This is a genomic window from Sulfurimonas marina (assembly GCF_014905095.1).
GTDB classification, from domain to species: Bacteria; Campylobacterota; Campylobacteria; order Campylobacterales; family Sulfurimonadaceae; genus Sulfurimonas; species Sulfurimonas marina.
This window is the reverse complement of the sequence record NZ_CP041165.1, coordinates 1,095,757-1,152,583: the sequence shown is the minus strand read 5'-3', so window position 1 is coordinate 1,152,583 and position 56,827 is coordinate 1,095,757. Positions and strand designations below refer to the sequence as shown.

Annotated in this window: 64 protein-coding genes, 1 tRNA gene, 1 other RNA gene and 2 pseudogenes (1 of these 68 cut by a window edge); 37 read left to right on the top strand and 31 right to left on the bottom strand. The window is 35.6% G+C overall.

Annotation, left to right across the window (positions count from 1 at the left end; translation table 11 throughout):
- From fumC to FJR03_RS05930, 7 genes are all read left to right on the top strand, one after another.
- On the top strand, positions 1–577 hold the 3' end of the coding sequence (gene fumC / locus FJR03_RS05960; protein WP_193112622.1) for a class II fumarate hydratase. The gene continues 815 nt to the left of window position 1, outside the view; only the last 577 of its 1,392 coding nucleotides appear in the window; the start codon falls outside the window, past its left edge; it ends in the stop codon at positions 575–577.
- Between the two features lie 27 nt (positions 578–604).
- Positions 605–1,777, top strand: a complete 1,173-nt coding sequence (gene sucC / locus FJR03_RS05955; RefSeq protein ID WP_193112621.1) for an ADP-forming succinate--CoA ligase subunit beta — start codon at positions 605–607, stop codon at positions 1,775–1,777.
- 5 nt (positions 1,778–1,782) lie between these two features.
- Complete coding sequence (gene sucD, locus FJR03_RS05950; RefSeq protein ID WP_193112620.1) at positions 1,783–2,655, top strand: succinate--CoA ligase subunit alpha; 873 nt, start codon at positions 1,783–1,785, stop codon at positions 2,653–2,655.
- Between the two features lie 157 nt (positions 2,656–2,812).
- Positions 2,813–3,148 (top strand): 4Fe-4S dicluster domain-containing protein, encoded by a 336-nt coding sequence (locus FJR03_RS05945; protein WP_193112619.1) that lies wholly within the window; start codon positions 2,813–2,815, stop codon positions 3,146–3,148.
- Positions 3,148–4,299, top strand: coding sequence for a 2-oxoglutarate synthase subunit alpha (locus tag FJR03_RS05940; RefSeq protein WP_193112618.1), 1,152 nt, complete (start codon positions 3,148–3,150; stop codon positions 4,297–4,299). The genes FJR03_RS05945 and FJR03_RS05940 overlap by 1 nt, the downstream gene beginning before the upstream one ends.
- A 1-nt stretch (position 4,300) precedes the next feature.
- Positions 4,301–5,158, top strand: a complete 858-nt coding sequence (locus tag FJR03_RS05935) for a 2-oxoglutarate ferredoxin oxidoreductase subunit beta (protein WP_193112617.1) — start codon at positions 4,301–4,303, stop codon at positions 5,156–5,158.
- A 15-nt stretch (positions 5,159–5,173) separates the two neighbouring features.
- Entirely contained in the window at positions 5,174–5,734 is a 561-nt protein-coding gene (locus FJR03_RS05930) for a 2-oxoacid:acceptor oxidoreductase family protein (RefSeq protein ID WP_193112616.1), read from the top strand.
- Between the two features lie 82 nt (positions 5,735–5,816).
- Here FJR03_RS05930 and FJR03_RS05925 read toward each other — a convergent pair whose 3' ends face one another.
- Positions 5,817–6,437 (bottom strand): TetR/AcrR family transcriptional regulator, encoded by a 621-nt coding sequence (locus FJR03_RS05925; protein ID WP_193112615.1) that lies wholly within the window; start codon positions 6,435–6,437, stop codon positions 5,817–5,819.
- A gap of 177 nt (positions 6,438–6,614) precedes the next feature.
- On the opposite strand from FJR03_RS05925, the gene rnpB reads away from it, so the two are divergent.
- From rnpB to FJR03_RS05910, 3 genes are all read left to right on the top strand, one after another.
- Positions 6,615–6,941, top strand: an RNA gene (gene rnpB / locus FJR03_RS05920) — RNase P RNA component class A.
- 8 nt (positions 6,942–6,949) lie between these two features.
- A complete protein-coding gene (locus tag FJR03_RS05915; protein ID WP_193112614.1) occupies positions 6,950–7,585 on the top strand; it encodes a hypothetical protein in 636 nt (211 codons plus the stop codon).
- A gap of 124 nt (positions 7,586–7,709) precedes the next feature.
- Entirely contained in the window at positions 7,710–7,922 is a 213-nt protein-coding gene (locus FJR03_RS05910; protein ID WP_193112613.1) for an SHOCT domain-containing protein, read from the top strand.
- 6 nt (positions 7,923–7,928) lie between these two features.
- Here the strand turns inward: FJR03_RS05910 and FJR03_RS05905 are convergent, their stop codons facing one another.
- The 3 genes from FJR03_RS05905 to FJR03_RS05895 are packed head-to-tail and all read right to left on the bottom strand — an operon-like array spanning position 7,929 to position 12,544.
- Positions 7,929–10,076: a copper-transporting P-type ATPase gene (locus tag FJR03_RS05905; RefSeq protein ID WP_193112612.1), complete on the bottom strand. Its 2,148-nt coding sequence runs from the start codon at positions 10,074–10,076 to the stop codon at positions 7,929–7,931.
- Positions 10,077–10,098: 22 nt separating this feature from the next.
- A complete protein-coding gene (locus tag FJR03_RS05900; RefSeq protein WP_193112611.1) occupies positions 10,099–10,785 on the bottom strand; it encodes a copper resistance protein B in 687 nt (228 codons plus the stop codon).
- A gap of 13 nt (positions 10,786–10,798) precedes the next feature.
- Positions 10,799–12,544 (bottom strand): copper resistance system multicopper oxidase, encoded by a 1,746-nt coding sequence (locus FJR03_RS05895; protein WP_193112610.1) that lies wholly within the window; start codon positions 12,542–12,544, stop codon positions 10,799–10,801.
- 109 nt (positions 12,545–12,653) lie between these two features.
- Here FJR03_RS05895 and FJR03_RS05890 point away from each other — a divergent pair, with 109 nt between their 5' ends.
- From FJR03_RS05890 to FJR03_RS05880, 3 genes are all read left to right on the top strand, one after another.
- Entirely contained in the window at positions 12,654–12,860 is a 207-nt protein-coding gene (locus FJR03_RS05890; RefSeq protein ID WP_193112609.1) for a hypothetical protein, read from the top strand.
- A gap of 76 nt (positions 12,861–12,936) precedes the next feature.
- Positions 12,937–13,482, top strand: coding sequence for a response regulator (locus FJR03_RS05885; protein WP_193112608.1), 546 nt, complete (start codon positions 12,937–12,939; stop codon positions 13,480–13,482).
- 77 nt (positions 13,483–13,559) lie between these two features.
- Positions 13,560–13,634, top strand: a tRNA-Glu gene (locus FJR03_RS05880).
- Positions 13,635–13,831: 197 nt separating this feature from the next.
- On the opposite strand, the gene FJR03_RS05875 is transcribed toward FJR03_RS05880, so the two are convergent.
- Complete coding sequence (locus tag FJR03_RS05875) at positions 13,832–16,090, bottom strand: glutamine--tRNA ligase/YqeY domain fusion protein (RefSeq protein WP_193112607.1); 2,259 nt, start codon at positions 16,088–16,090, stop codon at positions 13,832–13,834.
- A gap of 93 nt (positions 16,091–16,183) precedes the next feature.
- Here FJR03_RS05875 and FJR03_RS05870 point away from each other — a divergent pair, with 93 nt between their 5' ends.
- Positions 16,184–17,056 (top strand): ribokinase, encoded by an 873-nt coding sequence (locus FJR03_RS05870; protein WP_193112606.1) that lies wholly within the window; start codon positions 16,184–16,186, stop codon positions 17,054–17,056.
- Positions 17,057–17,113: 57 nt separating this feature from the next.
- Here the strand turns inward: FJR03_RS05870 and FJR03_RS05865 are convergent, their stop codons facing one another.
- Positions 17,114–18,124 carry a hypothetical protein gene (locus FJR03_RS05865; RefSeq protein ID WP_193112605.1) on the bottom strand — a complete coding sequence of 337 codons (1,011 nt, stop codon included), beginning with the start codon at positions 18,122–18,124 and terminating at the stop codon, positions 17,114–17,116.
- Positions 18,125–18,182: 58 nt separating this feature from the next.
- Complete coding sequence (locus FJR03_RS05860) at positions 18,183–19,190, bottom strand: DUF4365 and DUF1817 domain-containing protein (protein WP_193112604.1); 1,008 nt, start codon at positions 19,188–19,190, stop codon at positions 18,183–18,185.
- 333 nt (positions 19,191–19,523) lie between these two features.
- Here FJR03_RS05860 and FJR03_RS05855 point away from each other — a divergent pair, with 333 nt between their 5' ends.
- Positions 19,524–20,765, top strand: a complete 1,242-nt coding sequence (locus FJR03_RS05855) for a glutamate--tRNA ligase (protein ID WP_193112603.1) — start codon at positions 19,524–19,526, stop codon at positions 20,763–20,765.
- Positions 20,762–21,043 (top strand): YggT family protein, encoded by a 282-nt coding sequence (locus tag FJR03_RS05850; protein WP_193114770.1) that lies wholly within the window; start codon positions 20,762–20,764, stop codon positions 21,041–21,043. The genes FJR03_RS05855 and FJR03_RS05850 overlap by 4 nt, the downstream gene beginning before the upstream one ends.
- 10 nt (positions 21,044–21,053) lie before the next feature.
- Here the strand turns inward: FJR03_RS05850 and FJR03_RS05845 are convergent, their stop codons facing one another.
- Positions 21,054–21,518, bottom strand: coding sequence for a hypothetical protein (locus FJR03_RS05845; RefSeq protein ID WP_193112602.1), 465 nt, complete (start codon positions 21,516–21,518; stop codon positions 21,054–21,056).
- A 65-nt stretch (positions 21,519–21,583) separates the two neighbouring features.
- Between FJR03_RS05845 and mobB the strand changes: the two genes are divergently transcribed.
- From mobB to FJR03_RS05810, 7 genes and pseudogenes are all read left to right on the top strand, one after another.
- Positions 21,584–22,087, top strand: a complete 504-nt coding sequence (gene mobB, locus FJR03_RS05840; protein WP_193114704.1) for a molybdopterin-guanine dinucleotide biosynthesis protein B — start codon at positions 21,584–21,586, stop codon at positions 22,085–22,087.
- Between the two features lie 11 nt (positions 22,088–22,098).
- Positions 22,099–22,944, top strand: a pseudogene (locus FJR03_RS05835) (class 1 fructose-bisphosphatase); the annotation flags it as partial.
- Positions 22,937–23,134, top strand: a complete 198-nt coding sequence (locus tag FJR03_RS05830; protein ID WP_193114702.1) for a hypothetical protein — start codon at positions 22,937–22,939, stop codon at positions 23,132–23,134. The pseudogene FJR03_RS05835 and the gene FJR03_RS05830, both read left to right, overlap by 8 nt.
- A 47-nt stretch (positions 23,135–23,181) precedes the next feature.
- Positions 23,182–25,119, top strand: coding sequence for a methionine--tRNA ligase (metG, locus tag FJR03_RS05825; protein WP_193114701.1), 1,938 nt, complete (start codon positions 23,182–23,184; stop codon positions 25,117–25,119).
- On the top strand, positions 25,116–26,135 hold the full coding sequence (locus FJR03_RS05820; protein ID WP_193114700.1) for a hypothetical protein: 1,020 nt from the start codon (positions 25,116–25,118) through the stop codon (positions 26,133–26,135). Before metG ends, FJR03_RS05820 begins: the two co-directional genes overlap by 4 nt.
- A gap of 12 nt (positions 26,136–26,147) precedes the next feature.
- Positions 26,148–27,278: a TRAP transporter substrate-binding protein gene (locus FJR03_RS05815; protein ID WP_193114699.1), complete on the top strand. Its 1,131-nt coding sequence runs from the start codon at positions 26,148–26,150 to the stop codon at positions 27,276–27,278.
- Positions 27,279–27,286: 8 nt separating this feature from the next.
- Positions 27,287–28,504 carry a putative glycoside hydrolase gene (locus FJR03_RS05810; RefSeq protein ID WP_193114698.1) on the top strand — a complete coding sequence of 406 codons (1,218 nt, stop codon included), beginning with the start codon at positions 27,287–27,289 and terminating at the stop codon, positions 28,502–28,504.
- Between the two features lies 1 nt (position 28,505).
- On the opposite strand, the gene FJR03_RS05805 is transcribed toward FJR03_RS05810, so the two are convergent.
- Entirely contained in the window at positions 28,506–29,021 is a 516-nt protein-coding gene (locus FJR03_RS05805) for a M48 family metallopeptidase (protein WP_193114697.1), read from the bottom strand.
- The gene (gene queC, locus FJR03_RS05800; protein ID WP_193114696.1) at positions 29,014–29,688 is read right to left on the bottom strand and encodes a 7-cyano-7-deazaguanine synthase QueC; all 675 of its coding nucleotides are present in this window, start codon (positions 29,686–29,688) and stop codon (positions 29,014–29,016) included. Before queC ends, FJR03_RS05805 begins: the two co-directional genes overlap by 8 nt.
- Positions 29,689–29,771: 83 nt before the next feature.
- Between queC and FJR03_RS05795 the strand changes: the two genes are divergently transcribed.
- The 3 genes from FJR03_RS05795 to FJR03_RS05785 are packed head-to-tail and all read left to right on the top strand — an operon-like array spanning position 29,772 to position 31,318.
- On the top strand, positions 29,772–29,948 hold the full coding sequence (locus FJR03_RS05795; RefSeq protein ID WP_193114695.1) for a hypothetical protein: 177 nt from the start codon (positions 29,772–29,774) through the stop codon (positions 29,946–29,948).
- 18 nt (positions 29,949–29,966) lie between these two features.
- The gene (gene ybeY, locus FJR03_RS05790) at positions 29,967–30,386 is read left to right on the top strand and encodes an rRNA maturation RNase YbeY (RefSeq protein ID WP_193114694.1); all 420 of its coding nucleotides are present in this window, start codon (positions 29,967–29,969) and stop codon (positions 30,384–30,386) included.
- Positions 30,387–30,388: 2 nt separating this feature from the next.
- Positions 30,389–31,318 (top strand): calcium/sodium antiporter, encoded by a 930-nt coding sequence (locus FJR03_RS05785; RefSeq protein ID WP_193114693.1) that lies wholly within the window; start codon positions 30,389–30,391, stop codon positions 31,316–31,318.
- Positions 31,319–31,321: 3 nt separating this feature from the next.
- Here the strand turns inward: FJR03_RS05785 and mrdA are convergent, their stop codons facing one another.
- Positions 31,322–33,106: a penicillin-binding protein 2 gene (gene mrdA / locus FJR03_RS05780; protein WP_193114692.1), complete on the bottom strand. Its 1,785-nt coding sequence runs from the start codon at positions 33,104–33,106 to the stop codon at positions 31,322–31,324.
- Positions 33,107–33,350: 244 nt separating this feature from the next.
- Between mrdA and FJR03_RS11750 the strand changes: the two genes are divergently transcribed.
- The gene (locus tag FJR03_RS11750; RefSeq protein WP_255524260.1) at positions 33,351–33,473 is read left to right on the top strand and encodes a hypothetical protein; all 123 of its coding nucleotides are present in this window, start codon (positions 33,351–33,353) and stop codon (positions 33,471–33,473) included.
- 48 nt (positions 33,474–33,521) lie between these two features.
- Here FJR03_RS11750 and FJR03_RS05775 read toward each other — a convergent pair.
- The 12 genes and pseudogenes from FJR03_RS05775 to modA all read right to left on the bottom strand — a co-directional run bounded on the left by FJR03_RS05775 (position 33,522) and on the right by modA (position 42,767).
- A pseudogene (locus FJR03_RS05775) lies at positions 33,522–33,982 on the bottom strand (N-acetyltransferase).
- Positions 33,972–34,589 carry a ribosome biogenesis GTP-binding protein YihA/YsxC gene (gene yihA, locus FJR03_RS05770; protein WP_193114691.1) on the bottom strand — a complete coding sequence of 206 codons (618 nt, stop codon included), beginning with the start codon at positions 34,587–34,589 and terminating at the stop codon, positions 33,972–33,974. Before yihA ends, FJR03_RS05775 begins: the two are co-directional and overlap by 11 nt.
- Positions 34,586–35,065, bottom strand: coding sequence for a lipopolysaccharide transport periplasmic protein LptA (lptA, locus tag FJR03_RS05765; RefSeq protein WP_193114690.1), 480 nt, complete (start codon positions 35,063–35,065; stop codon positions 34,586–34,588). Before lptA ends, yihA begins: the two co-directional genes overlap by 4 nt.
- The gene (gene lptC / locus FJR03_RS05760; RefSeq protein ID WP_255524262.1) at positions 35,062–35,559 is read right to left on the bottom strand and encodes an LPS export ABC transporter periplasmic protein LptC; all 498 of its coding nucleotides are present in this window, start codon (positions 35,557–35,559) and stop codon (positions 35,062–35,064) included. Before lptC ends, lptA begins: the two co-directional genes overlap by 4 nt.
- Positions 35,560–35,583: 24 nt before the next feature.
- Entirely contained in the window at positions 35,584–36,084 is a 501-nt protein-coding gene (locus FJR03_RS05755) for a KdsC family phosphatase (protein WP_193114688.1), read from the bottom strand.
- The gene (gene hisB, locus FJR03_RS05750) at positions 36,081–36,653 is read right to left on the bottom strand and encodes an imidazoleglycerol-phosphate dehydratase HisB (RefSeq protein ID WP_193114687.1); all 573 of its coding nucleotides are present in this window, start codon (positions 36,651–36,653) and stop codon (positions 36,081–36,083) included. The genes FJR03_RS05755 and hisB overlap by 4 nt, the downstream gene beginning before the upstream one ends.
- Entirely contained in the window at positions 36,654–37,487 is an 834-nt protein-coding gene (locus FJR03_RS05745; protein WP_193114686.1) for a septal ring lytic transglycosylase RlpA family protein, read from the bottom strand.
- Positions 37,480–38,703, bottom strand: a complete 1,224-nt coding sequence (locus FJR03_RS05740; protein WP_193114685.1) for a lytic transglycosylase domain-containing protein — start codon at positions 38,701–38,703, stop codon at positions 37,480–37,482. The genes FJR03_RS05745 and FJR03_RS05740 overlap by 8 nt, the downstream gene beginning before the upstream one ends.
- Before the next feature lie 86 nt (positions 38,704–38,789).
- Positions 38,790–39,563 carry a TatD family hydrolase gene (locus FJR03_RS05735; protein WP_193114684.1) on the bottom strand — a complete coding sequence of 258 codons (774 nt, stop codon included), beginning with the start codon at positions 39,561–39,563 and terminating at the stop codon, positions 38,790–38,792.
- The gene (locus FJR03_RS05730; protein ID WP_193114683.1) at positions 39,560–41,086 is read right to left on the bottom strand and encodes an AAA family ATPase; all 1,527 of its coding nucleotides are present in this window, start codon (positions 41,084–41,086) and stop codon (positions 39,560–39,562) included. Before FJR03_RS05730 ends, FJR03_RS05735 begins: the two co-directional genes overlap by 4 nt.
- Before the next feature lie 83 nt (positions 41,087–41,169).
- The gene (modD, locus tag FJR03_RS05725; RefSeq protein WP_193114682.1) at positions 41,170–42,018 is read right to left on the bottom strand and encodes a ModD protein; all 849 of its coding nucleotides are present in this window, start codon (positions 42,016–42,018) and stop codon (positions 41,170–41,172) included.
- A gap of 2 nt (positions 42,019–42,020) precedes the next feature.
- Entirely contained in the window at positions 42,021–42,767 is a 747-nt protein-coding gene (gene modA, locus FJR03_RS05720; RefSeq protein ID WP_193114681.1) for a molybdate ABC transporter substrate-binding protein, read from the bottom strand.
- Positions 42,768–42,880: 113 nt separating this feature from the next.
- Here modA and FJR03_RS11630 point away from each other — a divergent pair, with 113 nt between their 5' ends.
- Positions 42,881–43,645 carry a zinc ribbon domain-containing protein gene (locus FJR03_RS11630; protein WP_226962191.1) on the top strand — a complete coding sequence of 255 codons (765 nt, stop codon included), beginning with the start codon at positions 42,881–42,883 and terminating at the stop codon, positions 43,643–43,645.
- On the opposite strand, the gene FJR03_RS05710 is transcribed toward FJR03_RS11630, so the two are convergent.
- Positions 43,642–44,496: an NAD(+)/NADH kinase gene (locus FJR03_RS05710; protein ID WP_193114680.1), complete on the bottom strand. Its 855-nt coding sequence runs from the start codon at positions 44,494–44,496 to the stop codon at positions 43,642–43,644. The genes FJR03_RS11630 and FJR03_RS05710 overlap by 4 nt on opposite strands.
- An 83-nt stretch (positions 44,497–44,579) precedes the next feature.
- Here FJR03_RS05710 and aspS point away from each other — a divergent pair, with 83 nt between their 5' ends.
- The 3 genes from aspS (at position 44,580) to FJR03_RS05695 (ending at position 47,870) form a co-directional block, all read left to right on the top strand.
- Positions 44,580–46,337, top strand: a complete 1,758-nt coding sequence (aspS, locus tag FJR03_RS05705) for an aspartate--tRNA ligase (RefSeq protein ID WP_193114769.1) — start codon at positions 44,580–44,582, stop codon at positions 46,335–46,337.
- Positions 46,337–46,906 (top strand): adenylate kinase, encoded by a 570-nt coding sequence (locus FJR03_RS05700; RefSeq protein WP_193114679.1) that lies wholly within the window; start codon positions 46,337–46,339, stop codon positions 46,904–46,906. Before aspS ends, FJR03_RS05700 begins: the two co-directional genes overlap by 1 nt.
- Positions 46,907–47,042: 136 nt before the next feature.
- Complete coding sequence (locus FJR03_RS05695; RefSeq protein WP_193114678.1) at positions 47,043–47,870, top strand: hypothetical protein; 828 nt, start codon at positions 47,043–47,045, stop codon at positions 47,868–47,870.
- A 19-nt stretch (positions 47,871–47,889) separates the two neighbouring features.
- On the opposite strand, the gene FJR03_RS05690 is transcribed toward FJR03_RS05695, so the two are convergent.
- From FJR03_RS05690 to FJR03_RS05680, 3 genes are all read right to left on the bottom strand, one after another.
- Positions 47,890–48,741: a patatin-like phospholipase family protein gene (locus FJR03_RS05690; RefSeq protein ID WP_193114677.1), complete on the bottom strand. Its 852-nt coding sequence runs from the start codon at positions 48,739–48,741 to the stop codon at positions 47,890–47,892.
- An 8-nt stretch (positions 48,742–48,749) separates the two neighbouring features.
- Positions 48,750–49,400, bottom strand: coding sequence for an adenylate kinase (adk, locus tag FJR03_RS05685; protein ID WP_193114676.1), 651 nt, complete (start codon positions 49,398–49,400; stop codon positions 48,750–48,752).
- Positions 49,401–49,467: 67 nt separating this feature from the next.
- Complete coding sequence (locus FJR03_RS05680) at positions 49,468–49,740, bottom strand: hypothetical protein (protein WP_193114675.1); 273 nt, start codon at positions 49,738–49,740, stop codon at positions 49,468–49,470.
- Between the two features lie 114 nt (positions 49,741–49,854).
- On the opposite strand from FJR03_RS05680, the gene FJR03_RS05675 reads away from it, so the two are divergent.
- The 4 genes from FJR03_RS05675 to FJR03_RS05660 all read left to right on the top strand — a co-directional run bounded on the left by FJR03_RS05675 (position 49,855) and on the right by FJR03_RS05660 (position 52,222).
- A complete protein-coding gene (locus tag FJR03_RS05675; RefSeq protein ID WP_193114674.1) occupies positions 49,855–50,451 on the top strand; it encodes a DUF2238 domain-containing protein in 597 nt (198 codons plus the stop codon).
- Positions 50,452–50,477: 26 nt separating this feature from the next.
- Entirely contained in the window at positions 50,478–51,209 is a 732-nt protein-coding gene (locus FJR03_RS05670; protein WP_193114673.1) for a competence/damage-inducible protein A, read from the top strand.
- Positions 51,210–51,395: 186 nt separating this feature from the next.
- Positions 51,396–52,019 carry a DUF6166 domain-containing protein gene (locus FJR03_RS05665; RefSeq protein ID WP_193114672.1) on the top strand — a complete coding sequence of 208 codons (624 nt, stop codon included), beginning with the start codon at positions 51,396–51,398 and terminating at the stop codon, positions 52,017–52,019.
- An 11-nt stretch (positions 52,020–52,030) separates the two neighbouring features.
- On the top strand, positions 52,031–52,222 hold the full coding sequence (locus tag FJR03_RS05660) for a hypothetical protein (RefSeq protein ID WP_193114671.1): 192 nt from the start codon (positions 52,031–52,033) through the stop codon (positions 52,220–52,222).
- An 18-nt stretch (positions 52,223–52,240) separates the two neighbouring features.
- On the opposite strand, the gene FJR03_RS05655 is transcribed toward FJR03_RS05660, so the two are convergent.
- Together FJR03_RS05655 and FJR03_RS05650 are read right to left on the bottom strand one after the other, a co-directional pair.
- Complete coding sequence (locus FJR03_RS05655) at positions 52,241–52,609, bottom strand: YkvA family protein (protein WP_226962190.1); 369 nt, start codon at positions 52,607–52,609, stop codon at positions 52,241–52,243.
- A gap of 20 nt (positions 52,610–52,629) precedes the next feature.
- Positions 52,630–53,136, bottom strand: coding sequence for an ankyrin repeat domain-containing protein (locus FJR03_RS05650; protein ID WP_193114670.1), 507 nt, complete (start codon positions 53,134–53,136; stop codon positions 52,630–52,632).
- A 77-nt stretch (positions 53,137–53,213) separates the two neighbouring features.
- Here FJR03_RS05650 and FJR03_RS05645 point away from each other — a divergent pair, with 77 nt between their 5' ends.
- Positions 53,214–54,413 (top strand): tetrahydrodipicolinate N-succinyltransferase N-terminal domain-containing protein, encoded by a 1,200-nt coding sequence (locus FJR03_RS05645; RefSeq protein ID WP_193114669.1) that lies wholly within the window; start codon positions 53,214–53,216, stop codon positions 54,411–54,413.
- Between the two features lie 63 nt (positions 54,414–54,476).
- Positions 54,477–54,785: a flagellar basal body rod C-terminal domain-containing protein gene (locus FJR03_RS05640; protein WP_193114668.1), complete on the top strand. Its 309-nt coding sequence runs from the start codon at positions 54,477–54,479 to the stop codon at positions 54,783–54,785.
- A 3-nt stretch (positions 54,786–54,788) separates the two neighbouring features.
- Here FJR03_RS05640 and FJR03_RS05635 read toward each other — a convergent pair whose 3' ends face one another.
- Positions 54,789–56,114 carry an SH3 domain-containing C40 family peptidase gene (locus tag FJR03_RS05635; RefSeq protein WP_193114667.1) on the bottom strand — a complete coding sequence of 442 codons (1,326 nt, stop codon included), beginning with the start codon at positions 56,112–56,114 and terminating at the stop codon, positions 54,789–54,791.
- Positions 56,115–56,123: 9 nt separating this feature from the next.
- Positions 56,124–56,780: a LexA family transcriptional regulator gene (locus tag FJR03_RS05630; protein WP_193114666.1), complete on the bottom strand. Its 657-nt coding sequence runs from the start codon at positions 56,778–56,780 to the stop codon at positions 56,124–56,126.
- Positions 56,781–56,827 lie beyond the last annotated feature (47 nt).

Genomic DNA, 56,827 nt, shown 5'->3' with positions numbered 1-56,827 from the left:
ATTAGTATTCGCTCACGGTGCATTAAAAGCTTTAGCTGCAGATATGATGAAAATTGCTAATGATGTTAGATGGTTGGCATCTGGCCCTAGATGTGGTCTTGGTGAGATCTCTATCCCTGAAAATGAGCCGGGTTCATCTATTATGCCTGGTAAAGTAAATCCAACTCAATCTGAAGCGGTAACTATGGTTACTTGTCAAGTTATGGGTAACGATGCAACTATCGGTTTTGCAGCATCTCAAGGTAACTTTGAGTTAAATGTATTTAAACCGGTAATCGCTTACAACTTCTTACAATCTGTAAGACTTTTAAGTGACTCAATCGTTTCATTTAATGATAACGCTGCAGTTGGAATTATGCCAAATGAAGCAAAAATTGATCATTTCTTACATGATTCATTAATGTTAGTTACTGCACTTAACCCATATATCGGTTATGAAAATGCAGCAAAAATTGCAAAAACTGCACATAAAAACAACTCTACATTAAAAGCTACAGCAATTGAGCTTGGTCTTTTAACTGCAGAGCAGTTTGATGAATATGTAAAACCAGAAGAGATGATTGCGCCAAAAGCGTAAGCGTCCACTTTAAAACAAGGAGAATAAATGAATATACATGAATATCAAGCAAAACAAATTTTTGCTAAATATGGTGTACCAACACCAAGAGGTATTGTGGCAAATACGCCAGAGCAAGCATTTTTAAATGCTCAAGAACTTGGTGGAAACATTTGGGTTGTAAAAGCTCAAATTCACGCTGGTGGACGTGGTCTTGGCGGTGGTGTAAAACTTGCTAAGTCTTTAGAGGAAGTAAAAACACTTGCATCTGAAATTTTAGGTATGCAACTGGTAACTCACCAAACTGGACCAGAGGGTAAACTGGTTCAAAAAGTTTACATCGAAGAGGGTGCAGACATTAAAGATGAGTTATATCTTGGTGTAGTACTTGACCGTGCTAAAGAGATGCCTGTAATCATGGCTTCTACTGAAGGTGGTATGGAGATTGAAAAAGTAGCTGAAGAGACTCCGGAAAAAATCGTAAAAGTTGCTGTTGATCCAGCTATCGGTTTTCAAGGTTTCCACGGTAGAGAATTATTATTCGGATTAGGTATCACTGATAAAGTTGAGCAAAAGAACTTTTTAAAATTTGCAAAAGCTTTATACAATGTATATATGGACAATGATGCAGAGATGATCGAGATCAATCCACTTATTAAAACTGGTGCAGGTGAATTCTTAGCACTTGACGGTAAAATGGGATTTGATGATTCTGCTCTTGGACGTCACCCTGATATCGAAGATATGAGAGATATCTCTGAAGAGGATCCTGATGAGAGAGAAGCAAGCCGTTATGGTCTTTCTTATGTATCTCTTGATGGTGAAATTGGTTGTATGGTAAATGGTGCTGGTCTTGCGATGGGTACTATGGATACAATTAACTATATGGGTGGTACACCTGCAAACTTCCTTGATGTTGGTGGTTCTGCAAACGCTGAAACTGTTGCAAAAGGTTTTGAGATTATTCTTAAAAACCCTAACGTAAAAGCAATCTTCGTAAATATCTTCGGTGGTATCGTAAGATGTGATCGTATTGCAAACGGTATTTTAGAAGCAACTAAACTTACTGATGTACATGTACCGGTAATTGTTCGTCTTGATGGTACAAATGCACCAGAGGCAGCAGAGATTCTTAAAAACGCTGGAATTGAAAACGTAATTGCAGCAACAGATTTAGCAGACGGTGCTGCAAAAGCAGTAGCTGCAGCGAAAGGAGAGTAATTTAGATGAGTATTTTAGTAAATAAAGATACAAAAGTAATTGTACAAGGTTTCACAGGGAAAGAGGGTACTTTCCATGCTGAGCAATGTTTAGCATACGGAACTCAAATTGTTGGTGGTGTTACACCAAACAAAGGTGGTCAAGAACACCTTGGTAAACCTGTTTTCAATACTGTAAAAGATGCAGTAGCTACTACTGGTGCTACTGTTTCTATGATTTTCGTTCCACCTGCATTTGTTGCAGATGCTGTAATGGAAGCTGCTGATGCTGGTATTGAACTTGCAGTTGTAATTACTGAAGGTGCTCCTGTTCGTGACATGCAAGCTGCAAAAGCATATGCTACTAAACACAACATGAAAACTATCGGGCCAAACTGTCCTGGTATTATTACTGCAGAAGAGTGTAAAATAGGAATCATGCCTGGTATGATTTTCAAAAAAGGTAATGTAGGTCTTATCTCTAAATCTGGTACATTAACTTACGAAGGTGCAAACCAAGTATGTAATGAAGGATTTGGTATTACTACTGCAGTTGGTATTGGTGGGGACCCGATTATCGGTCTTTCATACAAACAACTTCTTCCAATGTTCGAAGAAGATCCGGAAACTGAAGCAATCGTAATGATTGGTGAAATCGGTGGGGATTTAGAGATCCAAGCTGCTGCTTTCATTAAAGAAAACATTACTAAACCTGTTGTTGCATTTATCGCTGGTCAAACTGCTCCTAAAGGGAAACGTATGGGTCATGCTGGTGCAATCGTTTCTGGTTCTGCTGGTACAGCGAAAGAAAAAATGGAAGCTTTAGAAGCTGCTGGTGTTAAAGTTGTTGTTTCACCTGCAGAAATAGGTAAGGCAGTAGCAGAAGTTCTAAAAAAATAAGGCTTTCCGGCAGTGTGAGCTTACCAATGTGTAACTATTTTATACACGAGGTGAGCGTTAACAGCACAATTAATGAGAAAGTTAATAAAAATTAGATAATCTGTTATTACTAAGAGTAACATACGAATTATATTTGTATTTGACAAGAGGAGAATAAATGGCAAGTGGAATGACTGAAAATGTTAACAATGATCCAGTATGGGTAAATACTGCGAATTGTAAAGCATGTGATATTTGTGTATCGGTATGTCCATCAGGTGTACTAGGTATGAGATATGATTCAACATCAACTTTAGGAGCAATGATCTCAATCGATCATCCTGAGGCTTGTATTGGATGTAATGAGTGTGAACTTACATGTCCAGATTTTGCTATCTATGTAGCAAGTAAAAAAGATTATAAATTTGCAAAATTAACTGATGAGGCTAAAGAGCGTCAAGCAAAAATTATTGCAAACAACTATATGTCTCTAGATCAACAAGGAGTTAAGTAATGGCATTAAGAGAAGTAATTTCAACTGGTAATGACCTGGCTGCAATCGCGGCGGTTGATGCTGGATGTAGATTTTTCGGAGGATATCCAATTACTCCTTCATCAGAAGTAATGCACACAATTTCTGATTTATTACCGGCTGTTGGCGGTACTGCAATTCAGATGGAAGATGAGATCGCTGGTGTTGCTGCGGCTGCTGGTGCTGGTATGGCTGGTGTTCGTACTATGACAGCTACTTCAGGTCCTGGTATTTCACTAAAAGCTGAAAACCTTGGTCTTGCTCAAATGGCTGAAGTTCCTTTAGTTGTTGTAAACGTTATGCGTGGTGGTCCATCAACTGGTCTTCCAACTCGTGTATCTCAAGGTGACGTTCGTCAGGCGAAAAACCCGTCTCATGGTGACTACCGTTCAATCACTTTATGTGCTGGTAACTTAGCTGAATGTTATACTGAAACTGTTCGTGCATTCAACTTAGCTGACAGATTCATGCAACCGGTATTCGTATTATTAGATGAAACAATTGGTCACATGCATGGTAAAGCTATGCTTCCAACTGCTGAAGATGTAAAAGCTGGAATCGTTCCAAGAAAAACATTTGACGGTGCTCCGGAAGATTATAGACCTTATGAGTGTGAAGCTGATCAACCGGCAGTTCTTAACCCAATGTTCCAAGGTTACAGATATCACTTTACAGGTCTTCACCATGATGCTATGGGATTCCCAACTGAAGAGATTGAAACTTGTCGTAAACTAATTCAAAGACTTGAAGATAAAGTTATGATGCATACAGATGAGATTGAGTCTAACGAAGAGTTTATGTTAGATGACTTAACTGGTGAAGAGGGTGAAGTACTTATCATCGCTTACGGTTCTGTTTCTCTTGCAGCTAAAGAGGCTATTCGTCACTTAAGAGCTGAAGGTATCAAAGCTGGTTTATTTAGACCAATTACTTTATGGCCAAGTCCGGCTGATACTATGAAAAAGTATACAGACAAAATCAAAAATGTTCTTTGTGTTGAGTTAAATATCAGACAATATACTGAAGAAGTAGAGCGTGTATCTGGTAGACTTGACATTGAAGGTCTATACAAAGTTAATGGTAGAGCTATCTCTCCATATGAAATTGTAAACAAAGTAAAAGAGGTATTCTAAGATGGCATTTAATTATGATAAATATTTAAGACTTGAAAAAATGCCAACACTATGGTGTTGGGGTTGTGGTGACGGTGTTATCTTAAAGGCTTTTATCCGTGCAGTAGATAAGCTTGGAATTAGTCAAGATGACATTTGTGTAGTTTCTGGTATTGGTTGTTCTGGACGTTTCTCGTCTTATGTAGACTTCAACACTGTACATACAACTCACGGTAGAACTGTTGCATTTGCTACAGGTATCAAACTTGTTCACCCAGACAAATATGTTGTTTGTGTTGCTGGTGACGGTGATGCACTTGCTATCGGTGGTAACCACACTATTCACGGTGCTAGAAGAAATATTGATATTACTTTAATTATCATCAATAACTTCATCTATGGTTTAACAAACTCACAAACATCTCCAACTACTCCTCAGGGTATGTGGACTGTTTCTCAAAAAGCTGGTAACATCGATCCAACTTTCAACGCTTGTGATCTTGGTATCGCTTCTGGTGCTTCTTTTGTTGCACGTGAGACAATGTTAGATCCTAAGAAACTTGAGAAAATTTTCGTAAAAGCTTTAGAGCATAGAGGTTTCTCTTTCTTAGATATTATGTCTAACTGTCATATTAACCTTGGACGTAAAAATAAAATGCAATCTGCTATGGAAAACCTAGAGTGGATCGACAGCATTACTATGCCTAAGAAAAAATATGATGCATTACCGGAAGAAGAAAAACTTAACGTTTTCCCAACTGGTATCTTAAAAGAAGACAAAGAAGTTAGAGAGTACTGTGATATGTATGCAGATATTATCGCTGTACATCAAGGTAAACGTAAAGTAATCACTCAAGACGACTTTGCTAAGAAAATATAACAAGGAGAACACACAATGGCTAGACAAATAATGAGATTTACAGGTGTTGGTGGACAGGGTGTTCTTCTTGCTGGAGAGATTTTTGCTGCTGCGAAAATTAAAGCTGGTGGACACGGACTAAAAACTGCTACGTATACTTCACAGGTACGTGGTGGTCCAACAGTTGTTGATATTACTTTAGATGATGATGAAATTTTCTACCCATATGCAAATGATGGTGAGATTGATTTTATGCTTTCTGTTGCACAAGCAAGTTACAACCTATTTAAAGATGGTGTAACTCCAGGTGGAACAATTGTTATCGATCCAAATCTTGTTCATCCAACAGATGAAGATAGAAAAACTTGGAATATCATTGAGATTCCTATTATTACTATTGCAAAAGAAGAGGTTGGTAACGTTATTACTCAATCTGTTGTTGCTCTTGCAATTGCTAATACTATCATCAAACCTTTAGAAAGAGATCACTTAATTGAAGTTATGCTTTCTAAAGTACCAGCTAAAGTACATGAAGCGAATAAAAAAGCTTATGACTTAGGTGAAAAATACGCTCAAGAAGCATTAGCAGCTAAATAATTAGATTTTATTTAGTTCAGCAGCTCTAGAAATAGGGCTGCTTTTTTTTATGCAAGTAGTTAATATTATATAATATTTAATATTAACTACTTTTAATACTTTCCCAGAAAAAGTCTACATGTCTTTCAAACTGAGTAGATAAAGAATCAGCAGATTTAGAATCAAATCGAAGCAGGGTGATCTGGAACCTTATATAGAATAGGGTAGATAAAAACTCATAAGATACCATCATTGGATCGTTTGACTTGATTAAATTGTTTTGCATCATGATAAAAAATGCCTCTGAGAGCGTTTTTATATTGTTATGGTGGAATTGAACCATAAACTGCTCTCTAAGCTGCTCATTTTGCATAAGCTCTATAATGAGTAGTTTAAACATACTTTCGCTCTTTTTATCAAACGTAAGCATCTTATATTGCATTGCAAACTTTTGTAAAAAAGGTTTTCCTCTACTTGCAAGCTCTTTAATCTCATCCTCTTTAAATGAAAAAGGGGAGTTAAATATACTCTTTGCAACCTCTAAAAAGATAGCTTCTTTGTTTTTAAAATGATTATATAAAGCACTCTCTCTAATACCTACTTCTGAAGCAATTTTTCTTACGCTTGTAGCCTTATAACCATGGTTACAGAAGAGGGTATTTGCCACTTTTAGTATCTTGTCTTTTGTTCCGGTTCTTTTTTTTAAATCCCTATTTTCAGGCATTTAAACTCCTTTTTATTGAATATGAACATTTGTTAATATAACTAGAATTATATATGAACAATTGTTAATATAAGCTTAGTATAAAAAGAACACTTGTTCATATAAATAAAAGAAGAAAAGAACAAGTGTTCATATAGAAAATAAGCGCTTTTAAATTTTAATTTGAGTATCATTTTGCAAGCATAAGAAGATAGTGACTTGGGGTCAAACTCAAGAGGAAAGTCCGAGCTGCTGTAAGACAATGTTCCATTTAACGAATGGCCGTAGTAATACGAGGGAAAGTGCAACAGAAATATTACTTCCACTTAGTGGTAAAGGTGAAAAGGCGGTGTAAGAGACCACCAGTCTTTATGGCAACATAGAGAGCTTGTAAACCCAACATGGCAGCAAGAAGCAGATGGTTAGCGTCTTACAATTGCTATTGCTTCGCTAGAGACACGATGTAAATTGTGTAGTAGATTAATGCTATCGATACAAAACTCGGCTTATTCTTATGCTTTTAAAGGGATATAATGTTTAAAAAGATTCTTTTATCCGTTTCTATCATTTTTTTCTGCACATCATGCAGTTCCCCGCATATCAACTATAATAACCATACAATCAAATTAATTAACAAAGAAAAAGCTATCGTAAAGATCCCAGGACAGAGCATATATAAAGGGATATTAAAATTAAGTAATATTAAAATAGGGCGCAATATCTATTTAGCGGATAGTGGTGATATACTTACTGTAGAAGAGCTAAAAGCTGCACCAGGCTATAAGTTTGATGGCAATATTCAAAATATTGTTCGTATTGGCTTTAACAACTACAAATATCATAAGAAGTATACAAAAGGAAATATCAGTATATTTGCACTAGAAGAAAATAATAGTGACGGTGCCATTGTATATCTAATAATAGAAAACATAAATAGAAAGAGAATCAAATTAGTATATGGAGCTACCAAGGATATCTTTGAAGAAAGTGTTAAAGCTCTAAAAGATGAAAAGTTCATATATAGTGTCAAAGCATATAATAAAAGTAAGATGAGTGTTTCTGATATAAATGTTAAGCAGTACATTAAAACAACGTGGAGTGAAAAGGACATTATATTGAATGGACTCATATATAAAGATGGAGGATACTTCCAAAAACCTATAAAATAATTTCAAGAGAATATACATTATGTTAACCAAAACATATATAGTAATCTTTGTTCTCCTCTTTTACCACAAATACCGCACAAATAAATAGTATAATATCTGAAAATACAAACTCAAGGAGAAAGCTATGCATGGGTTTGATATGAATGGATGGGGGTTTATGATGGGATTTGGATGGATCATACTAATACTTGTAGCGGTTGTATTGTTTTATTTTGTAAATAATATGCAAAATAAGAATCAAGAACCTTCAGCAAGAGATATCTTAGATAAACGATATGCTAACGGCGAAATAGATGATGAAGAGTATCAACGAATGAAAGAGAATCTAAAACACTGATTCTGTTTATATTTTTATGTTTTTTAAACGCAAAGCATTAACAATAACAGATACCGAACTAAAACTCATTGCCGTTGCCGCAATAATCGGTGAAAGTAAAATTCCAAAGAACGGATAAAACACCCCTGCTGCAATAGGAACACCAATACTATTGTATATAAATGCAAAGAAGAGATTTTGTTTAATGTTTTGCATCGTGGCACGGCTGAGTTTTAATACCTTTACAATACCAAGCAGATCACCTTTGATTAATGTTACTCCAGCACTTTCAATAGCGACATCTGTTCCCGTACCCATAGCAATACCTATATCTGCTTGAGCAAGAGCAGGTGCATCGTTTATCCCATCACCCGCCATAGCGACAACCGCCCCCTCCTCTTGCAGTTTTTGGATCACTTTTGCTTTGCCATCAGGCATAATTTTCGCATAAACTGTATCGATGTTTAGTTTTTTTGCTACTGTATTGGCCGTGGTTTCATTGTCTCCACTGAGCATTACAATCTTTATCCCCTCCTCTTTTAGCTGTTTAATAGCTGCTATAGATGTTTCTTTGATCGGATCTTCTATACCTATAATGGCACTAAATTGAAAATCTATAGCTAAAAACATGACACCTTTGCCCTCTTTTCGCAATTTATCAGCTTGTTCTATAAGCACTGTAGTTTCAATACCCAGAGAGTTTAAGAACTCTTCACTCCCTAATACAACCATTTTATTCTCAACTATCCCTTGAATACCTTTACCGGCAACAGCTTGAAACTTCTCTACATTAGAGAGGTTAATTGTTTTCTCTTTAGCATATTCGACTATCGCTTCTGCCAGTGGATGCTCACTCAAAAGCTCTATGCTGGCAGCAAACTTAGACAATTCGCTTTCATTAAAGAGATCATTAGCCAAAATAAAACTGGTAACTTTAGGTTTTCCTTCTGTAAGAGTTCCTGTTTTATCTACAACTAATGTATTGATTTTCTCCATTGTTTCAAGGTTTTTTGCATCTTTGATCAGTATTCCAGAAAGGGCTGCCCTACCTGTTCCAACCATAATGGAGATAGGGGTTGCAAGACCTAGTGCACATGGACAGGCAATAATTAAAACCGAGACTGCCGATACAATGGCATAAGCTAAACGAGGTTCAGGACCGAAAAACCACCATCCAAAAAAAGCTAATATAGCGACTAGTACAACAGTTGGTACAAAATAACCAGATACCGTATCTGCTAATTTTTGAATAGGTGCACGTGAACGTTGGGCAAGAGCAACCATATGTATGATCTGTGCAAGCATAGTATCACTTCCTATGCGTTCAGCTCTCATCACTAATGTGCTGTTTTTGTTAAGGGTAGCACCGATTAAAGGATCATCTATACTTTTAGCAACCAGTAAAGGCTCTCCCGTAATCATAGATTCATCAACATTACTTTTTCCCTCCAGCACAATGCCGTCTACAGGGATCTTTTCCCCGGGTTTAATTCTCAGCATATCATCTACTTGAATAAGATCAAGATTTATGGTCTCTTCATTACCGGCTCCATCGATTATGCGATGAGCCTGTTTTGGTGCGAGGTTTAACAGGGTTTTAATAGCAGAGTTTGTTTTATTTCTAGCTCGCAGTTCTAAGACTTGTCCTAAAAGTACTAAGGTTGTAATAACCGCTGCCGCTTCAAAATAGACATGTACCAACCCATCTTTTGTTTGCATAAGAGGTGGAAAGAGTTCAGGAGAAAACAAAGCTACTATACTATAAAGATAAGCAGTAATGACACCGATTGCGATCAGGGTAAACATATTAAGATTTAGTGTTTTTATAGATTCATATCCTCTTATTAAAAACGGCCATCCACCCCAAAGTATGACAGGGGTAGATAAAAGAAATAAAAACCATTGCATTTGATACATAGTAATATTTTGCGGTAAGTACTCAGGAACTAAGTCATTGAGCATAGACACGGTAAAAACTGGTAAGGTAAAAAGTAAGCCGATCCAGAAGCGTTGTTCCATATAGTTTAATTCGCTGTTACTCTCATCTGTTGCTTCAACTATAATAGGCTCTAAAGCCATTCCGCATTTGGGACAACTGCCTGGATGATCTTGTATGATCTCAGGATGCATAGGACAGGTATAGCCGTTGCTCTCTAAGTTTCTTTGCTCATTCATTACAAATCCTTGCTTTTATTCTTTAAAACCATACCCTTAAACCAAATGTTGCATATGTTTCATTTAGGGGTGAGATATCATCAGTTTTTCCAAGATTCTTATTCCATTCTACTCCTATATATGGAGCAAACTCTCTTCTTATCTCATAACGTAATCTCATCCCTGCTTGTATATTTGAAAATCCGCTTCCGATCTCCATCTCTTCATTATCTTTAGAGTATGCAGAAAATGCGATACTTGGTGTCAAGATAAGTTTCTGCGTTATAAGCGCTTCATACTCTAGATCAGCTCTTACACCCATACTTCCTCTTTTACCTAAAAGAATAACTGCACGTGTTTCAAAAAAGTATGGTGCCAAACCTTGAACCCCTATAACTCCCCATGTTTGATCAGCCCCGCCAGATTTATCGTAATCGACACCAAACTGCAGATCCCAAAACGGAGAGATCGCACGGGAGTAGACCAATTGGTTTTCACTATCGGCAGAAGATTGATCCTTACCCTTTTCACCTTCTGAATAGAGATATAGTTTATGTATGTCATAACCAACATATGCATAACTATCCCACATCAAACTTTTTTCATCATTGGTTTGGTATTCAAGATTATCTACCATTACCGTAGCACGTAAAGGATCATCATCCATACTTGCAATAGAAGATGTTGCTAAACCCAATGTTAAGATTGTTGATAATAATACTTTATTCATAATCTCCATCCTCTCACAGTACTACGACTTTTCTAAACATGCCGGACATATGATACAGCAGATGACAATGATAAGCCCAAGAACCTTTTGCATCTACATTAACACGAAAACTAATCTTAGAACCCGGCTGTACTATAATGGTGTGTTTTCTTACCAGATGATTCTCATCTCCGGTTTCTAAGTCACTCCACATACCGTGAAGGTGCATAGGATGATTCATCATCGTGTCATTAATGTAAGTAATTCTCAGTCTCTCACCATATTTAAACTCTAGATCTTTAGCATCCTTATAAGCAATCCCGTTAATAGACCACATATACCTTTCCATATTGCCGGTTAGATGTAAAATGATCTCGCGATCGGGATATCTGTCATGCATAGTTGAACGGAGCGATTTTAGATCGGCATATGTAAGTACTTTTCTGCCGTTGTCTCTCAATCCGACACCTGGATCATCCAGTCTATATTGAGGATTCATAGCTCTCATTGTTGTCTGTATACCTCTGGCTTCTTCTAATGGAGTAACGGGAATATCTGATTTCTTTATAGGTTTTTTAGCAGGCATTTTCATTCCCGCTCCACATTTCATTGTTGTTGAAGATTTTTCGTGAGCATGTTCCATATTACCCATCCCCATTCCCATATCTACATGGGTAAGTATAGGGAGAGGATCCATTTTTGGCGTTTGTGCCGTAACATTAGGATCGTAAGTCAAAGCTCCAAGGGCATAACCACTCCTGTCAAGGCTTTGTGCAAAAACAGCGTAGGCGGTATTTGGTTCTGGTTCGACAATCACATCGTATGTTTCTGCCACCCCTATTCTAAACTCATCAACTTCTACAGGCTGGACATTATTCCCATCAGATGCAATCACTTTCATTTTAAGTCCGGGTATTCGCAGATCAAAGAATGTCATAGCTGCACTGTTTATAAAGCGGAGTCTGATCTTTTCTCCGTTTTTAAAAACGATTTTTAGTTTTTCAGCAGGAAGCTTTCCATTCATAAGATATGTATAGGTATATCCGGTGACATCTGAGAGATCTCTGTCTGTCATGGTCATATTGTTCCACATCTTTCTTTCATTAAATGCTGTAAAGAAACCCTTCTCTTTCACTTCTTCAAAAAAGTCACCGACAGTACGTTGTTTAAAATTGTAATAGTCAGATGATATTTTGAGTTTTCTATATACAGAGCTTGGCTTTTCATCTGACCAGTCAGATAGAGTTATCACATAATCTTTATCATATTGATAGGGATCTTTTTCTATAGGGTCTATCACAATAGCTCCATAAACACCTGTTTGTTCTTGAAATCCGGAATGGCTGTGGTACCAAAATGTACCGCTTTGTTGTATTTTAAACTTATAGGTAAATGTTTCACCCGGCTTAATACCATTAAAGCTTATTCCTGGAACGCCATCCATATTGGTAGGTAAAATAATACCGTGCCAATGGATTGAGGTATCTACATTGAGATGGTTTGTGACGTGTATTGTTACATTCTGCCCCTCTTTAAGTTTGAGTATTGGTCCCGGGATAAGCCCATTGACAGTTGTTGCCATTGCCGGAGTTCCGGTGATATTTACAGGTGTAGAAGCAATATGCAAAGAAAACTCATCTCCGCTTAACACGGAATTTTGTTCAAAATTAAGATCAGTTTCTTTGGCAGATAGGTCTATAAAGTTCGCAGCAACAAGGGAAGATACTGCGATCCCCTTCACAAATTGTCGTCTTGAAATTTTAGAACTGTTCAAACTCATTATCTACTCCTCTTTTATTGTCTTATTATAATAAGGAAGTGTGCAGAGTTTGTGTATCTAATAGTTTTTTATGTAAAATACGAACAAATTATATATAGGAATTATTTTTATGACCAAAAGAAAGCAAGATCTTATAAAAGATATACAAAATTTGCTCAATACTTATCAAGGTGTTTCACAAACCTCTATTAACCCTGCTCTTTTAGAGTTTATGGACGAAGAAACACTTATAGGAATCATAGATTCTCTTTTAAATCAGAAAGAGGATTCTAAAGAAGCTGACACAGAATGGTTAGAACAATTTAAAACAAAATAAAAAGTTGTTTCATTTTGTTAATAACATTAACTAATTTTTTGTTATAATATCTGAAATATTTTGTGAGGAATTAATTATGAACAATATGGATTTAATTAAATTAACGGAACAAACAAAAAAGTTAACAGCTTTAGTAGTTGAAGATGAAAAAGTAACAAACGAACTGTTAAGTTCAACTTTTAAAAACTTTTTCTCAGGTGTAGAATCTTGTTTTGACGGTGAAAGTGCTTTAAAATTATATGAAAAACAACAACCAGATGTTGTATTTGTAGATATCATCATGCCAGGAATGGACGGTATTGAACTTTCTCGTAAAATTAGAGAGATGAATAAAGATCAAATCATCATCGTAATCTCTGCAAGTAACGATATGGAGAAAATCTCTGAATCAATCGAAGTTGGTGTAAACAGCTTTATCCAAAAACCAATCGATACTAAGAAAATCATTGAATTACTTGGAAATGTTGTAGCAATGATCGCTAAAAAGAAAAAAGTTGAGACAAAAACTTTCTCAATTTCACTTCCTTTAGATCTTTATGAAACTGTAAACGATAATGCTAAAGCTGAAAGTATCTCTAAAAATGCAGTTATTATTAGAGCATTACGTAGTTTTTACGACTAGAAAAATAGCGCATACTTAAGAGATTTTTAAGTATATTATCTATATAATTTCGGCTCAACAAAATAGTTGAGCCTTTTGGCCCCATCGTCTAGCGGTTAGGATCCATGGTTTTCATCCATGTTACCGGAGTTCGAGTCTCCGTGGGGTCACCAAATATTCTCCTTTTTAAAACAATCAAATTTCAATTTACTTGTATAAAATTTCAAAATATTGAAGAAATTTTAAATAGTTAGACTTGCAAAATCTTAACAGATTATATGCATAATGGTAACCCTAAAGGGTTGCCCTATTCTATTACAAAATAGACCAGTGTAAAAGAACTAGTCTATATAATTTACTATATAGTAAACTATTGTAATTTTTCGGCTACAAGCTTATTTACAACTTGTGGATTTGCTTTGCCACCTGTTGCTTTTAGCACCTGTCCTACAAAGAAACCTAACAGTTTTGTATTTCCTGCTTTAAATTTTTCTACATTGTCCGGATTTTTCTCAATTATCTCATCAATAATAGGTGAAATTTGTGCAGGATCACTTATTTGTATAAGTCCTTTAGCTTCAACTACTTGTGCAGGATTTTCTCCGCTTTTTACCATCTCTTCAAATACTTGCTTAGCAATTTTATTTGAGATAGTCCCATCCTCAACCATTTTTGAGAGTTCACCTATTTGTACAGGATTGAATTTTAACTCATCTTTCGACTTATCTTTTAATTCTCTGGCTACTTCATTTGTCACAATGTTAGCCAGTCCAACCGGATTTGGATTAACTGTAGATAAACTGATAGCTTCAAGATAAAAGTCTGAAAGCTGCTTATCACGAGCTAAAATATCTGCAACCATATTATTTAATTTTAGTTCAGTAGTATATCTGTTAAAAAGTGCCTGCTCTGCTTCACTCATAGGCTCTACTTCACCGTCAATTTGCACTTTTTTCTCTTGCGGTTTACGCTCACCTCTTGGTGCTTTTTCTTTTTTAGCATAAGAGTCTTTAAGACCTACGATCTTGTTAAATACCGGGTTTTCATCTGTATAATCAACAGGATCAGCGTAGAAGTACCCTTGTCTTTCAAACTGAAATCTCTCATCTGGTCTCTCTGTGATAACAGCTGGTTCGATTAAAGCATTTTTGATAATTTTTAACGAATCAGGATTAAGATCTTCAAGTCCTTCAGGTGCTTCATTTTTATAGAGTCTGTCATAAAGTCTTACTTCTACTGTTTTAGCAGATGCAGCATCTACCCACTGGATCGCACTTTTTACTTTTATACCGCTAGTGTCTGATCCACTTTTAGACTCAGGATTGTACTCAGCTATAATCTCTGTGATGTTTCCATCAGCATCTTTTACAATCTCTTTACATGTGATAATGTAAGCATGTTTTAGACGTACAGGCTGCTCAGGTGTAAGACGGAAGTATCCTTTTGGAGGATTCTCTGAAAAGTCTTCACGCTCTATGTAGATAGTTTTAGAGAAAGGTATCTTTCTTGAACCCTCTTTTGGTACATCTTCAGGATAGTATGAAGCTTCTAGCTCTTCGCTGCCCTCATAGTTCTTGATCGTAACTTTTAGAGGATCAAGTACCGTCATTACACGCGGTACTTTAGTATTTAGATCATCTCTGATCGCAAACTCAAGCTGTGCAACATCAACAGTTGAGTTTGCTTTTGCAATACCTATAGAATCACAAAAGTTTAAAATAGATTCAGGTGTATACCCTCTTCTTCTGTATCCTGCGATCGTAGGAAGACGTGGATCGTCCCAACCGCTTACATAGTTACCGTTTACAAGCTCTAAAAGCTTTCTTTTACTCATAACCGTGTAGTTGATCCCAAGTCTTGCAAATTCATGCTGGTAAGGGCGCGGCGGTTCAAGTTTCAGAGTGTCAAGTACCCAGTCGTACACCTCACGATTGTTTTCAAATTCAAGCGTACAGATCGAATGAGTCACACCTTCGATATAGTCAGATAAACAGTGACCAAAATCATATAAAGGGTAGATCGCCCACTTGTCCCCTGCTCTGTAGTGGTGAGCATGACGGATACGGTAAAGAATAGGATCACGCATCTTCATATTTGGTGCAGACATATCTATCTTGGCACGAAGAACATGCTCGCCGTCTTTAAACTCACCGTTTTTCATTCTCTCTAATAGGTCAAGATTCTCTTCAACAGAACGCTCAGCATACTCACTGCGACGTCCCGGCTGTGTAACTGTACCGTGGTACTCTTTCATCGTCTCTTGGTCAAGTGAATCAACGTAAGCTTTACCCATTTTCACAAGCTCTATTGCATATTCGTAAAGTTTGTCAAAATAATCAGACGTATAACGAACGTTGTCTTTCCACTCAAACCCTAACCACTCTACGGCATCTTTAAGAGCCTCAACGTATTTTGTGTCTTCAGTTGTAGGGTTAGTGTCGTCCATTCTAAGGTTACAGTAACCGTTGTAGTCACGTGCGATCCCAAAGTTAATAGCGATAGATTTAGCATGTCCGATGTGAGGAAAGCCGTTTGGCTCAGGGGGAAACCTTGTAATGATCTCTTTATATTTGCCCGACTTTAAGTCCTCTTCGACAATAGTGCGTAAAAAATCCTTATGCTCACTCATTATTATTAAACCTTTTTGATTATGAAACTTTATAAAAATTGCATTTTACCCCATATGAGCTTATAATATGCATAGTAAGAAGCAGGAGTACTTATGAAAATAATCAATTTCGGTTCCATAAACATAGATCATGTATATGATGTAGATCATTTTGTTCGTCCGGGTGAAACGCTTAGCAGTAAGAACTATGCTGTTTTTAGCGGCGGTAAAGGGGCTAACCAGTCGATAGCCTTGGCGCGTGCAAATGCAGATGTGCTCCATGTGGGAAAAATAGGATTAGACGGTATTTGGCTGCAAGAGAAGATGGAAAAAGAAGGTATAGATACGCATCTTGTCAAAATAGTTAAAGCCCCTACGGGACATGCAATTATACAGGTAAATTCTGAGGGGGAAAATGCGATCATCATCCACGGCGGGGCAAATCTGACATTTAAATCTAGTGATATAAAAGAAGCACTCAAAAGTGCAAATGCAGGTGACATCGTACTTTTACAAAATGAGATAAACTCGGTTGATAAAATACTAAAACAAACAAAAGATAAAGATCTAAAAGTTGTTTTTAACCCTGCCCCGATGAGTGATGCCGTTAAAGAATATCCTCTTGAGCTTGTAGATATATTTATAATAAACGAAACAGAAGGCGAAGCTCTTAGCGGTGAGAAAAAGCCTATGAAGATCATAAAAGCGATGGATAAGCTTTACCCAAAAAGTGCCGTTGTTTTAACGCTTGGCAAAAAAGGTGTGATCTACTCTCAAGGCAAACAAACTATAAAAGTAGATGCACTCAAAGTAAAGGCGGTAGATACTACGGGAGCGGGTGATACTTTTATAGGTTACTTTTTAGCCGAGCTTTCACGCGGAAAAAGAATAGAAAAATGTCTAAAAACAGCTGTAAAAGCTGCAAGTATTTGTGTTACAAGAAAAGGAGCTGCGGATTCTATACCAAGATTAGGAGTTGATGTTTAACGTTTAAAATGAGCCAATAAATTGCCCGCAGGGTAATTTATTGGCTCCACTGATTTGTTAGCCTTTCCCTTTTAAATATCGGTTTATGGCACTCAAAGTAATAGTGTCAAATTCAGGTAGTTTCAAGCCATGTTCTTTTAACATTTTGGTGAAATTTTCATTTTCTTCTTGTTCTTTTATATAATCTTTAACAAAAGTTGAAATAAACTCTATATTGTTCTTGAAATCCTCTTTTTTAGTTCTATTAATTATCTTGATAGCGATTTCTGTGGGTAAAAAGCTATATTGATCTATATGACTTTCATCGTGTCCAGCCAATAAGTACAATTCTAAATTATTGTTATCTATTTCCTTTTTAACAGGTTGAAAATATGATAATAAATATTCGGCTTCGTCTTTTGAATACTCTGCAAATAAATCAAAATAATAGTTATATATTTCTTGTATCTTTTCAAACCACTCTATAACTAAATATATAAAATTAAAAGGAATATCACTATCTAATTCAGATTTTATTTTATTTCTGATTTTTTTATCTTCCACTAAAGCTTCTTTAGTTATAAAAATTTTCACGTTGCCTTCTGAATCTCTAATGATTTCTAGTGGTGCCAAGCTTCTATGTTGACAATAATTCCTGAGGTTTTCTATTATTTTATAGCCTGCAAAAGTATCATAATAGAATGATGCTATTTTGGATAAGAATTGATAGTGTTGTTCTTCTTTATCTTCATAGGATGACAAAGTGTGCTTTATATGATCTATGGATAGTTTGTATGAATTTATTAAATTGAAAAATGTTCTTTGAATGTCAATTTGATGATGTTGTAGGTAGTAGTTATTAATATTGTCATCAATATTATTCTTACTGTCGGTATCTAGGTTTTTTATTGATTCTTGGAAGTCTTGAAAGTTCTTGATTATGAATAAAAATAAATTTTCTAAATATTCATAATCATATACTCTTTTTATTTTTTCCCTAAAATCTTTATTATCTATCTCTTCAATCAGAGTGTATTTCAGATGGTTTTCATCATGTTGTTTAAGGTAACCAATAAACCATTTTTTCATTTGAACTATTACCTTTCGACTTTTTGATTGGGCTCCACTGATTTGTTAGGTATTGTATTTAGATATTTGAAAACATTTTCATAAATGCTCCACCCATTGTATTGCTCACTTCTTTATTTATTTCCAAGTCTATGTCATTTTTTTCAGTGAAAATATTGAGATTAATGAAATTTTCATTCATCCATTCTTCAATTTCTTCTCGATTAGGCTCAAGTTTATGTATATTGTTAACAACTTTTACACGCTTTACATTCACACAACAAGTAAATAATAAACTCAGTCCAATAGTTAAATTTTTTCCATTTAAAAAATAAAACCAAGGTATTTTTTGAGCCATTGAATTTTGAAACCAATGTCTAATTTCAGGTATATCATAGAGTTCTCTTTCATCATTATCATAATCAGGAAAAAATATTTCTACTGATGACCTTTTGTCTAGTAGCATTTTTTTGTTTTTTGACAGCTTTTTAATAATTTCCGAGACTGTATCCATAGAACCAGTATCTACATCTTCTTTTGGAATAGAAAAAATGAGTAGGTCAGAATTTTGAATTAATTCAGATTCCATCCATGTCTTTTGAACTTTGTCAGAAAAATCTTCAGGAACACCCGCAATATTTTCCCATAAAGGCTTAGTGTCAATATTAATTATATTTTTTTCAGGTATTTCAATCCACCATCCAGATGTTGTAGGTGTGGTTTTTTCAATGTCAAACTCAACCCAAAATGCATTATTGCAATCATTGTCAACAACAATTAAAATAACTGGGATTTTATGATTTAAATAAAAATTTAGATGCTTATTATTCCCTTCATATTTTATACCGCCGCTTGTTCTCTTAGATACATATGAACTACCAGATTTTATTTGAACACCTATGCTTAAACCTGTTACTTGTGTGTCATTTACGATATCAATATAACCATCAATTCCAAAGTCCATTTCTTGATGTACGGGTCTATAAATCCAGTCAAAAACATTTGAAATTAGAAAATCAATATATGCTTCTCCTTTTTGTCCCATACTCTGTCTCGAAGTTCTTTCTGGATAGCCTAAATCATTCATATTATTTCTCTTTCATATTGATTACATAACTATTTATTAGTAGTACATTATATACAAGTTAGCTATAGAATGACTTAATATTTAATTATTTTTGATGTAATACCATTAAAGTATATTAATGTGCTTAACATGGGATTATTATATAAAAATATTACAATTTGCAATATTTTATAAGATTTTTGTATTGTTTTTTATGTAGAACTATTAACGTATATCTATAATATTTTATCAAAATGTTAAATATATTAGACTAGAGCTTATGAAATCTTCCTTTATTACCCTATTAGGTAAAATTTGATAGAATTCCGAAAAATATATTATGCAGGAATATAGATGTTAAGATTTGCTTTCAGCCCTACTCGCGATATGGAGCTTGGGGACTTAAGAGTTGCTCTCATAAACTTTATAGTTGCCCAGCAGCGTAAAGAGAACCTAATTGTAAGAGTTGACGATACAAGTACAAGAAACAATATAGAAGGGAAAGATAAAGAGTACCTCGATATTCTCGATCTTTTCGGGATCAGATACACGCAAACGATCCATGAAAGTCAAAACTTCCGTTTCCACTCTGCTATGGCTCTGCAGCTTATGCATGAGAAAAAAGCGTTTAGCTGTTTCTGTTCACCTGACTGGATCCAAAGCAAAATGGATGAAGCTGAGGCTGCAAACAAACCGTACCTTTATGACGATGCATGTGCTAACTTGCCTGCTGAACTCGTGATCGACAATACAAACCCTTTTACGGTACGTATCCACAGACCTAAAAAAGATATTACGGTTACAGATGCGATCCAAGGTGAGTTAACATTTAAAGCCGATACGATCGACAGTTTTATGATCCTAAAGCAGGACAAGACTCCTATGGCTGATTTTGCTTCGGCTGTTGATGATATGCTAAACGATATCTCTTTAGTTATCCAAGACCAAGATCACATAGAATCTGCTCCAAAACAGATTTACGTTAGAGATGCCCTACAGTATGATAAAAAAGTAGAATACGCACATATCCCGCCTCTTACTGGCGATGATATTCCAAGTGTTACATCACTTTTAGAGCAAGGTTACCTTCCAGAAGCTATCGTAAACTATTTAATTTCAATGGATCTTGAAGAGGCTGTAGAGCAGTTTGATCTTACAAAATTATCACCACTGCCTGTAGTATTTGATCTTGAAAAACTAAAAGAGATTAACAAACAACAGTTGAAAAAAATGGATGCAAAAGAGCTCTCTCGTTATGTTGGTTTCGCAGATGCAGAGATCGGAGAACTAGCACGCCTTTACGTTGATGAAGTAGAAACTACTAGAGGGTTAAAAACAAAAATTGCACCTATATTTGAAAAAAGAGATGTGCCTAGTGAGCTGCAAGAAGATTATGATAAGATCGTAGCATCTGTAAAAAATGCACCACATTTTGAAGAGTTTAACGATATAAAAAACTATATAGTAGAACAAACAGGTTTAACAGAAGAAAAGATCCTTAAACCTTTAAGAGTTTTACTTTCAAATGCACAACAAGGTCCAGATTTGGCGGAGATCTATAAATATATTAAAAATTATCTTGGGGAGTTTGTATAATGTTATCAGAAATTATTGTAGGCTTAGGCGGTATTTTAATATCGCTTATTAATGTATATATATGGGTGATTATTATCGCGGCGTTACTTAGTTTTGTAAATCCTGATCCGTACAATCCTATTGTACAGTTCTTATATAGAATCACAAACCCTGCGTATGCGCTTGTAAGGAGATATATCCCTACAAACTTTAACGGACTTGACCTGGCACCGCTTGTAATTATTATAGCGCTGCAAGTAGTGATAGTGATACTTAGTTCACTTTTAAGACATCTCTAAAAGAGTTGTCTTATTCATCCTTCTTAAAAACCATTTTATTTGAAAACAGTTTTTCGTTTTTAACTTCCAAACTCAAAGTATCATCATCTTTTTGTTCTAAAAACCCTACCAGATAGTATCTGTTCCATTTATTTGTAGTGTTTGTGAACTTCTTAAACTCATCGTTGTTTGGCAGCTTTTCCAGATATATTGAAGGTTGATCGTTTAATGTAAAAGTGAGCTCTTGAGAGCTGTCTTTGAGGTAGAGAGATATGTAAAAATACTCTCCCTCTTTATAAAGATTTGGCATTACTTTATTTAAATATACGGCAGTAACCGTCCCTTGGAGTTGTTGATCGTCATTGATTCGAGAATTTATCTGGTTGTTTTCCCACTGCTCTTGTTCAGGGGTAAAATTAAAATTATCAAATCCGTTTTTATCGACACACGATGTAAACAAACTTATTACGATTAGGGAACTTACTATTATTTTCATGCCGAAATTATAGCTTATTTAAACTCATCTTCTGTATAATTACTAAAAATTTTAAAAAGTCGACAATGGAAAAAAGATTAGCAGTAGGTTTTACAGGACCTTCTAATAGCGGAAAAACTACATTAATACTTAAAGTTGCAAGAAAACTGATCCATGAACACGGGTTGGAAGTTGCAATCATCAAGCACGATCCCAAAGATAAAGCTAGGTTTGATGTTGAGGGAAAAGACAGTTACAAGTTCAGTGACACGGGCGCTGAAGTGATCGTAACATCTTCAAACAGAACAACTTACTTTTCTCAAAGGGAATCATCACTTGATGAGATGATCAGGCTTTTTAATCACTTCGATGTTTTACTCGTTGAAGGGTTAAAAGGGTTACCACTCCCAAGGATAAGTATCTTTAGAAAAACTATTGATGAGGATTACTTCCCTTTCATGAATGCTTTGGCGATTGACGATAGTATCAATATCGTTGATTATAAAGTACCTAGTGATGTAGATATGCTCAATCTCAACGATCCAGACGAAGTGATATCTTGGATATTTAAAAACGCAAAACAAGTTTAAACAAAGGAAAAAAGATGAATCAAGTATTTGACGCGATACAAAGAAGTGCAAAAAGAATTAAAAATGCTATAGATATTAAAGATATTGGGTACTCACAACAAGAGAACTCTTCTGGAGAAACTCAACTTCAGTTAGACATTCAATGTGACATGATCATTGAAGAGGAGTTTTCAAAAGTAGCTGCAGTACATACAATCTCTTCTGAAGAGAAAGAACACGCTGAAGAGTTACACGCAGACGGGAAATATTTCATCTCTTACGATCCGTTAGATGGTTCATCTCTTGTAGATGTAAACTTAAGTGTTGGTTCAATTTTTGGGATCTATGAAGGCGGTTTCGGTGCTGAAAACATGGTTGCATCTTGTTATGTAGTATATGGACCGAGAGTTGAGATGGTATTTGCTCAAAACAAAGTAAAACTTTATCTTCTTCAAGCTGGTGATTTTGAGTATGTTAAAGAGATTAGACTTACAGAGAAAGGGAAACTTAACGCTCCGGGCGGTACGCAGCAAAACTGGGAACCGTACCATAAAGAGATGGTAGATTCTTTCTTTAAAGAGGGATACCGTCTACGTTATTCAGGTGGTATGGTACCTGACCTTCACCAGATCTTACTTAAAGGGGGCGGACTGTTCAGCTACCCTGGAACTAGCGATAAACCAGAAGGTAAACTTCGCCGTTTATTTGAAGTATTCCCTTTTGCTTTTGTATATGAAAAAGCAGGCGGTGAAGCGATCGATGGAAAAGGTAGACTTTTAGAGCTTGGGTACAGACACCTTCACGATACATCTCCATGTTTCTTCGGTTCAAAATATGAGATAGCAAGAGTTAAAGAGGTTTATTCTCAAAATGGCTAATCAAGAAAAAGATAGATTTGAGATCTATCTTGATGAGATGATCATAAAACTTCAAAACTGCCAAAAAGATCACAATACCGAGAGTTGCAGCAAATGTGAGCACTATATAGGGTGTGAACTTCGCAAAGAGTATGTAGATGCCGTGTATAACTCTATGAGTAAGGGTGATACGGGTGGATTTGAGTTTTAAGACAAATTTGATAAAATATCAACAATAATTTTAACAGGATAAAAAAATTGAGTAAATACATAACAACACCGATTTATTACGTAAATGGAGAGGCTCACATCGGGCACGCATATACAACTTTTATAGCTGATTCTTTAGCAAGATTCTACAGACTGAAAAATGAGAAAACTTTCTTTCTGACTGGAACTGATGAGCACGGTCAAAAGATCGAAGAGTCTGCACAAAAAAACAACAAACCGACACAACAGTTTGCTGATGAGATCAGTGCTTCGTTTAAAAACCTTTGGGATGAGTTTGAGATCAGCTATGACAAGTTTATCCGTACAACTGATGCTGACCATAAAAAAGGTGTTCAGCACGCATTTATGAAGATGTATGAAAAAGGTGATGTATATAAAGGGGAATATGAAGGACACTACTGTGTAAGTTGTGAAACTTTCTTCCCGGAAACTCAACTAATCGACGGAGAGTTCTGCCCGGATTGCGGTAGAAGTACAAACATCGTTAAAGAGGAGAGTTACTTCTTTAAACTTTCAAAATATGAAGATGCACTTTTAAAACATTATGAAGAAAATCCTGACTTTATCATGCCTAAATCACGTGCAAATGAAGTAATTAACTTTGTAAAAAGCGGACTAAAAGATCTTTCAGTTACACGTACGTCATTTACTTGGGGTGTTCAAATGCCAGAAAAGTTAAATGATGACAAACACGTTATGTATGTATGGTTAGATGCCCTACTCAACTATGTTACGGCTCTAGGGTATGGTAACGGCGATGCTAAAATGGAAGATTTTTGGCCTGCTGACATTCAACTTGTAGGAAAAGACATTTTACGTTTCCATGCTATTTACTGGCCGGCATTCTTAATGAGTTTAGACTTACCTCTTCCAAAACACATCGGTGCACACGGTTGGTGGACACGTGACGGTGAGAAGATGAGTAAATCTAAAGGAAACGTTGTTTCTCCTAAAGAGGTAGCAGATGCTTACGGCGCTGAGAACTTAAGATACTTCATGCTTCGTGAAGTACCTTTCGGTCAAGATGGGGATTTCTCTCAAAGAGCATTCATCGATCGTATCAATTCAGAACTAAGCAACGATCTTGGAAACTTACTTAACCGTATTATCGGTATGAGTGGAAAATACAGCGACTTTGAGATCGATAGTGTAGATGTTGAAAAATACCATGCTAAAGAGCTTGCTCAAATGAATGAGGTTATTGAGTCTTTAGATACTTTCATGGAAAACTTACAGCCACATAGATACCTTGAAGAGTTATGGAAACTTTTCTCGATCGGAAACGGTGCTATCCAAGAGCATGAACCGTGGGTAAAAATGAAAAACGATCAAAAAGATCAAGCCCTTGCAACTGTAGCACTTGTTGCAAACATTTTAGCAAAAGCAGCAGTGATGCTTCACCCTATTATGCCAAAAACTACTGCTACTATTGCAGATGCACTTGATTTTACGATCAACAATGAGAGTTACCAAGAGCTTGTACTTGATAAAAAACTGTTAAAAGTATTTAATATCAAAAAAGTTCCACCACTTTTCCCGCGTATTGAAGAGCCTTTAATGCCGGAAGCTCCAAAAGCTGAGCCAAATCCTCCTAAAGAGGCTAAAAAAGAGGAACCTAAAGAGGAAAAAGAGGAAGACAATCTGATCGAGATCGGACAATTCTTTGAAACAAAACTCAAAGTTGGTACTGTTGTAGAAGCTGAAGAGGTTCCAAAAAGTAAAAAACTACTAAAACTTCAAGTAGATCTTGGTGAAGGGAAAAACCGTCAAGTGGTAGCGGGTATTAAAGAGTTCTACTCTCCTGAAGACCTTATGAATACTCAAGTTTGTGTAGTAGCGAACCTAAAACCTGCAAAACTTATGGGAATGATGAGTGAGGGAATGCTTCTTGCTGCTAAAGATGAAGATGGTTTATGTTTAGTAAGACCGGAAAAACCTAAAAAAGCGGGTACACCTATTGGATGAGACTTGAAAATATCCTAGCACTTACACACGGAGAGCTTATAAACTCCCCTTTTGTAAGTGAATTTAATCATATAGTTTTTGATGCAAAACATGTAAAAAGAGGTGATCTTTTTATAGCATACGATGAAAACTCTATTGATGAAGCTATTTTTAACGGTGCATACGGGATTATTTTTAACAAGCCGACACAGATCAGTGATACTGAAATAGCTTGGATCAAAGTTCAAGATCTAGATGAATCGCTAAAACGACTTTTACGTTTTAAACTTATCGATAAAAACATTACTGTTTATGAATCGAATGAAATCATATTAAAGCTGGCACTTCAAGTTGTTACAGAAACAAAATTTTTGGCACTTGAAGGCGATATAAAATCTGTTTTTCAATCATTGGACAATATTGAAGACGGCGGTGTCGTACTCTTTTGTCCGCAAATAACATCTGCAGATATATTTACAAAGATTAAACCTCTTCCGACAAATGTTATAGAGCATATTAATATTGTTGAGCAGACACTGTTTGAAAGCTCTTTTATCTATGATGATATTTTTTATGAAAGACAGTTGATATCACCGTTCTTTCTCTCCTATTTAGAGCAGTTATTACATCTGTTTAAAAGTTTAAAGATCAACTTTCGTTTACGAAAATTTACACCAATCGATCATTTTGAAGCGGTGTTTACAAACAAAAACTTTGAGATCAAAGAGTTTGGTACAAGCGATAAGGTACTGATCTTTGAAACTAGTGAGAGTTTTGTACAAAGTGAGATAGAGTATCTCCATAAACAGGCATATTGGGCACGAGTACTTTACATACTCCCTCAAGTGAAGTTTAACACTTTAGATGAAGCTTTTAGAGATACGTACAACATAGTGACGTATAAAAATAAAAATGAGATACGAAATATTTTAAAAGAGCATAGTTTTCATTTTGCACTAATTATTGGAACTGATAAGTCGATCTTGTCACAACCAATCAACTTAAGTCCGCAAACTACGCTTTTTGATTTTGCATAATTAGGAAGAGAGATGAATAGAAGAGATTTTTTAACGACAGCTGCAGTAACATCGAGTGCACTCGCTTTAAACGGCTGTAATGAGAGTAATCGTCAAGCAATAGACTACTCTAAACACCCTCAAAAGAGCATCGGTGATAAATCTGTTCATGTTAACAGAGCAAAAAAAACCGTTATAAAATTGGCTACATCTTGGCCGGCACACTTTCCAATCATGGGTACGGGAGTTGAGCAGTTTGTTCAAAGAGTAAAAGAGATCAGCGGTGGAAGTTTAGAGATCAAACTATATCCGAAAAATACATTGATCCCTGCCCTGGCTGTTTTTGATGCGTGTTCTAGCGGAGAGATCGATGCTTTTCATTCAGGACCGTATTATTGGAAAGGAAAGAACTCAGCTTTCTCTCTTTTTAGCGGGATCCCTTTTGGTTTTACTGCTGAAGAGGTAAACTCTTGGATGACTTACGGCGGAGGACTTGATCTTTGGCGCGAGTATTATGCAAAATACAACCTTTACCCTTTTTTAGGGGGCAATACAAACATCCAAATGGGTGGATGGTATAGAGATCCTATAAACTCTTTAGAAGATATGAAGGGTTTAAAGATGCGTATACCGGGTCTTGGCGGAGAAGTATTTGCCAAACTTGGGGTAAATCCTGTTTTACTCCCTGCAGGTGAGATCTACACATCTTTAGAGCGTGGCGTGATCGATGCAACTGAATGGGTTGGTCCGGCGTTAGATATCAAGATGGGCTTTTACAAAGTTGCTCCATATTATTACTCAGGATGGCATGAGCCGGGTTCAGTTCTGGAGCTGACATTTAACAAGCAGACATGGGATAAACTTGCATCTGAACATAAATCTATGATCGAAGTGGCTTCTAGTGAGCTTAACTCAAATATGACGCATGAATTCCACGCTGAGAATATAAAGGCATTACAACAGTTAAAAGAGTTGGATGTAAAACTTTCTCAGTTTCCGCAAGATGTTATGGATGCTGGCAGAAAAGCTCTTAAAGAAGTTCTTGCAGAACAAAGTGAAGCAAACAAAGATTTTGCAAGAGTTTACAGCTCTATAGACAATTACCTAAACCTCTCCAAAGCATGGAGTGATGTAAGTTTAGGATATTTTTTAAATCAAAGATAAATACTGACATGAAACAATTTTTTTTATTTTTTGCAGCAGCAGCAACGCTGTATGGTTGGGATGGAACGTTAGTTGACAAAAACAGCTCCAATCCTATTGCCGATGCTATCGTAAGTGACTCAAAACACTCAGTAAGAAGTGACAGTAATGGAACTTTCTCGATCGATACAGATGAGAAGATGATCCATATAAAAGCGTATGGGTATAGACCTGCTACATTATCCCAAGATACAAACAACTCGGTGACTTCTCTTGAATCTATCCGTGTAAAAGCTTTATATCTAACTTTTTGGGGCGCTTCGAATAACTCGCCGAGATTAAAAAAAGCATTAGATCTTATAGAAACGACTCAGATAAATGCAGTAGTGGTAGATGTAAAAAATGAGTATGGCTCTACCCTCTTTTGGACAAAGTTTAAACAGGCAAATAGTTACGGTGCACATCTTAAAAGAACAAACCGTGATATAGAAAAGTTTATGAAGCGATTGAAAGATAGAAATATCTACACAATTGCAAGAATTGTAACTTTTAAAGATGAGTTGCAGGCTTCAAATAACTATGAATATGCGATCAAAAAAAATGATGCAAATAAAACTATCTGGAGAAACCATGATGAGATGGCATGGGTTGATCCGTACGATAAAAGAAGCCATGAATACGCTATAAGAATGGCTGAGGAAGCTGCAAAGGTTGGATTTGACGAGATCAATTTTGATTATGTACGCTTTCCTGCTAAAGAGGGTTTATGTTTAGCAGAGGAAAATACTCAAAAAAACCGTATTAAAGCGATAGGAAACTTTCTCGATCTTGCACAAGAGAGACTTCGAAAATATGGAGTTTTTATCTCGGTAGATATTTATGGCAATGTGTGTTGGAGCAAAGATGACAACGGAATCGGTCAAACAATAGAGTCTTTGGCAAAACACGCCGACTATATCGCCCCTATGCTTTATCCATCAGGGTTTGCAAGTGGATCATTTGGGAAAAAATATCCTGCAAAACACCCCTATATAGTTATATATAGAAGTATTAAACATATAGAGGACAAGATATCACCTCTTAGAATAAGACCTTGGTTACAGTACTTTAAAGATTATTCCCGTTCAAAAGTTTACTATAAAAAAGAGGAGATCCAAGCACAGATCAAAGCAGCTGATGAAACTCACACAAACGGATGGATGCTTTGGTCCCCTTCAAGTAAATACGATTTTGAGATTTTAAAATAGTTTAGGCTATACGAATTGTTTGTAACTCTTTTCGAAGAGTTTGTGAATAGGGCAAATGTTTTTCAACTAAAGCATGAAATGCCCTTGAATGGTTCATATGTATTAAGTGAGCCAACTCATGTACAACGACATAGTCTATAAGCTTTTGCTCAAGCTTTAAAAGCTCTTTGTTGAGTGTTATAACCCTTTTAGAACTACAACTCCCCCATCTTCTTTTCATCTTTCTGAACTTCAGCGCAGAGTATTGCAGGTCCATTAAAGAACTATAGTGTTCTACCCTGCTTTGTAAAAACTCTAAAGTATGCAAAGGAGTTTCATCTAAAAGCTTTATAGACTCTGTTTGTTGTAGTTTTTTTGCGATCCAAGATGCTTTTTCTTCTAAAATTTTCTCGACAAACTTTTGCGATCGCGAAGGTGTTTTTACAACAACTTTTTTCTCTTTAGAGATAGATATATAACTATGTTTTAGTCTTGGATTAACTATGACTTCTAGTTCATATTGCTTAGTATTACTCATATTTTATGGGATCTGTAACTCCGGCTTTTTCGAATCCATTCAATCGTAATCTACAACTGTCACACACACCGCAAGCTGCATCTTCATTTTTATAACAGCTCCAAGTAAGCTCTAACGCTACACCGAGATTTACAGCTTCTTGAACAATTTCAGACTTTTTAAGATGTACAAGAGGCATTTTGATCTCTATGTTTGTCTCATCTTTTGTTCCGAGATTAATAGCTCTTTGCATCGCTTCAATATAGTTCTCACGACAATCAGGATATCCGCTGCTATCCTCTTCCACTACACCGATAGCTATGACACTTGCACCCTCTTTTTCTGCAATTGCTGCTGCCATAGAGAGAAAAATACCGTTTCTAAACGGGACGTAAGTCACAGGAACTCCCTCTTCTACTCCTGAAGTGGGTACATCTATATTTTTATCGGTAAGTGCCGAAGCTCCCAGTTTTGCAAAGAAATCAAGATCAAGTACATACTTCTCTTTTACCTCAAGCTCTTTACAAATTGCTTCAAAACACTCTAACTCTTTTGCCTGTGTTCTTTGATCGTAATTAAAATGAACACCTACGATCTCATAGCCCTCTTTTTTCATCATATAAGCCGCAAGGGTTGAATCCATCCCCCCACTCATAATACATACTGCTTTTTTTATAGTTTCTTTCATAATGCAATCTTAACATATATTTTAATTTTTTTTAAATTTATCTAATGTTATACTACGTTATATATATAATAAGGAGAGCTTTTATGTCAACGATTAGTTCTGGTTCTACTATGGGTTCTATTCAAGTAGATGTTATGAAAAAGTCACAAGATGCTGCTGCTAAAAGTATCTTGGGTGTTTTAGAGAGTTCTTCGCAACAAACAAAACAAACATCGTCTGCACTTGCAGGTATAGGAAAAAACCTAGATATCAAAGCGTAATTTGCTATAATTGCGTTTATGATAGATATAGAAAATAAAACAGATTTAGAGATAGATTTCTCAAAGTTAGAAACTATCTTGAAATCTCTCACCAAAAAAGAGATCGAACTTATCATTACCGATAACGACGACATCCAAACAATCAACAAAGAGTACAGAGATAAAGACTATCCTACTGATGTACTTAGTTTCCCCTATGAAGAGATGCCTTTCTCCCCTCTTGGCAGTATAATAATCTCCAAAAATTTTGTAGAAGAAAAGTCTAAAGAACTTGGGCACAGCATACAAGATGAGTTTACACTCCTGTTTATCCATGGACTATTACATATCCTTGGTTACGATCATGAGGTAGATAATGGAGAGATGAGAGAGATGGAAGAGAAGCTCATTAAAAAATTCTCACTCCCTGCAAGTTTAATAGTTAGAACACAAGGATAAAAATGGACTACATAGTTTTCTTAGTTGCTATGGCAGCTTTAATATACGGTGCCGATTTTATTATTAAAGAATCGGAAAGAATTGCTCTGCATTATAATATTTCACACTTCGTAATTGGTGCTACACTGGTAGCTTTTGGAACTTCTCTACCGGAGATGGCGGCTTCTGTTATGGCTTCGTATTACGGGAAAAGCGATATGGCAGTTGCAAATGTTGTAGGTAGTGTTACCTTTAACATTACATTGGTTTTAGGTATTGTATTTTTAATTGCCAAAGCTATGAAACCAAAACGCGATCTTTTTGCAGTTGACAGTGCATGGGTGATTATCCCGGTTATAATTTTCATTGTTATGATTCAAGACGGCGAAATTGGACGCTTTGACGGACTGTTATTTACATTAATGATGGTTTCTTACCTATTCTTTTTATTTAAAACTTCTAAAGAGGAGCTAGAAGAAGAGATCGATGAAGACCTGGAAAAAGAGAAATTTGGATGGTTTAAATCTATTACTCTTTTAGTTATAGGATTTGCATTTACCATAGGCGGTGCTCACTTTGTTGTAGAGAGCGGAACAAGTATCGCAAGAGCTTTAGATGTTAGTGAATGGATTATCGGTCTGTTCTTAATCTCTTTAGGGACTTCTTTACCTGAATTGATTGTTTCTATCGTTGCTGTACGTAAAGGTCACGCAGAGATGAGTATCGGTAATATTATCGGCTCAAATGTTGCAAACTTCTCTATGGTTTTAGGAACTGCTGCACTGGTAAATCCACTAGGAATCAACATTGAAAAAACATCTTTTGATCTTATAGTTCTTACTTCAGCTTCACTTGTTTTACTGTTTATAATTGCTAATAAAATTTACAATAAAGCGGGTGGAATTTTTCTACTTACTGTTTTAGCACTTCTACTACAACACTACATAGTTTAAAAACTATTTTTTAATATAGCCAAGCTCTAAGAGCTTGTTGTATATATTTGATACGATTGAACCCGCTGCATGTCCTCCGTGCCCACCGTGTTCAACCATAGCCATTACAACATATTGAGGATTTTTATAAGGACCGTATGTTGTAAACCATGCATGAGAACGGTTATAGTATGCCAGTTCATGCTCTAACTTACGCTTTTTAATATCCTGTTTAATCCCGATAACCTGTGCAGTACCTGTTTTACCTGCTAGTGTCACTTTTGAATGAAGATACTGTGTAGCCGTACCGTGAGGATTGTTACACACTTGATACATTGCTTTACGGATAATAGAAAGCTTCTCTGACTCTTTTTTAGTAAGTACCTCTTCATATTCAGCCTCTATTTCTTGCTCACCAATAAATTTTGCAAAGTGAGGTTTTGGCAGTTTACCTGTAGCCATCAATGCTGTCATTTGTGCGATTTGCATAGGTGTAGTTAAGAAGTCACCCTGTCCGATAGACATATTTAATGTCTCACCAACATTCCAGATTCTTTTATATTTATTGTATTTCCATTCACGAGAAGGGACAACACCGATAAACTCATTAGGAAGATCGACTCCTGTTTTTGCCCCTAAGTTATAACGTTTAAGCCCTGTACTCATCTTTTGATTACCAAGGACTAAACTCCCTTTATAAAAATAATCATCACAACTTTCACGTATAGCTTTTACGATCTCTGTATATCCGTGTCCTTGATGTTTCCAACATCTAAAGATACGCCCTCCCAAAGGAAGTCTTGATTTACAGTCAACACTCCAGCGCTCATTGAGATCAGTTGTAATATATAAAAGTCCAAGAGCAGGCTTAATTGTTGAGCCCGGTGGATAAAGTCCGTGAACTAGTTTATTTGTAAAGGGATGGTCTAAACTTGATGAAAGTTCATTATACATCTGATGCGACATTCCATTTACGAAAATATTGAGATCGTAGTTAGGAAAACTTCCCGCCGAGAGAATAGCACCGTCAACACCCATCACAACATACGTTCCAACTTTTCCGTCAAAGAGTTTAGAGATATATTGTTGAAGCTCCATATCTAGACTAAGAGTCAGCTTTCTGTTCTCATCTGCAGGTACATAGTTGAGTTGCTCTATCTCTTGGTTATTGGCGTTTACTTTGATCTTTCTTTGCCCGGGTGTGCCTTGAAGGTACTCATTATAATACTTTTCAATCCCTGTTTTTCCTGTGTAGCCGATAAGATCCACTAACGGATTTTCTTCAATATCTTTTTTATTTGCACGTGCAACGTAACCGATCATATGAGCCGCAATGTTTTTATATGGATAGAACCTTTTTGGTGCGGCAGTGATCTTGATGTTTTTTCTAAGATTTAAAATAGAATATACAGGCGTCATCTCTTCATATGGGATAAAAGGGACAACCTCAATAAAGTTATGATTGTAAAATGAATCTTTTTTTCTATAGTTTTTCTCAATTTTTTCACGATCGAGTGAAGGAAGAAGTTTAACTATAAGATCAATCTCAGCTTCAAAATTCTTTTTCTGCTTTTTTGAAAGAAGATGTGGCGCAAGAGAGATCCTAAAACCCAGCTTGTTAATTGCAACGGGATTATTATGTATATCAAGAATCTCCCCTCTTACAGGTGCAATCTGTTCAACTTTTATAGTATTGTTTTGAGAGAGTTCACTGTAGTAGTTGTTTGACTGAATTGCAAGGAAGAATACCCGCGTAATTAACATTAACCAAATAGAAGCAAATACAAAAATAATAAACTTTACTTTCATAATATACTCACTATAAAAAACTCAATTACTATATAGTAAATTATATAGTAATCTATATCAGGTAAAGGGAATAAGAAAATATTCCCCAAAAATGAAATAAAGAAAAAATACCCTATATACGATAAAAGGATGTAAGATACTTTTATACAGTTAGTACAAGAAAAACTAGTATAGATTTTCGGCATTACAAGTTTATAGAGTATGTAAAAGAAGGTAATAGAACTAAAAAGTATATAGCTGTTATTTGCTTCAAAGATCAACAGACAAAACGATACAAAAAGTAGATTTAAAAAGTTTTGCTCCTCCAATGCTTTTAGAAACAGTACAAATAGTACTGCAAACAGAGGCGGCAAAAATGGGTATATAGTAGCTATAGAGCTATACACAATATAGGCTGCTACATAAAAAAAAGTAGTTACAGTGTCTTGATAAGTGATACTTCGTTGCATATCGGAAAATGTTTACATTTAATACAGTCAGCCCAAATTTTATGTTCTGGGAGGGTCCTCTTTTGGAATCTCTACAAAACCAAGTCTTTCAAAAAATGATTGTTTATATGTTAAACTGAGTACTTTTTGTAAACCTAGTGATTTTGCTTCATCTAGAAGCTTTTTAATAAGCTCTTCACCTATTTTTTGTCCACGGTAGCCATCTTTAACGATAAGTGATCGCACTTCTGCTAAATAAGATGTATGGATATGAAGTGCACAAAAGCCGACAAGTTCATCTCCATGAAATGCCAAAGTGTAAGAGCGGATATGTCGCTATTTCATCTTCACTTCTGTCAAGGATAACACCGCTTTGCACCTCTGGCATTACCAGTTCTCTCATTTTAGGGATGTCGGCAAGTGTCGCTTTTCTGAAATCAATCTTCATTCACGTTCTCATTTAAAGTCTTGTAGATAAGATCTACTATCTTATGGATACCGCGCTTTTTAGAGCTAGATACCATTAATGCATTTGGAAACTCACGACGAAGGGCATTTTGCTCTTTTTGGTTGAGTTTGTCTATCTTTGTAAAGATCTGTATAATGAACTGATCCGCTGTAGCATTGTTAATAAGAAAATTACCCACATCTACATCTATATCTAAATGGGGATGTCTTGAATCTATAAGATGGATAAAGATCTTGATGTTCTCTCTTTGTGAGATATAATCCGTAAGGTTCTTTTCCCAATCACTTTTCATAGATTTAGAAACCTTTGCATACCCAAAACCAGGAAGATCGACAAACTTAGCAATACTTTTTTCAGATGTGTCTCTATCGATAAAAGTAACATCAAAGTAGTTAATTAGCTTCGTTTTACCCGGTGTAGAAGATACTTTAGCCAACCCTTTATGGTTTGTTAACGCATTTAAAAGAGAACTTTTACCTACGTTACTTCTTGCCATAAACACTACTTCGTTTTGTTCTTCCGAAGGTGGCGCCTGCTTTACAGTTGGTGCTGAAGTTATAAATTTTGCATCGACTATCTCTATCATTTGTTCTCTTCTTTCGTCTCTTCTTTAAACTCAAAGATCATAATTACAGGCTCTTTATCAGCACCTTTTGCATAAGCTTTGTTGTCCGATATGTTTAGAACAACTTCATCACCTTTGATCTCTTTTTTGTCTCCAAGTTGTTTTAGATGAACATTCTTATAAAAGTTATACTCTTTTTTATTTGGAAGATAGATAGCTTTTTGTGCTATCCCTTCATATTTTACATCATCTTTTGTTTTTACTTTGAATGATACGTCACCTTCTGCTATAAACTTTGTCGGTGATTTTTCTTTATCGATATATACAGTCACTTTAGATGCATTAAGCTCATCATACCCTTTTACGATATTTACAGAGCCTTCAAAAACAGAAAATCCTGCTTTTTCATCTGCATAAAAACTTTTTGCCTTGATCTGTAACTCTTCAGCATTTAAAAATGTTTGTATTAAAAGTGTAAAGAAAATTATATATCTCATTTTGCCTCTTTTATATGATATGTTGCATTTATATTTTTAGAATGTATTTTACCAGTTAAATTATTATGGTCCAGATAAGTCCCGTGAAGGGTGTTTTTCCCTTGCGAAAGAACATAATCGGTATCTGTTACAAAAAGAGCTTTATCTTTATAATAAAACGCCTCTTGTGTCTTATAACTCAAACCATCATCTCTAACCAGCGTAACATTACCGTCTAGATCGAGTTTATTATCTTTATATACACCGAAATCTGCTCTTAGATTCGATATGTGCTTTTTAGATTTATCGGTATGATCAATGTTATCGACAGTATATCTGTCATTATATCTAAAAGCTTCACTTCCAAGCATCAATGTCTTTACCCCTGCAGGATCAAGCTCATACATCGTAAAATCTTTAATGTGTAACAAAGGTACGTCATCAAATCTTTTTTGTGTCATCTTTTGGGGTTGAAAGAAAAAAAAGATTGACAACAATATGCTGATGACAAGAATGAAAAAAAGATTGATATTAATGGTCTATCCTTTGATCCATAAAGATAAAAATTGCTCTTTTTGTTCATTTTGTTCTATGATCATATCTATCATCTCTCTAACAGCACCATCTCCCCCTTTGCGAGAGAGTACAACATCAACAAGCACTTGAATGTCTTTAGGTGCATCGTTAGGGGTAAAACTTCTACCTACAAAGTTCAGCATCTCGTAGTCGTTAAAGTCATCACCGATAGCAGCTACTTCAAAAGGTTGCAGGTTTAACTTCTCTACAAGCTCTTTTAAAAGTGTAGCTTTATCTTTCACTCCTTGAGAAAGGTGTTGAATCCCAAGCTCTTTGGCTCTTCTTTCAACGATCGTAGAGTTACGTCCCGTAATAATCGCAACCTGACCGCCCAATCTAATCCAAGATGTAATAGCAAGACCGTCTTTTACATTAAAGTTCTTACTCTCTGCACCGTCACTGGAGTAGATAATCTTACCATCAGTTAAACAACCGTCAACGTCTAAAACTAGAAGTTTGATCATAGAACATCTTTTGTACTTGGAATGCCAACTCTTTCATTTATCGCAGTTGCACGACGAATCGCTACCGCAACAGATTTAAAAGCTGCTTCGATAATATGGTGCTTGTTTTTACCACGAAGCTCGATGATATGTGCACTGATTCTAGAGTTTAATACAAATGCTCTAAAAAACTCTTCAACGAGTTCCGTATCAAAGTGCCCTACTTTACCCACTACGTCAAGTTCATATACTAAAAACGGACGGTTGCTAAGGTCTAGATCACAAGATACACACGCTTCATCCATAACAATGTTTGCACTTCCGAAACGCTCCATATTTTTTACAGGGTAGATAGCTTCTGCGATCAGTGCACCAAGTACGATCCCTACATCTTCTACACTGTGGTGATCATCGATATGTGTATCCCCTTTACAGCTTATCTCTAAGTCTATTAAAGAGTGTTTTGAAAAGCTCTCAAGCATATGGTCTAAAAACCCTACACCTGTGTCTATTTTACTTTTCCCCGTACCGTTTAACTCTAGCGAGATCGTAATATCTGTCTCTTTTGTTGTTCTTGTTTTTGTAATCATCTAATCCTCTCTTAAAATAAATGCATGTTCAAATTTCCCAAGGGCTTTATAATCCCTTGCTTCTTGTTCACTTTTAAATCCACTAAGTACTACTTTGAATATTCTGCCGTTTTGTGTATCTACATCTTTTATCAGTGTATGATATCCGTCTGTATTGTCAAACTTCTCTTGAGTTTTGAGTGCACCGTCTATCTTTGAAAATGAACCGATCTGTAACGAGAAATTATCCATATCCATTGTTTTTGGAGAGTTTTTCAACTCATAATCGAGCTCTTTTTTCGTTGCAGGAGTTCTTTTTGTACCCTTACCGGCAAAACCTAAAACTTCAAGCTTTACAGGTGTAGTCCCTGTACCTATCATATCCAGCTTATTTGCCGCTGCTTTTGAAAGATCTATGATTCTGTTATCTACAAAAGGTCCTCTGTCATTTACCCTGACAACTATCACTTTCCCGTTACGTCTGTTTGTAACTTTTACGATCGTATTCATCGGCAATGTTTTATGCGCAGCGGTCATATCCCACATATTATATGTTTCACCGTTTGAAGTGAGTTTACCGTGAAAATTCGGACCATACCAACTTGCAGTACCAAGAAAGTCATCACCCACACTTACAACACTTGGATAATACTTAATACCTCTTACCACATACGGTCTCATTGTTGGGTGTGTATATGTCTTTTTACTTGGTGTAGCATTATAATTACTGCTGCTTGAAGAGTAGTTAGATACAGGGGTAAAGTTTGTAGCTCTATAAGCCCCTTTTCCCCTTGTACTACATCCTCCAAATACTATACTTACAGATAATAAAAGATAAATATATTTTTTATTCATAAAGTTTTAACCTATCGCCGATTTTTATTAATGAACCACTTATATTATTTTGAGAACGGATATTTTGAATACTGATCTTATGTGCTTTAGAGATCGACTCTAGTGAATCACCCTTTTTCACTATATAGTAGTGTTTTGTATCTATTCTCTGTTTAGAACTTCTTTTTGGTATTGGTATAATCAGTTTTTGATTTATACGCAATCTTGAAGTTTTCAAGTTGTTAAAATCTTTGATAACTCTATAAGACACACCATACTTTTTCCCTATATATGAAAGGTTGTCACCTTTTGTCACTTTGTGCACTTTATAGATATTTTTAATCGGTTCAGATTGATACTTTTGTTTAAATTCCGAAAGCTTGATATACGGAATATAGATCTCATACCCTTTTGCATAAGGTGGTACAAAGTCATATTTCAGATGTCTGTTAAGCTTTTTTAACTCAGTTAAAGGGATCCCTAAAAGCTTAGATATACGCTCTAATGATTCACCGCTAGAGAGCTTAATAGTAGCAAGAGAGTAGGCATTTGCTCTGTTTAAAAGATACTCATACTCACTTTTTAACAGATAGTACTCATCACTTCCGATAAGTGATAAAGCAACAATCTTTCTAATGTAATATCTGCTCTCTTTTGGAATATATTTTTTCTCTTCATCAAGCAGTACGTTAAGGTCGTCTGTTCCTGCATCTTTAATAGCGCGGTTAAGTCTTCCGCCACCACAGTTGTATGCAATTGCAGCCAGATACCATTTACCAAAACGTTTATGTAAAGATGAGAGATATTTTGCTGCTGCTTCAGTTGATTTTATCGGATCGCGTCTCTCATCCGTATACTCATCAATATGAAGTTTAAAATACTTTGCAGTGCCGGGCATAAACTGCCATAACCCTGCTGCTCTTTTATTTGAATAAGCTTTTGTTCTAAAGTTTGACTCAGCCATTGCAAGATATAAAAACTCTTGAGGTACATTATATTTTGAAAGTGTACTTTTAATAGCAGGGATGAAAAGATACGCATTCTCCATTGCTTTAAAGAAGTGCTTATCTTTTGCAAGAGTTCTGCTTTTCATATCATTCATAATCGGGTCATAAAGAAAAGAGCCGTCTATATCGAATGAGTTTAGAACATTTAGTTCTTTGTCATAATTGACGTCGTATGTTAAATTTGCATATAAAAATATAGGTAATAAAAGAGATAAAAAATATTTGATCATAAACAACTTTTGTAATTAAATTTTTTTTATTTTATCCAAAAGTTGTTAAAAATTTCCATAGAGCCTTTTAAAAAGTGTTAATATTATTAAATATGAAAGAGTTCTTGGGCATTCTTTGTAGTGATTTCTTCAATATTTTTAAGATCCTCATCCAAGAGTTCTGCAATTTTTTGTGCTACAAAATTTGTATAAAGCGGTTCATTTCTCTCACCTCTATGTGGTGTGGGAGTAAGGTATGGACCGTCAGTTTCAATCACAAGTTTCTCTTGAGGAATCTTTGGTAAAACATTTACAAGCTTCTTGGCATTTTTAAAAGTAAGCACACCACCTATACCAAAATAGAAATTCTCTTTTGCAAGGGACAGCAGCTGCTCATCGGCATTGAAACAATGCAGTACACCTCCTACATCTCCGGCATCATTTTCTAAAAGAACTGTTTTTGAATCGTTTGAAGCATCACGAACGTGTACAATTAAAGGTTTTTTATACTCACGAGCAAGACGAATTTGTGCTACAAACACCTCTTTTTGCTTTTGTTTGATGAGATCTTTCTCCTCATCACTTCCCTCTAAACGGAAGTAATCAAGTCCGCACTCACCGACTGCTACACACTTTTCATGACCTAAATATTTATGAAAGATATCCTCAGTATAGTTTTCCATATCATATGGGTGCACACCGACTGCAAAATAAACATCTTCATATCTCTGCGCAATACTAATAGCCTTATCAAGTGTTACGGGATCGGCACCGGGAATGATAAACTTCTTTACCCCGCCCTCTCTGGCACGTGCTAAAACCTCTTCCAGGTCTTCATCATAGCGATCGTGGTCTAAATGGATATGTGTATCTATAATCATATATTTGCCTCTAATAGTTCTTGAGCAAAGCTTTTTGCTTCGTTTGAGATAGTATCACCGCTAATAATACGAGCTATCTCATCAACTTTTTCATCAAAGCTTAACTCTTTTGTTTTTGAAATATTACCATCTTTATAGACTAAAAAGTGCTGATCACCCATAGATGTAAGTTGCGGCTGATGAGAAATAACAAAAATCTGGAAGTTTTTTGTCAATTTTTTCAACACTTTTGCTACACTCATAGACTCCTCCCCACTGAGATTTGCATCGATCTCATCAAGCATAAGTACACCGCCTAAGTTCTCTATACTTTCAGATTTAAGAGCAAGTACCGCTAAACGGAGTCTGTTAAACTCACCTGTACTTATTTTTGAAAGTTCCGTAGAATTAAGTTTAATACTGAGTATATCTTGTCCATTTGGAGTTAACTTCTCTTTTGTCAAGTTAACCTCTGCATCTCTAAGATAAAGCTGTTTTAGATAACCATTTAGCTCTTTTGTAAAGTTTTTAAGTGCTTTTTCCCTTAAAGAGCTTAGTGAATCTGCAAGTGTATAGATTTGTGTATCTAACTTCTCAAAACGTTGTTGCAGATCACCTTTTTGCACCTCTATGTTTTCATATTTTTCCAGCTCTTGCAGTTTTTGCTCTTTATACTCCAAAGCTTCTTCTATAGAACCGTATCTGCGTTTAAGCTCACTTAATTCCTCTATTCTGTTTAACACATCCTCTACATCTATCTCATCGAGTGCCGAAAATCTCTCCTGGGCACTCTCTAAGACTCCACGTAATTCATTCATGGCATCATCAAAGAATGAGCTTTCAACATCTAAAGTATCAAGTGCCGAAGAGACCAAGTGTTCAAAGTTGAAGATCTCATTGGCATTTCCTATAACATCAAGAGCCTTTTCTTTTTTAGAAAGCTCTTTTTTGATCTCCAAAAGCTCTTCATCTTCCCCATCTTTAGGATTAACGTTCACAATTTTATCTATCTCGAATTGTGCAAACTCTTTGAGCTCTACAATGCGTTTCTCTTCATCTTCGAGAACCTCAAGCTCTTTTTTTACCTTGATATAATCACGATAAGTTTCTTGATAATCTTGTTTGAGTTTGAGTGCTTTTTGCCCTATTTTATGATCAAGGATCGATAAAAGACCCTCATTTTCAAAATCGCTAAAATCACGAAGGCTTAAATGTTTAAGATATTTGCCTGTAAGGGAATTGATAGATTTTTTAGATATTGCCTGATTGTTTATAAAGTATCTGGATTTCTCTTTTTTTGTATGTTTAAATACATTGATTTCATCATTTTCAAGTCCAGTTTCCTCTTCGTCAATATCCCATGTTACGCTACTTTCACAAATGCTGGCGTCACATGAGCTTAAACCTACAGAGGAGAGAATAGACTCCATTAAGATAGATTTTCCGCTACCGCTTGGTCCCGAAAATACAATAAGTCCATGATTTAGATTTAGTTCTGTCTTTTTAAAACTAAGGTAGTCTTTTAAGTAAAATCTTTCTATCACAGTAATATCCTCATACTAATTTTGAAAAATTCTAACTTATTTTTAGACAATGGTAAAAGAATATGACAAAATGTCATATTTCTTTATAAAGTTTGAAAAGTGCTTGTGAGATCACAAAGTCCTGCAGAATATAGTGAACTTGTGACAATGGCATCAATGCCTGTAGCAGCGTACTCTTTGGCATTTCTTCTATTAATGCCGCCGGCAGCTATAATTTTTGCAGCTGGATAGTACTTGTTTTTATATTCAACTAACTGTTGTAATTTTTCAGGTGTAGTTTTATCCATTTGGATAACATCTGCTCCTAAAGAGAGCATTTTTTGCGCATCTTCAAGGGAATCTGACTCAATCACCAGTTTTTTCTCAACACATCGCTCTTTAATCTCAGGGATTGCCGCTTCAAACTCATCCTGCGTATCATAAAGTGCCCTATGATTATCAAAGATAAGAACAGACTCAGATAACCCTAGCCTATGGGGTAAGACACCTGCAGATACTAACGAACGCATAACAAAATGTTTTGCAAAAGGAAAACTTTTACGTGTAACAAATATTTCACATTTTGCATTAACCTCTTTTACTTCCTGAACCATCTTGTGTGCAGCCGTAGCCATACCACAAGAGTATTCTAAAAGTATCTGTGTCACTCTCCATGCTTGGTGAAGTGTTTTTGCATCTCCCTGAAGTTCTAAAAAACTGCTTCCCTCTTTTATCAAACTACCGGATCTTATTTCATAAGTTGCCCTGCATCCTAAAAGCTCCCCTATACGTGCAGCTTCCTCTATACAAGCTACAACAATATCTTCTCGTGTTTTGATCTTTAAAACAGCCTGCTTATTTTGAACTTTAGAATCAAGCAAGTGGGTTGTAAGATCGAAATAGGGAATATCTTCACGAATATATTCCCAAAGTTCATGATCTGATAAACGCATTATTACTCCACTATATAACCGTAAGATGTGAAAATATCTTTTGCTTTTTTACTTAAGATAAAATCATAAAACATTTTATACTCCGGATTCTTATTTCCATCTTTTAACAATACAATTCCCTGTTTAATAGGTGTATAAAGTTTAGGATCTACCGCTACCCAGTTGATCCCTTTTTTATATTGTTTCATTTTACTACTGTAAAGTGAAGATTTTGCGATTAGACCTATATCTGCCGCTGTAACTGCGTATGTAACAGTTTGTGAAATAGATTCTGCAAAAACAAACTTTTGTTCTACTTTATCATATATATTTCCATTTTTCATAGCTTCGATGGCAGCTTTTCCGTATGGTGCCGTTTTTGGGTTGGCTACGGCAATCTTTTTGATCTTTTTGTCTGTAAGTAGATCAATCCCTTTAGAAAAATCCTGTTTTGTATCACTCAAGTAAGCTAAAGCACCCTGTGCATATACTACAGGTTTTGTAGTAGCAATCTTGTCATTATATAGAGACTCGGGATACTTCATATTTGCAGCCATAAAAAGACCGTAAGGTGCACCGTTTTTTATTTGTGCCGTAAGCTTACCGCTGCTTCCCAACGTTACTGTTACTTTTGTATCCGGATGTGTTTTAGCAAACTCTGCTTTTAACTCATCAATAGCATAACTGACATTTGCTGCAACTGCGATATTTATCTCACCTGCACTCAGTGTTAAACAAGTAAGTAAAAATGATAGTACTGTTTTTTTCATCTTCTTTTCTCCCGATTTTCAATATGTATTCTTATATATAACGACCGAAGTATATCTATTTACATAACGCTTTGTCAATTGCTCTTTTAGAAAAAATAGTATACAATGGTTATATGAAAAATGAAAAATCAAATAGCAATATAGTTTTTACTCTTCTTCTTTATACAGTTATAATCTTTCCTTTTTTTAGCATGCTTTTAACCTATTTTATCTCAAAATATATCACTGAAAACCCTATAGTTATTGACACAACAACACTATTTATGTTGTTTTTGTCATTAAAATATGCCCTCTCTTATATAGATAAAAAGATAGATATTAAAGAGCCTAAAAAGGTATTTGAACTCTCATGGAAAATTTTTGGAGCAATTAATCTGATCTTATTATTTATGTCAATAAGTAAAGATTTTTCGTTATATCATATAATATATATCTTTTTTTATTATTGGATCAAGTTTATTATATTTTATGAAATGACAAGAAGATATTTTTCCGGTTTGCTCAATGATACAAATATGCTAGAATATAAAGAATTAAATAAAAAGGATGAAGTAATGGTTTATTGTAGGGGTTGCGGAAAAGAGATTCATGAAACTGCAGAGAGTTGTCCTCATTGCGGAGCTCCGCAAAACATTCCATCGACAAAGACAAACGGTGTTACACTCTTTTTCGTAGGGCTTGGCTGGTCTATAGTAATATGGTTTGTGTCATTGTTTACAATCGGTTTTTTTATAGGATTTGTAAATCCTGAAGACGGTGCTGAAATAGCAGGAAAGTTTGGCGAGGATTACGGAATTGTCTTGTTATTAGTTTCTATGATTGTTTCTGCAATACTTACAAAACTTAGAATTCTTCCGGGAAGCGGGAAAAAGGCTTAATCACCCCACCCTAGTTTTTGTTTTAATACATCAAAATAGTTAAACTCTTCTCTGTGAAGCAGTTTGGCTGTTTGTGATGCCAATTTTATATGAATACTCTCATTTTGTTCTAATTCGTGCATATCTTGTCCATCGATAATAATGAGTGCACGCTTATCTGTTGACTTCATCTCTATTTGAAATTTTCCCGGTAATACAACAGGTGTTTGTGTCAATGAGTGGGGACAGATAGGTGTTAGTGTAAATACCTGAGTCAAAGGGAACAGTACCGGACCACCTGCTGAAAGATTGTATGCAGTTGAACCCGTAGGAGTTGAAACAATAACCCCGTCTCCATAATATGTATTAAAAGAGTTCCCATCAACAAGTGTCTCTATATGGATCATGTTTGAGATCGAAGGACGGGTTAAGACTATATCGTTAAATGCATACATTGTTACATCTTCACCGTTTTTAGTGACAGTCGCTTCTAGAACTGCACGCTCATCTATACGGAACTTGCCCTTCTCCAGATTTGCCACGAAAGTATCAAGCTCATCCATACCCACATCTGCTAAAAACCCAAGATTACCGGCATGGATTCCAAAAACCGGTATATCGTAGTCAAAACTACGACGTACTACAGAGATCAGTGTCCCATCACCCCCCAATGTAACCAAAACATCACACTGCTTACATAAGAGTTCAAAGTCCATTCCCATTACATCGATCATTCCGGCACTAATACTTTCTATATATACATCCATCTTATGTGCTTCAAAAATTGACTTCAATTTAAAGAAGTCATCTTTAAGCTCTGGAGTGGACGGTCGTAAGATTACACCAACTTTTTTTATGATTTTTGTTTGCAAGGAGACTCTTTTTTATAAATAATTTTGTATATTATACACTATTTCGATATAATCGCGAAAATATTTTTAGATAGGACTCTATGTTGAGAACTCATTACTGTACAGATTTAAACGAAACAAATGTCGGTCAAGAGGTTACTGTTGTTGGTTGGGCAAACAGTTACCGTGACCACGGTGGTATTATATTTATAGATTTACGTGACAAGACTGGACTTATCCAGCTTACATGTGATCCAGAGGATAGCGCAGAAGCTCATAAGATTGCTGATAGTGTTAGAGACGAGTACGTTTTAGTAGCTAAAGGTAAGGTACGTCTTCGTGGTGAAGGTTTAACAAACCCACGTCTTAAAACTGGTGCTATAGAGATAGTTGTTGATGAACTTGTTATTGAAAACAAGTCAGCTCCACTTCCATTTGTAATCGGAGATAAAAAAGTTGGTGAAGAAACAACTTTAAAATATCGTTATTTAGAACTTCGTGATCAATCAATGTATGAAGCATTCCGTCTTCGTTCAAAAGCAGCAATCGCAGCAAGAAACATCTTAGATGAAAACGGTTTCTTAGAGGTTGAAACTCCAATTTTAACTAAATCTACTCCGGAAGGTGCAAGAGATTACCTAGTACCGTCTCGTGTACACAATGGTGAATTTTATGCACTTCCACAATCACCACAGCTATTCAAACAGCTTTTAATGGTTGGTGGATTCGATAGATACTTCCAGATCGCTAAATGTTTCCGTGATGAAGATTTACGTGCTGATCGTCAACCGGAATTTACTCAAATAGACGTTGAGATGAGTTTCTGTGATCAAGAAGAGGTTATTAAAGTTGCAGAAGATCTAATCGTTGCAATGTTTAAAGCATGTGACATCGAAGTAACAGCTCCGTTTAACCGCATGACACACAAAGATGCTATGGAAAAATACGGTTCAGACAAACCAGATATGAGATATGGTCTTGAGATGGTTGACGTTATCGATATTTTCGAGAGATGTGACAATGAGATCTTTACAAATATCGCTAAAAAACCACACGTAAACCGTATTAAAGCACTTAAAGTTCCTGGTGCTGACTTAGTATTCTCTAAACGTGAAATGAAATCTTTTGAAGACTATGTACGTAAGTTCGGTGCACAAGGTCTTGGTTACTTCCAAATGAAAGAAGACGGTCTTAAAGGTCCACTTACTAAATTCTTCAGTGAAGAGGATATTCAACTGTTAATCGATAGATTAGGTATGGAAATTGGCGACGTAGTATTCTTCGGTGCAGGTGATAAAAAAACTGTATGGGATTATATGGGAAGACTAAGAATTTTCATTGCTGAGCATGAAAAAATGAATCTTGTAGATCCAAACAAATATGAATTTTTATGGGTAGTAGACTTCCCGATGTTTGAAGTTGAAGATGGACGCGTTAAAGCACTTCACCACCCATTTACAATGCCAAAAGATACAGATAAAGACGATGTAGAAGATATTGAATCTATCGCTTACGATATCGTACTTAACGGTGTTGAGCTTGGTGGTGGTTCTATCCGTATCCATAAAGAGGAAGTTCAAGCTGAGATCTTTAAACTTCTTGGAATCTCTGACGAAGAAGCTAGAGAGAAATTCGGTTTCTTACTAGATGCATTAAAATTCGGTGCACCTCCACACGGTGGTTTTGCTATCGGTTTTGACAGACTTATGATGCTTATTACTAAAAAATCATCAATTCGTGACGTTATCGCATTCCCTAAAACACAAAAAGCTTCTTGTATCTTAACTGAAGCTCCATCTCAAGTTGACAATGAGCAACTAAGAGACTTACATATCAGAATCCGCGAACAAGTTAAAGCGTAATGAAAAAACTGTTTCTAATCATCGGGGCTCCAGGCTCCGGTAAAACAACTGATGCTGAGCTGATTGCTAAAAATAATGAACAGATTTCACACTACTCTACAGGAGATATGTTAAGAGCTGAAGTTGCCCGTAACACTCCGCGTGGTCAAGAGATCAACCAATATATCTCTAAAGGTGAAATCGTTCCTATAAAAATTGTAATTGAAACAATTGTAAATGCGATCAAAGCTTCTGAAAATGATATTGTTATTATTGACGGATACCCTAGAAGTATTGAGCAGATGATGGAATTAGATACATACCTTCAAAATACTCCCGATGTAAGACTTACAAGTGTTATTGAAGTTGAAGTAAGTGAAGAAACTGCACGTGATAGAGTTTTAGGACGTGCTCGCGGTGAAGATGACAATAATGAAGTGTTTGACAACCGTATGAAAGTATATATGGGTCCGCTTGAAGAGATCCGTGACTTCTACAAAGAAAAAGACCTGCTAAAAGTTATTTCCGGAGAAGGAACTATTGATGAGATTGTTTCTGAAATGGAAAGCTTTCTAAAAGCGAGAATCTAAGTTTAATCAATAAACAAAACTTCTTGTTTTGTTTATCCCCCTCCTCCCTTCTTATATTTATCTCAAATCACTTGGCACTATTTTTGCTTTAATCTATAAAAACAGTAAATGTTATTTTTCATTTAAGGTTGTCATTATGGAAACTTCAACAGACTACGTAAACCATGTCAGCATTGTCAAAGAGTTAAATATTTATCAAAATGCAGAAGATAGCAGGAAGAATGCTTTGACATTTGAAGCTGTATATGAAAAAGCAAAAAAAGCTGATGTAAAAGTGGATACAGCAAAAGATTTTATTAACTCACTTTCGAGAAATGAACAATTTTCAATAGGCTTTAGCCCTTCTGATTTGGATTCTCTCAGTAATGAAGGGGCTTATAACCTTCTTGTACATAACTATGAAAGATATGACTGGAACAATGACGGTGTAACAGAAGATGGATTGGCTAAGACTTTGCCGATGATTCCTCAAAACATGGATGATGATGCAAAAAAAGCATGGGTAAAAGCAATCAATGCCATGGGTGACGATATGATGGCCGTTATGACGATCTCATTTCAATTAAACGAGGAGTATACAAAACGCCAAATTGCTGAGCATCTTAGCCAAATGTCTGACTCCGAAATAGATGAGATGCAAAAACATGCCAGTTTTGATATAAGAGAATTTATTGAAGAAACTCTTTCAAAACCTTATGTTCCCAAAACACTCACTTTTTTAGACATAATGGATAAAATAAATCAGACAATTAACCCTCCAGCCGAAGGTTATTCATCCCCTGAACTAAAAGAATCTGCTCAAAAATTAAAAGAAGCCCTTGAAAGAGCCTATGCAGAGATACAGATACAAAAACAAGAAGAACAACTTGTAACGCAGCAACAAATTGAATTTATAGAAGAAGCAGACAAAATGTTGAATAAAGAAAAAGAGAATGAGTTAGCCAAAGCTATTAAAGAAATATAAACTCCTCAATAGATTGTTTTTAAGATGGAAAGCTTTTTAAAAGAGAAAACTTGGCAGACTCTCTTCCGTAATGAATCACCTCTTCTGCTTTATGAAACTCGTAAAATTCACATAAATTTCCCGGTATAGAGATAGTTAAATCGGGTTCTTGCTTTTCTAAATGGGCATCAGCAATTATTTTTTGCATTGTCTCTATTGAATCTTGAATAATCTGTACAGAATTTATTTTTTGATTTACAACTTTTTTTGCTTGAAAATAATCACGTATTTTTCTTACAAATTGATTTTTATCACCGTTTGGCAGTTGAAACTCTTTGTTTATTCCCTCATCACCGCTTAGATCTACAGCAATAGTATAAAGAGAACTATCATTGGGTTCTACTATACCTAAAGGGTTACAAACTCCACCGTCAACAAGGACCATATCCTCTTTCATTACAGGTGTAAAAAGTGTCGGAATTGCTACTGAAGCACGAATTGCTTCAACAAGGGAACCTTTTGTAAAGTAGTAAGGTTGTTTCGATTTGATATCTGTTGCGATAGCAACGTAAGGGATAGATAACTCTTCAATATTGGGCTTGCCTATCATATCTGCTATAACATTAAAAACCTTCTCACCTTCAATTATGCCACCCTTTTTAAAACTAAAGTCGACAAGTTTAAGAACATCAAGTGGATCAAGGTTTAAAACCCATTCTTCGTAGAGGTCAAGTTTTCCAGAAGCATAAAGCCCACCTATGAGCGCACCCATAGATGAACCGGATATAAACTTTATATTGTAGCCCTGGCGTTCAAGTTCACGGATTACACCTATATGTGCATAACCCCTTGCTCCGCCACTTCCAAGATAAAGTGCTATATCTTTTGTCATAAAGATGTTTAGTTAGCTAAACCTGAAACAATAGCTTTTTCAACATCTGCAATATCTGCAGTACCGTCTACAGTGATATATTTAATAGCTGAGTTTTGAGCAGCTTGTTCTTTGTAGTAACCGATTAACGGCTCAGTTTGATCGTGGTAAACTTTAAGACGATCAAGAACTACTTCCTCTTTATCGTCATCACGTTGTACTAGATCTTCACCTGTTACATCGTCTTTACCTTCAACTTTCGGTGGATTGAAAACAACATGGTATGTTCTACCGCTTGCAAGGTGAGCACGACGTCCGCTCATTCTTTTTACGATCTCTTCATCAGCTACATCAATTTCAATTACTGCATCAATTTGGATACCTGCAGCAGTTACAGCATCAGCTTGAGCAAGTGTACGTGGGAAACCATCTAAAAGGTAACCGTTTTTACAATCATCTTCAGCGATACGATCTTTTACAAGTCCGATGATGATCTCATCAGTTACAAGTTTACCTGCATCCATAGCTTCTTTTGCAAGTTTACCCATTTCAGTACCAGCTTTGATTGCAGCACGTAGCATATCTCCAGTAGAGATTTGAGGGATGTTATATTTTTTAGTTAAAAATTGAGCTTGTGTACCTTTTCCGGCACCAGGAGCTCCAAGTAGTATAATTCTCATGTTTTTCGTCCTAATAATTTTTATAGTTGCAATTATATATAAATGAGTTTAAAAAAAGATATGATCGTTACTCTTCATCATCTTCATAATGACTTTGTGCTTGTTGAATATCTTCGATCAGCTCTTTACACTCTTCTTCATCGATTTCACCCATATGGATCTCTTCTAATACATCTTCAAGATCAGCTTTAAATTCACGAAGCTCTTCGATCTCCTCTTTTGCCTCATCAGTTGCATCTTTTGTATCTGCGATCTCTTCAAATATCTCATCAAGTCTATCATTAATATCTGGAATTACACTTTGTGTAAGTAGTTCTTCTAACTTTTGTGCGTATGACATATTGTGCTCTCTTTTGTTTATTTTTGAAATTATACTTTTATTTCACTTAGAAAGTTACTTAGAAAACTAATTGTTACTGATTTGTTTCCAATGAAGTTTGCTATAATTTGTTCTATGAATAAATATCTCTGGATACTCACCTACCTGACAATATTGATATGGTCTCTTATTAATCCTAAAGACCAATTTACATGGGTACTTGAAGTCACCCCTGCACTGATTGGCGGGGTTGTTTTACTTCTGACTTATAACTCTTTTCGCTTAACACCGCTTTTATACTATTTAATATTAGCACATTGTATTGTATTAATGGTAGGTGGTCATTATACCTATGCAGAGGTACCTTTGTTTGATTCTCTAAAAGATTTTTTTGGAACACAAAGAAATGATTACGACAAGATAGGACATATCTTTCAAGGGTTTGTTCCTGCTATGGTAGCCAGAGAGATACTTCTGCGTAAAAACGTAGTGCAAAACGGGATGTGGCTGCACTTTATAGTACTTTCAATCATTTTGGCAATTAGTAGTTTATACGAGCTGGTTGAATGGTGGGTTGCCGTGGCAACCGGAGACAGTGCTGAAGCTTTCTTAGGGACACAGGGGTATGTATGGGATACACAATCAGATATGGCCTACGCACTTTTAGGCGGGATTCTTGCTCTTATAACCCTTACAAAACTTCATAATAAACAGCTTAGTTCTTTACAATAAAACCTCTTTTAGATTATAATTGCCCCATGAATTTTTATGCAGTTATAATCGGAACAGAGATCTTAAACGGTCGAAGAGTAGATAAACATTTTGAGTTTTTAAAACAGGAACTTGCAAAGTTCGGGCATGAACTCTTTGCCTCTTTAGTTATCAAAGATGATGAAACATTGATTACAAATACATATAAGATGATAAAAGAGGACCCAAAGGGTGTAATGTTCTCTTTTGGAGGGATAGGCTCAACTCCTGACGATCTTACACGTAGTATTGCCTCTCAAGTATTTCGTAATGCACCTACACAGGCAAATCAAAAATTTTTAGCCGATATTATTGAGAGATTTGGTGATGAAGCGTATCCACACCGTATCCATATGGCAGAACTTCCACCAAAGTCAGATCTCCTTTTCAATCCGGTAAATAATATGTCCGGTTTTTCACTAGATGATCACTATTTCTTTGTCCCGGGATTTCCGTCTATGGCGCATCCTATGCTAAGTAGCGCTATTAAACAACATTTTTCAAAAGTTCGCACAAGACATAGAAAAACCCTCTATGCAGATACAAGCGAAAATACTCTTATTTCGGTTATGAAAAAGGTTCCCGATCATGTTGAACTCTCTTCACTTCCTATCTTTGTAGAGAATAAACCAAATGTTGAACTCTCTTTAATTGGAGAGGAAGTTACAGAGGTAGAAAAATACTTTGAGATGTTTACTCAGCTATTAAAGGAACAAAATATTAGCTATAAATTAATGTAAATCTGAGACTTACCGATATTAAAAGTATCATTAGTCAAGGATTTTTATCATGTTAGTTTGGTTATTGGTACTTTTTTTGCTATTTGCTTTCGCGTATGTTGTTTATAGAGTTGTTTTTTTATCTGATGAAGTTGAAGAACATGAGGAACATAAACATAATTATACTTTTAAAATATAAGAGAAATAATGGCAATAACGATGAACAACCATGTCTTTAAGGGGCATAGGACACTGCTTGGAAATAAGTTTGTTACATATGGCGAACTGGAACTTCCAACAAGATATGAACAATATCAGCAATCTAAAAATGGATTTGACTGGGGTAATCAAAGTAAAGGTGCAATGCAACTTGCCTTTTCTATGTTGGCTCAATTAAGCAATGAAGAACTAGCCGAAACTTATGCACAACAATATACAAAAGATATTGTAAGAGGTTTAAATACCAGAGATTGGGTAATTAGTGCATCGGAAGTGTTACAATGGATCGAAAAAAATTGTACTGATTTTAAAAATTCAGAGACTAAAACAAAAAAAACTGCATCGGTAAAAAAACCTGTAAAAAATTCAACTAAAAAACAAACGAAACAAAAGTCAAATATTGTAAAGGATATATGTAAAGAGTTAAACATTACGCAAAAACAATTAGCCGAAATCCTTGAAGTTCCGGAAGGAACCGTTTCAAGCTGGGCTGTAAAAAATGAGATCCCAAGACTTGGGAAAAAAGCGATAGAATTTTATATTGCAAATCAAAAAAATCAAAAAATTGTAGATAGCTACAAAAACTTTATTAATTTATTACAAGAACTGTAAAAGGAGTATTATTGAAACCAAAAGATGAAGTGACAAGAAGTTTACTTATAGATAGAGCTACATGGGATGATGCTATGAAATATTCTCGTGTAAGATATAAAATGAGTTTAAGTAAAGTGATTGAGTCACTTTTGCAAGAGTGGCTTACGAAAGAGAAACGTAAACCTCTTGACAATGAAAAACAAGGGAAGTTTTTTGAGTAAACAGTGCTACTCAAACTTTTAAAAAAATAACTTGTAAACCAAAGCCGCTACAACTACCCAAATAAAAATCACTACTAATGCCGCTGTTTTTGAGCGAGGAAGAGATTTTAAAGTTGATTGGTGTGCTTTTGTTTTACACTCCTCCCAAATCTCTTCAGGTACCAACTTTATAGCAAGTAAGATCGCTAACGGCAGTAAAATAAAATCATCAAGATAACCTATAATCGGAATAAAATCTGGAATTAAGTCAATTGGGCTAAGGGCATAGGAAACTACAATAACTATGATCGTTTTTGCTAAAAACGGAACATCTTTATGGTGATATGCCAAATAGAGTGCAAAAAGATAATGCTTTAGACTCTTAGCCCATTTTTTTAATTTCTGCAAACAGAACCTCTCCCCTATTTTTATCTTGCGTAATTAGTATTTTTTGGTGTATCCTCATCATAATCTAGAACTTCTAAAACAGATTTTTTATTCATCTTCCTTGCAAAGTCTGCAGCAGTAAAACCTTTAGAATCCTTTGCATCTTGGTTCACACCGTTTTCAACCAATATTTTTGCGATCTCTGCCCTACCGTAACAAGCAGCAGCCATCAACGGTGTAAAACCGCTTCTTCGCGTCGTTTGATTTACATCCCGACCTTTTTCGATTAAATATTTAACTATCTCTCTATTATCGTATGTGATTGCAATATCAAATACACTTACACCCTCATCGTCAAAGTCAAACGGGTCTGCTCCAAACTCAATTAAAAGCATAAGTGTGTCAAAATCACATCGTGCACGAATGGCACAAGCAAGTACTCCCTCCCCTGCATCATTTACTTCAGAGATGTCACCATCTGTTTTTAGGTATTTTTTTATACCAAGAAAATCGTCGTTATTTAATAATTCTGTCCATTTACTATTCATGCTAAAAGTATATATCAATTCTCATTAGTAATTTTTAATTATAATTGCACCAATAAATTAATTAAGCGGGAAATAATATGGAAGTTATTGAAACAACTGATGCTTTTAAAGCATTAATAGAGAACATTAAAAAGGATACGAAAGGGTATAAAGATCCTTTAGCATTCGGTATTGCAAGAGTAGATTTAGGGCAGTTAAATCCAGACAAAGCATTACAAGCAACTTATCCGGTAGTAAACTGGAATGAGAACTTCGGTAGTGCTGCAATTTTTGTTCAAGCATTAGCTGATCAAGGTTTAACAGTAGACTTTTCTCAAAAAGAGCAAGTTTTTGACATCAACTTAGATTTCTTACAATCTTGTCTTAATGCATTTACACCATACAGCGACGAAGCTTACGGTGATGCACACAAAAACATTCAAGTAGTATCTGCACTTTACAACCAAATGATCAACGACGGTTACAAAGACGGTGAGTTCAAAGTATGTTTTATCTATGAAGATGCTGCTTTAGAGAGCGTTGAAGCAACTTACCTAAAACTATACGCTATGAGTTTAGCAAAAGTAGAACTTCGTAGCATCAACCTAAACGGTGCATTTGGTGCATTACCAAATGTTGCATGGTCAAACGGTAAACCAATCGAACTTGACTACCTAAGAGAATTTGAGATCGAATTAAAACTAGCTGGTGAATATCCACACGTTGATTTCGTAGATAAATTCCCAAGATTCTTACAACACATCATTCCAGCTGACAATACTCGTATTTTAGAGACTTCAAAAGTACGTTTTGGTGCACAACTAGCAGCAGGTACAACTGTAATGCCGGGTGCTTCATATATCAACTTCAATGCAGGTACTACAGGTGTATCTATGGTTGAAGGTCGTATCTCTTCTTCTGCTATCGTTGGTGACGGTTCAGATGTTGGTGGTGGTGCTTCTATTTTAGGTGTTCTAAGTGGAACTGACGGTAACCCAATCTCTGTTGGTAAAAACTGTCTTTTAGGTGCTAACTCTGTATGTGGTATCCCATTAGGTGATGCGTGTATCATCGATGCTGGAATTGCAATCTTAGAAGGTACAAAAGTTGGTATCTATCCTGAGCAACTTGCAAAAATCAACGAAGTTAACTCTGGTGTGACACTTCAAGGTGAAGTTTTCAAAGGGAAACAACTAGCAGGTCTTAACGGTCTTCACTTCAGACAAAACTCTATGACTGGTGAGGTTACTGCATCTCGCTCAACTAGAGAGATCAAACTTAACGCTGATCTTCACTAATATTTTCTTATTAGATAACTTTTATCTTCTTAGTACTATAATAGTACTAAGAAGGAGTGCACTATGAATATCTCAAATAACATCTCATCAATTCAAACGAGTCAGACACTCTTAAATACAACTGCAAATAATGTTGCAAATGTAAATACAGATGGGTTTGTTCCAAACAGTACCATAGCAACAAATGATCAAAGTGGGAGTGTTACACCGCAAACACGTCAAGCAGATAATACGGGTTCAGAGAAAAGTCAAACAGATCTTTCTCGAGAAATTCCAAATGAAATGGTAGCACAACGCTCAACAGAAGCAAATGTCGTAGCTATTAAAGCTCAAGACGATGTTATGGGAACTTTACTCGATATCAAAGCATAAACTTTATTCTAAAAGATGGTTAATGCTTTGAAGTTTGCTAAGCATCGAAGCATCAGGATCGAACTCTTTTAGATTCTTTCCAACTTCTAAAGTACTAAAAACCGGTTTAGCTATCAAAAATCTTCCCTCATTTTCATCTTTTTTTGTCTTTACACCCCAAACATTTTGAAAGATAATAGCTTGATCGTTGTATGTCCCCACATACAAAGCAATATGCCCCTTTTTATATACTAATGTCTCAAAGGGTATCCCTTTTTCTTTAATAAAGAGCTCTTTTTCTTCATTTGAAAGCAGATCTAGTTTCTTTACATCCCCAATAGAGCTTTGAACAGAGGAGTTTCTTGGAAGCCAAAGACCAAAAGGTGTATATAAATCTCTCAGCGTTGAAGAGCAGTCTCGTTGACCATAGATCCCTCCCCAACCATATTTTCCTTTTTGTAGTTCATTCATAATTACTGCAACATTGTCACTATTAAAATCTAATATACCTTTATGAGCTATCTCTTTAGAGATTTTTGAATGTAAAAACAGAGGTTCGTTCTCTTTTGATTTAGCTACACTAAGGACTGTATAGCTCTTCTCATCTTCATCGATCAACGGAAGCATCATCCCTACACGAGAATCAAAAAGATAGTTGCCGTTTTGATCGTAAATAGTTTCATTGTCTTTAAGCAAAAATATCTGCTGTGCTTTTTGCCATAATAGAGTGTATTTTTGGTCAATAAATACTATATCTTTTGCTTTTACCCATCCAAAACCAAAACTAGACTCTATAAAAACCCATTTTTTATCTTTAGAATAGTGTGAAACAAATATAGGTTTATTTGGAGCTATAGAGGTATTTTGCAAGTAATCAAACGGATACCCCTCACCTGCTTTGCTAGGATCCAAAAATACAGGCTTATCTGTGGGAAGTGCTCTAACATTGAGAAGCTTTAGAGTGACTGCATATCTGTTTAGAGTTGAAAATGCTTCATAATTTGAATTTTCATCTATTGTTTGGAAGAAGCTTTTTGTTATCGGTTGGAGCGTATAGCCGTAACTCTTATTGTTATCGTATACATATGCCCACTTTGCCTGCTCTTGTGTAATGGAGATCTTATCTATATTCCAGGCTCTAAAATATTTACCAATAAATAGTTCTATATCTCCAAGTTTTTTTTCCTGAACTCCAGAAGTATAAAAACTTGGCTTTTGAGGAATCTCTACAAGCTCTTGAACTATCTCTTTTTGTTGTGCAGTATCAATCTTTTTTTCCTGAGTAACTTCTACTTTTTGTGCACAGCCACTGAGTAACATTACTGCAACAACAGAATAAATATAGTTCAAAGAAATCTCCTAGTCAACATCCCCAAAACGGCTAACTACTCGCCCTATTACTTCAATCTCTTGGGGATCTAATGTTTGTGTATTATAAACAGAATTGTCTGAAATTACATCTATCTTTCCATCAATTCTTTTTTGAATACGTTTAATAAACAATCCTGCTTCTGTTCTTATAGTAAAGATACCGCCGCGATTGATATCAGTTTTGTTTCTATTAATAAATACTATATCATTATAGCTAAAAGTTGGCTCCATAGAATCACCGCTTACATTGATCGCTTCTATATGTTGCAGCTCTCGTTCACCTCCAAGCATAAAAACGAATTGCTGCGGGATCTCTAACGATTCTACCTCTTCAAATTCGTTATCGCTACCACCGCCGGCACTTGCGTTAATATCTGTAAAATACTTGATCATATAGTTATTTGTAGGGCCAACCAAACTTTCAGGTGATTGTCCGTAAAGTAACCAGTTAATAGAGATACTTCTCCGTGCACAAAAGTCCAACAATTCACCAAAAGGTATCTTATTGCGTCTTTTCATTGTTGCAAAGTTCATTTGAGAGATTCCAATCGACTCTGCAACATCTTTATCAAAAACTTTCTTTGGAGAGAATTCTGAAGATAATATACTTTTTATCTCTTCTACTATATCAGAAAAACTATTCATATTGACTCCTTTTTGATTTATATAGGAGTAGTATATTCAATTTTTTT

Excerpts from the sequence above, each read along its gene's own strand:
- FJR03_RS05830 (WP_193114702.1), top strand. The coding sequence starts at position 22,937 with ATGGCTAATCAAGAAAAAGATAGATTTGAGATCTATCTTGATGAGATG.
- lptA (WP_193114690.1), bottom strand. The coding sequence starts at position 35,065 with ATGAGATATATAATTTTCTTTACACTTTTAATACAAACATTTTTAAAT.
- mobB (WP_193114704.1), top strand. The coding sequence starts at position 21,584 with ATGGAAAAAAGATTAGCAGTAGGTTTTACAGGACCTTCTAATAGCGGA.
- FJR03_RS05755 (WP_193114688.1), bottom strand. The coding sequence starts at position 36,084 with ATGATCAAACTTCTAGTTTTAGACGTTGACGGTTGTTTAACTGATGGT.
- FJR03_RS05735 (WP_193114684.1), bottom strand. The coding sequence starts at position 39,563 with ATGATTATAGATACACATATCCATTTAGACCACGATCGCTATGATGAA.
- FJR03_RS05805 (WP_193114697.1), bottom strand. The coding sequence starts at position 29,021 with ATGAGTAATACTAAGCAATATGAACTAGAAGTCATAGTTAATCCAAGA.
- modA (WP_193114681.1), bottom strand. The coding sequence starts at position 42,767 with ATGAAAAAAACAGTACTATCATTTTTACTTACTTGTTTAACACTGAGT.
- ybeY (WP_193114694.1), top strand. The coding sequence starts at position 29,967 with ATGATAGATATAGAAAATAAAACAGATTTAGAGATAGATTTCTCAAAG.
- sucC (WP_193112621.1), top strand. The coding sequence starts at position 605 with ATGAATATACATGAATATCAAGCAAAACAAATTTTTGCTAAATATGGT.
- FJR03_RS05640 (WP_193114668.1), top strand. The coding sequence starts at position 54,477 with ATGAATATCTCAAATAACATCTCATCAATTCAAACGAGTCAGACACTC.
- FJR03_RS05670 (WP_193114673.1), top strand. The coding sequence starts at position 50,478 with ATGAATTTTTATGCAGTTATAATCGGAACAGAGATCTTAAACGGTCGA.
- FJR03_RS05865 (WP_193112605.1), bottom strand. The coding sequence starts at position 18,124 with ATGAAAAAATGGTTTATTGGTTACCTTAAACAACATGATGAAAACCAT.
- FJR03_RS05890 (WP_193112609.1), top strand. The coding sequence starts at position 12,654 with ATGACCAAAAGAAAGCAAGATCTTATAAAAGATATACAAAATTTGCTC.
- FJR03_RS05855 (WP_193112603.1), top strand. The coding sequence starts at position 19,524 with ATGTTAAGATTTGCTTTCAGCCCTACTCGCGATATGGAGCTTGGGGAC.
- FJR03_RS05630 (WP_193114666.1), bottom strand. The coding sequence starts at position 56,780 with ATGAATAGTTTTTCTGATATAGTAGAAGAGATAAAAAGTATATTATCT.
- mrdA (WP_193114692.1), bottom strand. The coding sequence starts at position 33,106 with ATGAAAGTAAAGTTTATTATTTTTGTATTTGCTTCTATTTGGTTAATG.
- FJR03_RS05810 (WP_193114698.1), top strand. The coding sequence starts at position 27,287 with ATGAAACAATTTTTTTTATTTTTTGCAGCAGCAGCAACGCTGTATGGT.
- FJR03_RS05885 (WP_193112608.1), top strand. The coding sequence starts at position 12,937 with ATGAACAATATGGATTTAATTAAATTAACGGAACAAACAAAAAAGTTA.
- FJR03_RS05690 (WP_193114677.1), bottom strand. The coding sequence starts at position 48,741 with ATGACAAAAGATATAGCACTTTATCTTGGAAGTGGCGGAGCAAGGGGT.
- FJR03_RS05675 (WP_193114674.1), top strand. The coding sequence starts at position 49,855 with ATGAATAAATATCTCTGGATACTCACCTACCTGACAATATTGATATGG.
- FJR03_RS05870 (WP_193112606.1), top strand. The coding sequence starts at position 16,184 with ATGAAAATAATCAATTTCGGTTCCATAAACATAGATCATGTATATGAT.
- FJR03_RS05820 (WP_193114700.1), top strand. The coding sequence starts at position 25,116 with ATGAGACTTGAAAATATCCTAGCACTTACACACGGAGAGCTTATAAAC.
- FJR03_RS05700 (WP_193114679.1), top strand. The coding sequence starts at position 46,337 with ATGAAAAAACTGTTTCTAATCATCGGGGCTCCAGGCTCCGGTAAAACA.
- FJR03_RS05795 (WP_193114695.1), top strand. The coding sequence starts at position 29,772 with ATGTCAACGATTAGTTCTGGTTCTACTATGGGTTCTATTCAAGTAGAT.
- FJR03_RS05895 (WP_193112610.1), bottom strand. The coding sequence starts at position 12,544 with ATGAGTTTGAACAGTTCTAAAATTTCAAGACGACAATTTGTGAAGGGG.
- FJR03_RS05680 (WP_193114675.1), bottom strand. The coding sequence starts at position 49,740 with ATGTCATACGCACAAAAGTTAGAAGAACTACTTACACAAAGTGTAATT.
- yihA (WP_193114691.1), bottom strand. The coding sequence starts at position 34,589 with ATGATAGAGATAGTCGATGCAAAATTTATAACTTCAGCACCAACTGTA.
- FJR03_RS05845 (WP_193112602.1), bottom strand. The coding sequence starts at position 21,518 with ATGAAAATAATAGTAAGTTCCCTAATCGTAATAAGTTTGTTTACATCG.
- FJR03_RS05935 (WP_193112617.1), top strand. The coding sequence starts at position 4,301 with ATGGCATTTAATTATGATAAATATTTAAGACTTGAAAAAATGCCAACA.
- FJR03_RS05940 (WP_193112618.1), top strand. The coding sequence starts at position 3,148 with ATGGCATTAAGAGAAGTAATTTCAACTGGTAATGACCTGGCTGCAATC.
- adk (WP_193114676.1), bottom strand. The coding sequence starts at position 49,400 with ATGAGAATTATACTACTTGGAGCTCCTGGTGCCGGAAAAGGTACACAA.
- FJR03_RS05915 (WP_193112614.1), top strand. The coding sequence starts at position 6,950 with ATGTTTAAAAAGATTCTTTTATCCGTTTCTATCATTTTTTTCTGCACA.
- queC (WP_193114696.1), bottom strand. The coding sequence starts at position 29,688 with ATGAAAGAAACTATAAAAAAAGCAGTATGTATTATGAGTGGGGGGATG.
- FJR03_RS05910 (WP_193112613.1), top strand. The coding sequence starts at position 7,710 with ATGCATGGGTTTGATATGAATGGATGGGGGTTTATGATGGGATTTGGA.
- sucD (WP_193112620.1), top strand. The coding sequence starts at position 1,783 with ATGAGTATTTTAGTAAATAAAGATACAAAAGTAATTGTACAAGGTTTC.
- FJR03_RS05900 (WP_193112611.1), bottom strand. The coding sequence starts at position 10,785 with ATGAATAAAGTATTATTATCAACAATCTTAACATTGGGTTTAGCAACA.
- hisB (WP_193114687.1), bottom strand. The coding sequence starts at position 36,653 with ATGATTACAAAAACAAGAACAACAAAAGAGACAGATATTACGATCTCG.
- FJR03_RS05875 (WP_193112607.1), bottom strand. The coding sequence starts at position 16,090 with ATGAGTGAGCATAAGGATTTTTTACGCACTATTGTCGAAGAGGACTTA.
- FJR03_RS05745 (WP_193114686.1), bottom strand. The coding sequence starts at position 37,487 with ATGAATAAAAAATATATTTATCTTTTATTATCTGTAAGTATAGTATTT.
- FJR03_RS05785 (WP_193114693.1), top strand. The coding sequence starts at position 30,389 with ATGGACTACATAGTTTTCTTAGTTGCTATGGCAGCTTTAATATACGGT.
- FJR03_RS05945 (WP_193112619.1), top strand. The coding sequence starts at position 2,813 with ATGGCAAGTGGAATGACTGAAAATGTTAACAATGATCCAGTATGGGTA.
- FJR03_RS05925 (WP_193112615.1), bottom strand. The coding sequence starts at position 6,437 with ATGCCTGAAAATAGGGATTTAAAAAAAAGAACCGGAACAAAAGACAAG.
- FJR03_RS11630 (WP_226962191.1), top strand. The coding sequence starts at position 42,881 with ATGAAAAATGAAAAATCAAATAGCAATATAGTTTTTACTCTTCTTCTT.
- FJR03_RS05650 (WP_193114670.1), bottom strand. The coding sequence starts at position 53,136 with ATGAATAGTAAATGGACAGAATTATTAAATAACGACGATTTTCTTGGT.
- FJR03_RS05860 (WP_193112604.1), bottom strand. The coding sequence starts at position 19,190 with ATGAATGATTTAGGCTATCCAGAAAGAACTTCGAGACAGAGTATGGGA.
- modD (WP_193114682.1), bottom strand. The coding sequence starts at position 42,018 with ATGCGTTTATCAGATCATGAACTTTGGGAATATATTCGTGAAGATATT.
- FJR03_RS05695 (WP_193114678.1), top strand. The coding sequence starts at position 47,043 with ATGGAAACTTCAACAGACTACGTAAACCATGTCAGCATTGTCAAAGAG.
- FJR03_RS05815 (WP_193114699.1), top strand. The coding sequence starts at position 26,148 with ATGAATAGAAGAGATTTTTTAACGACAGCTGCAGTAACATCGAGTGCA.
- FJR03_RS05645 (WP_193114669.1), top strand. The coding sequence starts at position 53,214 with ATGGAAGTTATTGAAACAACTGATGCTTTTAAAGCATTAATAGAGAAC.
- FJR03_RS05665 (WP_193114672.1), top strand. The coding sequence starts at position 51,396 with ATGGCAATAACGATGAACAACCATGTCTTTAAGGGGCATAGGACACTG.
- FJR03_RS05740 (WP_193114685.1), bottom strand. The coding sequence starts at position 38,703 with ATGATCAAATATTTTTTATCTCTTTTATTACCTATATTTTTATATGCA.
- FJR03_RS05930 (WP_193112616.1), top strand. The coding sequence starts at position 5,174 with ATGGCTAGACAAATAATGAGATTTACAGGTGTTGGTGGACAGGGTGTT.
- FJR03_RS05905 (WP_193112612.1), bottom strand. The coding sequence starts at position 10,076 with ATGAATGAGCAAAGAAACTTAGAGAGCAACGGCTATACCTGTCCTATG.